A 57,671-nucleotide genomic window follows, 5' to 3' on the forward strand; every position below is an offset into this window, starting at 1 on the left:
ACGGCCTGTTCAGCATCTTCATCCCGGTGTACCTGTTCCTGCTGCTGCCGATTTTGGCCAGCTTCGGCGGCGATACCACGCGTTTTCTCGAACGTGCGTCAAAGGTGCAGTGGGGGCTGATGATCGCGGTGTACTGCGTATCGTCGGTGCCCGCCTTGATGACCCTGGACATCCCCGGCTACGAGGGGCGGAACCTGCTGCTGATCGCCTGGCTGATCCTGGTGGTGCAGATCAGCGACGTGCTGCAATACGTGTGCGGCAAGCTGTTTGGCAAGCACAAGGTGGCCCCCAACCTGTCACCGTCCAAGACCGTAGAAGGGTTGGCCGGCGGCGTGGCACTGGCCACCCTGATCGGCGCCCTGTTGTGCTGGATCACCCCGTTCACCTTCTGGCAGGCCGCGCTGATGGCGTTGGCGGTCAACGCCATGGGCTTCTTCGGCGGGCTGGTGATGTCGGCGATCAAGCGCGACCGCGGGGTGAAGGACTGGGGCCACATGATCGAAGGCCACGGCGGCATGCTCGATCGCATGGACTCGGTGTGCTTTGCCGCGCCAGTGTTCTTCCACTTTGTGCGGTACTGGTGGGCGTAACGAATGCACGCGTCCGCGATCAGTGTGAAAGCGCCAGTTCTCGCAACGCAGCCGAAGCCAGAAAACCGGAGCGGGATGCATAACGGTGATCACGCTTCACTTTCTCGTCTATCCGCTGAAGCAGGTTTTCCGGCAGCGTTGCATTGAAGCGAACCGCTTTGCCCAGATAGGGGGTAACGTCAAAATCCACTACGGCCCATACCCCGCCTTCATAGTCGGGGTTCGCCACATGGACATCGACTTCCTGTGCCTGCGGCAACGGCTCGTTATCTGCTACCAACCCTTCGAAATGAAGCGCCAGCGCCTCCTGAACGTTCTCCAGCGCCTGTGCGACTGTAGCGCCGGCGGAGAAGCAACCGGGCACATCGGGAACGGTCACGCCGTAATCCGAGCCGGTGTCTTTGTGTAATACAACCGGAATCTTCATTGATTACCTCCGTTGACGCTCGTGCTGGCAACGCTACCGGTTTGAATCAGACCGGCCTGTTTCAGAATGCTGCGTACCGTGCCTTTAGGCAGCTCGGTCTTGGGATGAGGAACAGTTACTCGCCCCTTTTTTGTGGGGTGCCGAAATTGGTGATGACTGCCTTTCACCTCGACCTCATACCACCCGTCAGCTTCGATTAGCTGGATGACTTCACGACTGCGCATGCACACTTCCTTCGGCAGTCGATGTGTATCATACACACCGAATTAACCAGAACAAAGCGCAGTACACACTATGCATACGTCTTGAGACTAGCGGACAGTCTGGATGAATCTGTAGGGACATGCGGAGTGACATGAAGGAAGTATCACCCTGCCACCGATGTCCTTGGAATCGTTGCCGACTCATGCCGCCGCAAGCGCCGACAGTCTGTACGTTGGGCTTGCGCACATCACTGTCGAGGTAAACCGCCTGCCATAGCGCGAGCAGACAGCTGGACGTCGAGCCCAGGCAACTGCGGCTCGGCCGATGGCCCTATGGTGACCAGTCATTCAGCCAGTCACCAGGAGTTGTCCCATGTCCGATTTCATCACCGTCCTGCGCGAAACCTGCCCGACGCCGGTCGTGGACGCCACCAAGTGGAAGCGCATCGGCGGCGATCCGCACACCGTCAACCTCAATGCCTACCTGTCGGCCGACGGCAGCAAGATCATGGGCACCTGGATCTGCACCCCGGGCAAGTTCGAGGTCAACTACGAGAAGTGGGAGTTCTGCCACTTCCTCGATGGCTACTGCATCATCACCCCGGAAGGTGAAGAGCCGAAGCACCTGAAGGCCGGCGATGTGTTCGTGATCGAACCAGGTATGAAAGGCACCTGGGAAGTGGTCGAGACCGTGCGCAAGTATTTCGTCTTCGCCTGATCCCTGAAGCTACACATAGCCCTGTGTAGGAGCAGCCTTGTGCTGCGAAGAGGCCAGTTCAGACACAGCAGTTGTGTTGTCTTGGCTGGCCTCTTCGCAGCACAAGGCTGCTCCTGCAAATCTCTAGCCTGAAGTACGGGCAAAAAAAATCGCGGGGCAGGCGCCCTTCCCTCTGGTGCGCAGTTACAGAGGGAAGGCCGCCTGGCCCGCGATGAAGCCCACCTCTTGCGTCAATCTTTCTTGCGATAACCCTCGACGATGGCCGAGAAGTCCTTGCCTCCCTCGCCACGCAGGCTCATGGCCTGATACAGCTGCTGGGCCACGGCGCCGAGGATCACCGGTTGGTGAGCCTGGCGTGCCGCTTCAGTGGCCAGCCCCAAATCCTTGAGCATCAGGTCGGCGCCAAAGCCGCCGGTATAGCCACGCGATGCCGGTGCCGTTTCGATAATGCCCGGCCACGGGTTGTAGGTGTCCGAACTCCAGCAACGCCCGGTCGAGCTGTTGATAATGCCGGCCAGCACCTTGGTGTCGATGCCCAGCGCGTTGCCCAGGGCCATGGCCTCGGACACGCCGATCATCGAAATACCCAGCAGCAGGTTGTTGCAGATCTTGGCGATCTGCCCGGTACCAACTTCACCGCAATGCACGATGTTGCGGCCCATCTGCTCCAGTACCGGCTTGAGCGTGGCGAACAGCTCGGCGCTGGCACCGACCATGAAGGTCAGGGTGCCCGCCGCCGCGCCGCCAGTGCCACCGGACACCGGCGCGTCGCCCAGGTCCACGCCTTTGGCCGCTGCCGCCTTGGACACATCACGGGCGGTCTGCGGGTCGATGGTGCTGCAGTCCACGGTAGGCGTACCGGCACGAATACCGGCCAGCACGCCATCTTCGTTCAGGTACACGCTGCGCACATGGGCCGCAGCTGGCAGCATTGTGATCACCAGGTCGCTGTTGGCCGCCGCGTCCTTGGGCGACGGGCTGATCTGCCCACCCAGTTCTGCCAGCTCGGCCAGCACGGCCTTGTTGAGGTCGAACAGGTTCAGTTGGTGCCCGGCCTTGATCAGGTTGCGGGCCATGGGCGCGCCCATGTTGCCGAGGCCGATGAATGCGATACGCATGACTTCTCCTTAGCGCAGGCTGATGGTGGTGTTCACACCGTCATTGATGCTGTCGTCATCAAACCAGCGGGCGGTGACGGTTTTGGTCTGAGTGTAGAACTGCACCACTTGCTTGCCGTACGGGCCGAGGTCGCCGAGCTTGGAGCCACGGGAGCCGGTGAAGCTGAAGAACGGTACCGGTACCGGGATCGGGATGTTGATGCCAACCTGGCCGATATCGATTTCGCTCTGGAACTTGCGCGCTGCCGCGCCGCTCTGGGTGAACAGGCCGGTGCCGTTACCGAACGGGTTGGCGTTGACCAAGGCGATGGCCTCGTCGAGGGTATCGACCTCCAGGGTGACCAGCACCGGGCCGAAGATTTCCTGGGTATACACCTGCATGTCGGTCTTCACGCCCGAGAACAGGGTTGGGCCAACGAAGTTGCCTTGCTCGTAGCCCGGCACCGTGACCTCGCGGCCGTCGAGTTCCAGCTTGGCGCCTTCCTTGATGCCGCTTTCGATCAGGCCCAGCACACGCTCCTTGGCGCGTTTGGAAACCACCGGGCCAACGTCGGTGCCCGGTTCGCAGCCGGCATTGACCTTGAGCTTGCTCGCCGCGTCCTTGATGTCGGGCAGCCACTCACGGGCCTTGCCCACCAGCACCGCCACCGAGGTGGCCATGCAGCGCTGGCCCGCCGCGCCGAAGGCGGCACCGACCAGGGCGTTGACGGTTTGCGTGCGGTTGGCATCGGGCAGCACTACCGCGTGGTTCTTGGCGCCCATCATCGACTGCACGCGCTTGCCGTGCTGGCTGCCGAGGTTGTACACATGGGTGCCGACTTCGGTAGAACCGACGAAGGAAATTGCCTTGATGTCCTGATGCGTGCAGATGGCATCCACCACTTGCTTGCCACCGTGCACCACGTTGAGCACGCCTGCCGGTACGCCGGCTTCCAGCGCCAGCTCGACCAGCAGCATGGTCGACAGCGGATCCTGCTCGGAAGGTTTGAGCACGAAGGTGTTGCCGCAGACGATGGCCATGGGGAACATCCACAGCGGGATCATGGCCGGGAAGTTGAACGGAGTGATACCGGCGCATACGCCGATTGGCTGGCGCAGGGTGTAAGTATCGACACCGCCGGCGACGTTCTCGGCGAACTCGCCCATCTGCAGGGTACCAATGGACGCGGCGTGTTCGACCACTTCCAGGCCGCGGAAGATATCGCCTTCGGCATCGGCCAGGGTTTTGCCCTGCTCGGCGCTGAGCACCTGGGCAATGCGTTTGGTGTGTTCGCGGATCAGCGCCTGCAGCTTGAGCATGATGCGCATGCGCGCGCCAATCGGGGTGTTGCGCCAGGTCTGGAAAGCGCTGTGGGCAGCAGCCACGGCAGCGTCGACTTCCTCGACGGTGGCGAACGGCACGCGCGCCAGCACCTCTTGGGTGGCCGGGTTGACGATGTCGCGCCACTCGGTAGTTTTCGATTCGACCCACTGGCCGTTAATCAGCAGCTTCACCTGCTCGACCTTGGTGCTGTTAGGGGACTGCGGTGCGTTCATCTGCGTTCTCCTTGGAATTATTGTCGGGACGAGATCGCCAGCGCCAAGCAAACGCGAGGTGGCGTCCTGAGGCTTGTTTCGAGTATAGATGTGCAAACATCCAACAAGAACGCACAAAAAAACCGGATCATCATGCAAAAAGACCTCACATCCCTGAGCGCGCTCAACTGGGACGACCTGAAGTTTTTCCTTGAAGTGGCCCGCACCCGCAAGGCCAGCAGCGCCGCCAAACGCCTGAGCGTGGACTACACCACGGTGTCGCGGCGCATCAGCTCGCTGGAGGGGGCGCTGGGCACGTTGCTGTTCGAAAAGTCGCGGACCAACGGCTTTGTCCTCACCGCCGAGGGCCAGCGCTTGCTCGGTTATGCCGAGTCGATCGAAAGCACGCTGCACATGGCGTGCGAGCAGGTGTCCGGGTCGGGCGTGGCGTTGTCGGGGCATGTACGCATGGGCTGCACCGAGGGCTTCGGCAGCTTTTTCATCACCCCACAGCTAAGCCACTTCGTTGATGCCTACCCGGCGATTTCTGTGGATATCCTGCCACTGCCGCACTTCATCAGCCTGTCCAAGCGCGAGGCGGACATCGTCATTGCCCTGGAGCGGCCGGAGCATGGGCCTTATGTGTGCTGCAAGCTGTGCGATTACCGCTTGCGGCTGTATGCGACCCAAGCTTACCTGGACAGCCATGCGCCGATCCGCCAGGTAGCGGACTTGGCCAAACACCCGTTCATCAGTTACGTGGATGACCTGGCGTTCAGTTCGGAGCTTTTGTACCTGGCCAACCTGATTCCCGGTGCCAGCGCGCACTTGCGCAGTACCAGTGTGATTGCGCAGTACACCGCCGCGTTGCAGGGGCGTGGGCTGGCGATACTGCCGTGCTTCCTTGCGGCGCAAGACCCGCGGCTGGTGACGGTGCTGCCCGAGGAGATCGAGGTGACGCGGCAGTTCTGGATGTATTGCCGGGAGGACTTGCGCAAGTTGAAGCGGATTACCTTGCTGTGGGATTACATCCGTGGGGTGACCGAGGCGAATGCACCGTTGTTGATGGGGGAAACCCGCGACATGCGCTTTGCTCAGGAGTGATGGTGCTGCGTAGCTCCTTTGCAGGATCAGCCTTGTGCTGCGGAGGGGCCAGTCATGGCAATACAACTGCTGTGCCTGGTCTGGCCTCTTCGCAGCACAAGGCTGCTCCTACAGAGAAATGTGATAGCTCAGCGGACAGCGGTCAGTAGGACGCCACCACTATCGACACCCGACGGTTCTCGGTACGCCCCGCACTGGTGCGGTTGTCCGCCACCGGTTGTGTGCTGCCCAGGCCGCGGCTCTGGATGTTCTGCGCCTGCATGCCAACCCCGACTAGCGCCTTGGTCACGCTCTGCGCACGGCGCTCGGACAGCTGCTGGTTGTACGCCGCTTTGCCCGACGAATCGGCATGGCCGTCCACCCGCACGCCCTGGATGCCAACGCCAAGCAGCGCCTTGCCGATGCGCTCGACAATTGCCTGGCTCTGGCCGTTGAGGCCATCCAGATCGCTACCGAACAGCACTTTGCCGGACAAATCGTAGGCCCAGCCTTCATCGGTGGGGGTAAAGCCTTCACGCTTGAGCACGGCGATCTGTTCGGGGGTCAGGCCTTTTTGGGGGGGGCTCTGGCAACCGGTCAGCGCCAGCACGGCGAGCAACAACGCCCAAAGGGGGAAACGCAAAGCGTGTATCACGGGTTCAACTCCTGTTTTTGATTTCATTGGCGGACCGTTCCGTCTGCGCCACTTGCCAATGGCCACGGCGTTTGCGCTTGGCCTGGTACATCGCCGCATCGGCGGCATTGAGAAGACTGGCGGGGTCAGCGCCGTCCTCCGGGTAATAGGCAATACCGACACTCAGTGAGGTGGCGATACTGCGGCCACTGTCCAGCTGCACGGGCAGCTTCATGCTGGCAACAATCTTCTCGGCAATGAGCTCGGCGTCCTCGCGCGACTGCAAAGGTGTGAGCAGTACCGCGAACTCATCACCGCCCAGGCGTGCCACCAGGTCGTGCTCACGCAGTTGGGCACGCACGCGGTCGGCCACGCTGATCAGTACTTCGTCACCCACGGCATGGCCGAGGGTGTCGTTGATCTGCTTGAAGTGGTCGCTGTCGAGGAACAGCAGCGCCAGGTGGTCTTGCTGCCGCGCAGCGTTTCGCACGCTGCGGTTCAGGCGCCCTTCGAAGAAGGCGCGGTTGGGCAGGCCGGTCAGGCTGTCGTGGCTGGCCTGGTGGGCCAGGGTCTGGTTTTCGTTCTGCAGGTGGCTGTGCCATACCTCCAGTTCGTCGAGCAGGGCATTGAAGTCGTTGCCCAGTTCGTTGAGTTCGGCAATCGGTGCTTCCGGCACGCGCCGGTCGAAACTGCGCTCGCGGCGGGCGGCGTGGGCGACGCTGGCCAGGCCACGCAGCGGGCGGACGATATCGCTGAGCAGTCGCCGCGACAGGTATTGCGCCGCCAAGGCACTGAGTATTGTGCAGAACAGGATGCCGGCCAAGCCGCTCAGCAGGAACAGCAACAGGCTACGGCCCTGGCCGACCAGTTCGATGTGCCCGACCTGCTGTTGCTGGTGCAGGATCGGCAGGTTCACCGGCTCATCCAGCAACGCGGTGGCAACCTGCACTTCAAGCTTGGCGAGCATGCCAGTATCGGCGCGTTGCCAGTGCGCCAGCAGCTCGCCTTCGTCGTTGAAGACCTTGGCCTCGGCCACCTCCTCGCGACTGGCGATCAGCGCCAGCGATTCATTGGCCGCAGCACTGTCATCGAATACCACCGCCGCTTCCACGGTGTAGTTGATCGACCGGGCGATCAGGTGCAGGTTGTGATTGGCGTAGACGCGCAGGGCGAGCACGCCCAGCAGCGTGAGTGAAATACCGGCCAGGCCCACGGCGAGCAAGGCAACGCTGAGGTGGCCACGGCCCAGCACCGAGCGCAGGGTCGGGCGCACGCCCTGCTTGTGGGTCGGCTTCATGGCTGCACCGCCCGGCGCCGCGACAACTGCAGCACACTGGGGTGGATGCGTACGCCGGAACGCGCCACCGAGTCGAGGTTGACGTCAAAGGCCACCTGCTGGTCGCTGACCCGCAGGCAGAACAGGCTGCCAACCGTACACGGGTCGTTCGCTTCGCTGATGCTCAATACCGGGTGGCCGCTGACGCGCTCGAACAGTCGGTCACGCTGGCCCTGGTCGAGTTTGCCGATGTAGATGGCATCGCAGGCTTGGGCGACCTGAGTGTCTTCTGCCAGCAGGCGCCGCACCTGCAGCGGGCGGCCGGACTCCTGCACATGGCCTTTGATCAGGTCATCGGCGTATTCGGTCGGGCCGACCAGGCACAAGCGCAAGGGTGAAGGTTCGACAGGCCAGCGGGCGTAACTGAAGATGCCGAGTACCACTTGGGTGACGGCCTTGGCGCGTTGCTGCACCTGGGCGGCGGTTGTGGCGGTTTCTGCCTGGGCGGGGCCTGCAGAAAGGAACAGGACGGCCAGCAATAGCGAAAGCGCACAGCTTGTCACTCGCCTTGCGGCCACATTCATGTGGGAAATCTCTTAAAGTCCTTACCACTATCGGCGCAAAGATAGCACATGGCCGCATCGTTGTAGGAATGAGCTGCTTCATGTATCGGGGTTGATGGCCCAATCGCCGGCAAGCCAGCTCCCACAGGTGCAGCACAGCTTTCAAAGGCTGTGGAATCCCTGTGGGGGCTGACTTGCCGGCGATTGGGCCTCGCGGTCTTACACCTGTTCCAGCATCAACCCGGAAATACGCCGCACCTTGCGCGCCACCGCTTCTTCGAAAATGCCCTGGCGTGGCTCGACCAGGCTGAAGCAGTGCTTGGCCCGGGTGATGCCGGTGTATACCAGCTCCTTGGTCAGCACCGGGTTGAGCGCATCTGGCAGCACCAGGGCCGTGTGGCTGAACTCCGAGCCCTGGGACTTGTGCACGGTCATGGCAAAAACCGTTTCCACTTCATTGAGCCGGCTGGGCAAGACGAAACGCACACCACCACTGCCGTCGTTCCGCGGGAAGGCCACCCGCAGCAGCGGCTCACCGCGCTCGTCCGGCAGGCGCAAGGAAATGCCGATATCACCGTTCATCAGGCCCAGGCCGTAGTCGTTGCGGGTCACCAGCACCGGGCGCCCTTCGTACCAGGGCTGCTGGCTGTCGATCAGGCCGGCATTGTGAAGCACCCGGGCCACCCGTTCGTTGAGGCCTTCGACACCCCAGGCACCCCGGCGCACCGCGCATAGCAACTGGAAGTCTTCAAAGCTGTGCAGCACCTTGCCCGCCCATTGTTCCCACGCGGGGTCATCAAAGGCGGTTTCCAGTGCAGGCCGGTAGCGGCCAAGGGTGCGCAGGTAGCTGCGATAGCCCTGCGGGCCTTCGGCACCGCGGTTCAGGCCGTCGAGTAGCAGGCGGTCGAAAGCACGGTCCTGCTCGTGCTTGAGGGCAAGGCTGTGCACGTCGGCCGGCGGCTTGGCCAGCAGGTTGCGCGCCGCGTGGGAATCCTGGCGATTGACCAGCCGCGCCAGCTGGCCAATGCCGCTGCCTTCGCCGAAGCGCCGCGAGAAGCGCAGCATCACCAATTGCTGGGCCAGCGGATTGCGCTGCTCATCACCGGCCTTGAGGCCGCTGGCGGCCAGCGACTCGCCACTGATCTGCTCCAGCCACGCTGCGGTCGCTGGCGAGTAATAACCCTCTTCGGCATCCCGGCACAGGTCGCCCAGTACCGCACCGGCCTCGACCGAGGCCAACTGGTCCTTGTCGCCCAGCAGCACCAGACGCGCCCGGGGTGGCAAGGCGTCGAGCAGGTTGGCCATCATTTCCAGGTCGATCATCGATGCTTCGTCGACCACCAGCACGTCCAGCGGCAGCGGGTTGCCGGCGTGATGGCGGAAGTGCCGGGAACCGGGGCGGCTGCCGAGCAGGCGGTGCACGGTGCTGACGTCAGTGGGGATTTGCCCGCGTACTTCGGCACTGACTTGCAGGCGCTCGACTTGCTGGCCAATGGATTCGGTCAGGCGCGCAGCGGCCTTGCCCGTCGGCGCGGCCAGACGGATGCGCAGCGGCCTGCCCTGCTCCACTGCCGGCCCTTGCAGCAAGGCCAGCAGGCGCACCACGGTGGTGGTTTTACCCGTGCCGGGGCCACCCGTGATGATGCTGAAACCGGCACGGGTGGCCAGCGCACAGGCGAGCTTCTGCCAGTCCACCTGGCCATCTGGTGCACCGCCCTCGAACAGCTGTGCCAGGCGATCTGACAGGTCGGGCAGCGGTGCTTCGGCCTGGGTCAGGCGCTGACGCAAGGTTTGGTCGATACGCCGCTCGTAGCTCCAGTAACGGCGCAGGTACAAGCGCTCACCGCTGAGTACCAGTGGCCGGGCTTGTTGGCCCGGGGTATCGCCAGCGGCCACCAGCGAGCTGGCGGCGATGCGCTGGCGCCAGGCATTCAGATCGAGGTTGGCCAGCAACTGCGACGGCAGCAGCAAGGGCCCGATCAGGGCATCGCCTTCAGGCGGCAGCGACAGGGCGAAGTCGGGCTCGGCCAGGGTTTGCTGCAGGTCGAGGCAGACATGGCCGTGGCCCAGTTGGTGGCTGGCCAATGCTGCCGCCAGCAACAACAAGGGATCACTGCCGGGGGCGCGCTCTTCGAGGAACGACACGAACGCACGGTCCAGGGCCCGCAGCCAGCCCCGCTCTACCCAGCGGTCGAGCAGTTGCAGCAGGTCACCGCTGTCATGCTGCGGCGCCAGCGCCAGCAAGTGCTCGGCGTGCAACGGGGTGGGCAACAGGTCAACCAGGTTTCGGCTCATATCTCGGCTCCGGCAAACAGGTCCTGCTGTGCCGGTGGGTGCTCGCCACGGAACAGCGCATCAAGGCTTTCGATCAGCTCGCGCGGTGGCTTGGTGTGGTACACGCCGTGGCCGCTGCTGCTCGCGCCGCGCAGGAAGATGAACAGGGCGCCGCCGACATGGCGGTCGTAATCGTAGTCCGGCAGGCGAGCGCGCAACTGGCGGTGAAGGGCCAGCAGGTACAGCACGTACTGCAGGTCGTACCGGTGCTCGATAATGGCCTTTTCCATGGCCATGGCGTCGTAGGCCTGGATGTCCGGGCCCAGCCAGTTGGACTTGTAGTCGGTCACGTAGTAACGCCCGTCCAGCTCGAACGCCAGATCGATGAAACCTTTGAACATGCCGTTGAGCACGGTCGGCTGCGCTGCCGGGCGTGCCAGGCCCGGATGGGTGTGGCGTGCCACCAGGCGGTCGAGTTGTTCGGCGTCGACCTGGTGGCTCGCGAACCAGAACTCCATTTCGATCTGGTAATGACGCAACTGCCCCAGCGTCACGCCCTGGTCGCTGCCCGGCAACGGGAGCGCCTCGCCCAGCAGGCGTCGCATCCACTGGCTGAGGGTGGGGATCCAGCCGGTCCAGTCGCGGCGGTTGCAGCGCTGGCCAACGGTGCGCTCGATCAACTGCGGGTCACTGCTGACCTGGCTGAAGCCCTCGCGGCCCGCCCATTCCAGCAAGCCATGCAGGAAGGTGCCGGGGTTCGGCCCCCGCGGGAAGCGGTGAATGTCGCCACTGTCGGCCGGCACATCGCGCAGTACCTGGGCATCGACCACTTCGTCATCCAGCAGTTGCTGGGCCTGCGAACTGTCGGCAACCAGCGCCTGATCGCCGATACGCAGGGCGCTGTACGAAGCGATCCACCAATGCTCGGCCGCTGCGCGGCGCGGCTTGCGTGCGGGCAGCAGCTCACGGTCGGCATGGGGCATGCGATATACCTGCTCATCTGCCGGCGGCAGGCCAGGGCAAGCGATGTGCGGACATGTCGCCGCCAGCGCCTGCAACCACTGGGTAAGCTGCTGGGAGCCTGCCAGGGCAAGGCCACCACCCAACAGATAGCCAAGTGCCGAGCGGTGCAGTTGTGAACTCTTTTGATTGCCGCGCTTCAAGTCGGCAACACCCAGCCAGCAAGCATGCTGGGCACGGGTCAGGGCCACGTAGAGCAGACGCAGGTCTTCGGCCAGGCGCTCGTCGTCGGCGCGCTCGATCTGCGCCTGGTCCGGGGTAAGGGTGAGGTGGGCGTCGCCGTGGCTGTCATGCCAGGCCAACGGCAGGCGGCTGCCGTCCACCGGTTTGCTGGTGCAGATGAACGGCAGGTACACCAAGGGATACTCCAGGCCCTTGGACTTGTGGATGGTCACCACCTTGACCAACTGTTCGTCGCTCTCCAGGCGCAGGATCTGCTCTTCACCGGCCTGCCCGGAACTGGCCAGGTGCTCGGCCAGGTGGCGGATCAGCGCCTGTTCACCGTCCAGCTCACCCGCCGCCTGCTGCAGCAGTTCGGCCAGGTGCAGCAGGTTGGTCAGCACACGTTCGCCGTCACTGCGACGGATCAGCGTGCGCGGCAGTTGGAAGTCGTGCAGCAGGAGCCGCAGCATGGGCAGTACACCTTGGCGTTGCCAGGTATCGCGATAATGGCGAAAACGCATGACCCAACCTTCCCAGACCCGTTCGTCCTGGTTCAGCCGGTCCAGCGCGGCCAGCGACAGGCCCAGTGTCAGGCTGGCCAGTGCGGCCTTGAGCAGGCGCTCCGAGTCTGGCTCGGCGCAGGCCTTGAGCCAGGCCAGCAGGTCGTGGGCTTCCTGGGCGGAAAACACCGAGTCCTTGTCGGACAGGTACACACTGCGCACATCGCGTGCGGCCAGCTCGGCACGGACCATCTGCGCTTCATGGCCGTCACGCACCAGGATGGCGATGTCCGAGGGCAGGCACGGGCGCAGTTCGCCTTCGCCATTCTGGAAGCCCGCTGTGCCCTGCTGACCGCCATTGAGCAAGGCGACGATATGGCTGGCGCAGCTGGCCGCCAGCTGCTGGCGGTAGACACTGCTGGAGACTGGCTCTTCGCTTGCCAGCTGCCAGCATTGCAGGGCTGCGCTGGCTTCCCCGTCAATCAGCAGCTGTTCGCCACGGCCCTTGGCGCGGACTTCGATGAACGGCAGCGGGTTGTCATCGGGCTCGCGGAACAGGAATGCCCCGCGCCCCGCATCACGCGCCTCGGCCTGCAGGAATACCTGATTGACCGCCGCGACCATGGCCTTGCTGGAGCGGTAGTTGGTATCCAGGCTATGCAACCGGCCGCTGGTGGCGCGCCGTGCAGCGAGGTAGGTGTAGATGTCGGCACCGCGGAAGGCGTAGATCGCCTGCTTGGGGTCACCGATCATGAACAGGCCGGTTTCTGCGCGGTTTTCGCTGATCTGGTAGATACGCTCGAAAATGCCGTACTGCACCGGGTCGGTGTCCTGGAATTCGTCGATCAGTGCTACCGGGAACTGCTCGCGGATCAGCCCGGCCAGGCGTTCACCGGCCTCGCTGGCCAAGGCTTGCTGCAGGCGCACGAGCATGTCGTCGAAGCCCATTTCCGCACGCCGGCGCTTCTCGACTTCGAACCGCGCCGATACCCAGTTGGCGGCATGCTCGAGCAAGGGCGCCTCCGGGCTGTCCAGGGCCTGCAATTGTTGCTGCAGTGTCTGCATCGCGTTGAGGGCCGGGTGCTCGGGTGGCTCGCCCTTCCAGGCTTCGGCCATGCCGTCTGGCGTCAGGCGGGTGAAACCGGTACCCAGGTCGAGCTCAACGAGTTGTTCGTCGCCGGCCCAGGCACAGAGCTTGTCGAACCAGGGCTCGAAGTAACGGGCCTGCATCTTGCGGCCATCGACCTGCTTGGCGGCCAGCGCATCGCGGCAGATTTGCCGCAGTTCGTCGGCCCACTGCGCCCACGGCGCCTTGAGCCGGGCCAACTGTTCGCCACGTTGCTGCAGCGATGCCTGGATCAGGGCTGCGGGCTCTGGCCCGTCCTGATGGGCGCGCACGCGGCCGAACAGTGGGCGAATGCGCGGCAGCAAGGCATCGGGGCTGCCCCAGTTGCCACGCACCCAGACCAGTGCGTCACCTTGCATGCCATAGCAGAAGCGCCGCCAGTAATCACGCATGACTTGGCCGAGCAGTTCACTGTGGTCGGTTTCCAGGGTCTGGGTGAACAAGCTGCCGCTGTCGAAGGCATGCTCGCGCAGCATGCGCTGGCACCAGCCGTGAATGGTCGATACCGCAGCCTCGTCCATCCACTGCACGGCGATTTCCAGGCGGCCTGCACAACGCGGCCAGGCCTCTTGCGGATAATCGTCACGCAGCTGATGCAGCAGCGGGTCTGCGCGTTCCAGTTCGCCACGGAAGAACCGTGCAGCCTCTGCCAGACGGGCGCGGATACGTTCGCGCAGTTCCTTGGTGGCTGCGTCGGTGAAGGTCACCACGAGGATCTGCGGTGGCAGCAGCTCGCGACCAAAACCCTGCTCACCTCCGTGGCCGAGGATCAGGCGCAGGTACAGCGCCGAAATGGTAAAGGTCTTGCCCGTACCGGCGCTGGCCTCAATCAGCTGGCTGCCGTGCAGGGGGAAACTCAGTGCCAGAGGACGGTCCTGGGTCATGCGCCTTTCTCCGGGTTGCCCAGGGTCTGCCAAGGGGCGGTGAACAATGGGCGGTACAAGGTTTCGCACCAGCCTTCAAAGGTTTCGTCAGCGGTGAGTGCGGCGAAGTCGCGGTACTGTCGGGCCAGGGCGATGCTTTCATTGCGCTCACCGAAACTGGTGCGCTCGTCGCCCTCATAGGCACGGGCAGCTGCGGCCAGGGCTTTGTCGGCATCGTCCTGGGCCAGCCAGGCGAACGCGGTCTTGGCTGCAACCGGCAGCGGCGCGTTCATCGCCGCCTGGCGGGCCACCAACAGGTCGCCAAGCAGTTGGGCGGCCTGGTCTTGCGGCAGCGGTGCGAGCAACAAAGTCAGGTCACTGGCCACCAAGGCACTGTTGTAGTGGTAGCCCGCCGCGCAGGCCGCCAGGTGCGTAACCCAGGGCGCAATCAGGCGGTGCCACTTGAGGTTGTTGCGCCCGGCGCTGATGGTGTTAGGCACGGTGGTGATGCTCAGCAGGCTCTGGTCATCCGCCTGGAACACACGGCCCAGCCAGCCTTCGAGCCGATGTTGGCCGTGCTCGAAATGCACCGGCAACGCGCCCTCGACCAACTGGGGCCAGCGTTGCAACAACTGGCGGTGGCGTTGCAGCAAATCTGGTAGAGGTTCGATCAACTCGCTTTGCAGCAACTCGCCAAAGCCGGCCAGCGGCAGCAAGCCACAGGCCTGCAGACGTCGGGCCTGTGCCTTCAAGGCTTGCTCCGCATTGTCCGGCTCGGACAGCGCCGCACCCAGCAGGCTTTCGCTGGCGCCGTAGCGTTGCAGGGTATCGAGAACGAACGGTTCTTCATCTGGGGTTGGCGCTTCCAGCGCTTCGAAATACACCTTCAGCCGCTGACTGAAGAAATGCCGCACCGGGTGGCGCAGAAAGTCATTCAGTTGGGTGAGGCTCAAGGCTTCATCGTCCTGGTAAGGCGGCAGGTCGGAGTCGCTCTGCTCATCCTCCTCACTCTGCCGGTGCAGCACCTGCCATTCGTGGGCAAAGCTGAACAGCGGGCTGCCCTTCTCGAAGTAACGCGAGCTGAACGGTTGCAGCGGGTGCTCCTGGGTCAGGGCGTGTAAAAACTGCTCGCCCGGTTGTGCGGGCTGCCCTTGCTCTGCGCCGGGCAGATGCCAGCCGGCGGCGAGGTGATCGCGCAACTGGCCGATCAGTACCGAGGCCGGGCGCTCGCTGTTGTCGCGGATACTGCGCCCGATCCAGCTGATATACAGCTGGTCACGTGCCGACAGCAGCGCTTCGAGCAGCAGGTAGCGGTCATCTTCGCGGCGCGAGCGGTCACCGGGTCGGTAGTCGCTGGCCATCAGGTCGAAGTCCAGCGGTTGCTGGGCGCGGGGGTAGTCGCCATCGTTCATGCCCAGCAGGCAGACCACGCGAAACGGGATGGCGCGCATGGGCATGAGGGTGCAGAAGTTCACCGAACCGGCGAGGAAACGTTGCGACAGCTTGCCCTGGTCGAGGCCCGACAGCCAGGCTTCACGGACTACGGTCAGCGGCAGCGGGTCTTGCAGGTCAACGGCCTCGCACACTTCAAGCCAGCTATCGCGCAGCTCTTGCAATTGCATCAGCAGGAACTCGTCGTGCTCGCCCTCCGCGAGGAAGAACACTTGCAACAAGGCATTCAGGCGCTCCCCCCACTGGCTGACGGTAGCAGGCTCGGACAAGGCCTGATAGGCCACTTCGAGCGCGTCGAGCAGCGCGGCCAGCGGGCCGATCAATGCCGCGTCCAGGCCACCGATTTCATCGTAGGGTTCGATACCATCACACGCTTCACCCACGCCCACCGCGTAGCCCAGCAGCATGCGCCGCAAGCCGAAACGCCAGCTGTTCTGTTCAAGCCCTGCGGGCAAGCCCAAGCTGGCCCGCTGCTCGGCATTGAGCCCCCAGCGAATGCCGGCGCCCTCGATCCAGCGGTGCAGGGTAGGCAGGTCATTTTCGCGAATGCCAAAACGTGCACGCACGGCCGGTACGTCCAGCAGGTCGAGCACTTCGCTGACCGCGAAACGGCTGTCCGGCAACTTCAGCAGGTGTTCGAGGGCGATCAGCAGAGGCTCGCGACCGCGCTGGCCCTGGTCGGTGAGGGTGAACGGAATGTAGCGCGGGTCATTGCGTTGCAACTGGCCGAACACCGCGCGGATATGCGGCGCGTAGGTGTCGACGGCCGGCAGCATGACGATCACGTCACGCGGGCGCAAGGTAGGGTCGGCGCTGAAGCGGGCCAGCAGCTGGTCGTGCAGGATCTCCACTTCGCGTTGCGGGCTGTGGGCAATGTGGAAACGTACCGAACGGTCTTTCACCGTGTCGACTGCCGGCCAAAGCTCGCGGGTTTCGGCGAGCGGGCGCAGCTCGAGAATGTCGTCCTGCAACTGGTTTAGCAGCGTTGTGGGCGAGCCATCACTGAACAGGTCGATGCGGCCATCGCTGAACACACCCTGGTAGCTGCCTGGGTCGTCATAACTGTCGAGCAGGTTGATGTAGTCGCGGCCTTGTTTGCCCCAGGCTGCCAGCAACGGGTGGGCATGTTGATGCAGCGACTGGTCGTCCAGTTGCAGGGGCATGCCCTGCTTGCGCTGCTGGCGCTTGTACTGATGGCGCAGCAAATCCTTGTCGGCAACGATATCGGCCCAGTGGTGGCGGCAGGGGTTGTGCACGCACAGCAGCACCTGACTGAAGCGGGCCAGGCCCGCCAATGCTTCCAGGGCCTGGGCTGGTAGCGAAGAGATACCGAACACGATCACCCGCGGTGGCAGCCCGGCCGGTGCCTGCTGCAGGCTGTTGATACGTTCGATGAAGCGCTGATGCACCCCGGCGCGGCTCTGTGCCATGCCCGCTTCACCGACATCATCCAGCAGCGCACGCCACAATTCGGCCTGCCAGCGATTGCCTGGGGGCAGCGCTTTGCGCTCGCCGCGGGCGGTGTTGAGAATGTGCTCGCCCGCCGCCCAGTCCTTGAGCCAATCAGCGCGGTAGACCTGGTACTGGTCAAACAGGTCGGCCAACCGCTCGGCGAGCTGGTAACGCTTGCGCAGGTCGCTGTCGTCGGTAAGGAAGCGCCGCAGCGGTTCGAAATGCGGGCGCTCGATCAGGGCCGGCAGCAGGCGCATCAGGCGCCAGGTCAGCGGGGCCTTGTCGAGCAGGGAAACTTCAGGAATTTCGTCGCGGCCCAACACGCTTCGGTATAACTGCCACATGAAGCTGCCGGGCAGTTGCACATCGATTGCGGCGGCGATGCCACAACCACCTTGGTCGTCTTCAAGGGGGTCTTCGGCCAAGGCGAGCTTGAGCCATTGGGCGATGCCATTGCTTTGTACCAGGGCGATTTCGTTTTCCAGCGGCGCCAAGGGGTAGCGACGCATCCAGCTCACCACCAGACTGCGCAGGTCGTCGAGGCGGTTGCCGTGGACGATCATGAAGCCGGGGTGGAGAGTGGTAGTAGCCATTGAGCATTCCCTGGGAGGCGGTTGATTCCGATGCGGAACCATATCACGGGGCATGCCGTGGACCATGGCATGCATGGAGACAAATCTTTTCCTAGGCGGAAAAGACAAAACCCCTACCTGCATGTGCAGATAGGGGTTTTGCGAAATGAATCTTGACGATGACCTACTCTCACATGGGGAAACCCCACACTACCATCGGCGATGCATCGTTTCACTACTGAGTTCGGGATGGGATCAGGTGGTTCCAATGCTCTATGGTCGTCAAGAAATTCTGTAGCCAGAATGTCCAGATGGACAGCCCAGCGAATCCGGATATGCGATATTTGTGGGTTGTTGCGAACTTTCGGTTCGTATCATCTTCACCACCACAATTTGGCGTCTTAGGCGCAAATTGCTTGGGTGTTATATGGTCAAGCCTCACGGGCAATTAGTATTGGTTAGCTCAACGCCTCACAGCGCTTACACACCCAACCTATCAACGTCGTAGTCTTCGACGGCCCTTTAGGGGATTCAAGATCCCAGTGAGATCTCATCTTGAGGCAAGTTTCCCGCTTAGATGCTTTCAGCGGTTATCTCTTCCGAACATAGCTACCCGGCAATGCCACTGGCGTGACAACCGGAACACCAGAGGTTCGTCCACTCCGGTCCTCTCGTACTAGGAGCAGCCCCTCTCAAATCTCAAACGTCCACGGCAGATAGGGACCGAACTGTCTCACGACGTTCTAAACCCAGCTCGCGTACCACTTTAAATGGCGAACAGCCATACCCTTGGGACCGGCTTCAGCCCCAGGATGTGATGAGCCGACATCGAGGTGCCAAACACCGCCGTCGATATGAACTCTTGGGCGGTATCAGCCTGTTATCCCCGGAGTACCTTTTATCCGTTGAGCGATGGCCCTTCCATACAGAACCACCGGATCACTAAGACCTACTTTCGTACCTGCTCGACGTGTGTGTCTCGCAGTCAAGCGCGCTTTTGCCTTTATACTCTACGACCGATTTCCGACCGGTCTGAGCGCACCTTCGTACTCCTCCGTTACTCTTTGGGAGGAGACCGCCCCAGTCAAACTACCCACCATACACTGTCCTCGATCCGGATAACGGACCTGAGTTAGAACCTCAAAGTTGCCAGGGTGGTATTTCAAGGATGGCTCCATGAGAACTGGCGTCCCCACTTCAAAGCCTCCCACCTATCCTACACAAGCAAATTCAAAGTCCAGTGCAAAGCTATAGTAAAGGTTCACGGGGTCTTTCCGTCTAGCCGCGGATACACTGCATCTTCACAGCGATTTCAATTTCACTGAGTCTCGGGTGGAGACAGCGCCGCCATCGTTACGCCATTCGTGCAGGTCGGAACTTACCCGACAAGGAATTTCGCTACCTTAGGACCGTTATAGTTACGGCCGCCGTTTACCGGGGCTTCGATCAAGAGCTTCGCTTGCGCTAACCCCATCAATTAACCTTCCGGCACCGGGCAGGCGTCACACCCTATACGTCCACTTTCGTGTTTGCAGAGTGCTGTGTTTTTAATAAACAGTCGCAGCGGCCTGGTATCTTCGACCGGCATGGGCTTACGGAGCAAGTCCTTGACCCTCGCCGGCGCACCTTCTCCCGAAGTTACGGTGCCATTTTGCCTAGTTCCTTCACCCGAGTTCTCTCAAGCGCCTTGGTATTCTCTACCTAACCACCTGTGTCGGTTTGGGGTACGGTTCCCAGTTATCTGAAGCTTAGGAGCTTTTCTTGGAAGCATGGTATCAACCACTTCGTCGCCTAATGGCAACTCGTCATCAGCTCTCGGCCTTGAAATCCCGGATTTGCCTAAGATTCCAGCCTACCACCTTAAACCTGGACAACCAACGCCAGGCTGGCCTAACCTTCTCCGTCCCTCCATCGCAATAACTGGAAGTACAGGAATATTAACCTGTTTTCCATCGACTACGCTTTTCAGCCTCGCCTTAGGGACCGACTAACCCTGCGTCGATTAACGTTGCGCAGGAAACCTTGGTCTTTCGGCGTGCGAGTTTTTCACTCGCATTGTCGTTACTCATGTCAGCATTCGCACTTCTGATACCTCCAGCAAGCTTCTCAACTCACCTTCACAGGCTTACAGAACGCTCCTCTACCGCATCACCAAAAGGTGATACCCGTAGCTTCGGTGCATGGTTTGAGCCCCGTTACATCTTCCGCGCAGGCCGACTCGACTAGTGAGCTATTACGCTTTCTTTAAAGGGTGGCTGCTTCTAAGCCAACCTCCTAGCTGTCTAAGCCTTCCCACATCGTTTCCCACTTAACCATGACTTTGGGACCTTAGCTGACGGTCTGGGTTGTTTCCCTTTTCACGACGGACGTTAGCACCCGCCGTGTGTCTCCCATGCTCGGCACTTGTAGGTATTCGGAGTTTGCATCGGTTTGGTAAGTCGGGATGACCCCCTAGCCGAAACAGTGCTCTACCCCCTACAGTGATACATGAGGCGCTACCTAAATAGCTTTCGAGGAGAACCAGCTATCTCCGAGCTTGATTAGCCTTTCACTCCGATCCACAGGTCATCCGCTAACTTTTCAACGGTAGTCGGTTCGGTCCTCCAGTCAGTGTTACCTAACCTTCAACCTGCCCATGGATAGATCGCCCGGTTTCGGGTCTATACCCAGCGACTAAACGCCCTATTAAGACTCGCTTTCGCTACGCCTCCCCTATTCGGTTAAGCTCGCCACTGAATATAAGTCGCTGACCCATTATACAAAAGGTACGCAGTCACCTAACAAAGTAGGCTCCCACTGCTTGTACGCATACGGTTTCAGGATCTATTTCACTCCCCTCTCCGGGGTTCTTTTCGCCTTTCCCTCACGGTACTAGTTCACTATCGGTCAGTCAGTAGTATTTAGCCTTGGAGGATGGTCCCCCCATATTCAGACAAAGTTTCTCGTGCTCCGTCCTACTCGATTTCATTGACAAGAGATTTTCGTGTACGGGGCTATCACCCACTATGGCCGCACTTTCCAGAGCGTTCCACTAATCTCAAACCAACTTAAGGGCTGGTCCCCGTTCGCTCGCCACTACTAAGGGAATCTCGGTTGATTTCTTTTCCTCAGGGTACTTAGATGTTTCAGTTCCCCTGGTTCGCCTCTTGCACCTATGTATTCAGTACAAGATAACCAGCTTGTGCTGGCTGGGTTCCCCCATTCAGAGATCTCTGGATCACAGTCTGTTTGCCGACTCCCCAAAGCTTTTCGCAGGCTACCACGTCTTTCATCGCCTCTGACTGCCAAGGCATCCACCGTATGCGCTTCTTCACTTGACCATATAACCCCAAGCAATCTGGTTATACTGTGAAGACGACATTCGCCGAAAATTCGCACGTTGCTCTTTCGAGCAGAACTCACAAATTTTACCTTAGCCTGATCCACCAGCAGTGAAACTGGTGTTCAGTCTATTTCTATCACATATCCGAATTTTTAAAGAACGATCTGACAAAAGTCAGAAATCAACATTCATCAACGAATGTTCATTTCTAATTTCTGACAAGCTACTGCGTACGGCGAAAGTGGTGGAGCCAAGCGGGATCGAACCGCTGACCTCCTGCGTGCAAGGCAGGCGCTCTCCCAGCTGAGCTATGGCCCCGTATTCTACGGCTAAACCAAGTAATGGTAGGTCTGGGCAGATTTGAACTGCCGACCTCACCCTTATCAGGGGTGCGCTCTAACCAACTGAGCTACAGACCTATAACAGGGTCGCGTTACAGCATCGTCTTTATACAAGTGAATCAAGCAATTCGTGTGGGAGCTCATCAGCAGGCTGATGTCGTCGATTAAGGAGGTGATCCAGCCGCAGGTTCCCCTACGGCTACCTTGTTACGACTTCACCCCAGTCATGAATCACACCGTGGTAACCGTCCTCCCGAAGGTTAGACTAGCTACTTCTGGTGCAACCCACTCCCATGGTGTGACGGGCGGTGTGTACAAGGCCCGGGAACGTATTCACCGCGACATTCTGATTCGCGATTACTAGCGATTCCGACTTCACGCAGTCGAGTTGCAGACTGCGATCCGGACTACGATCGGTTTTGTGAGATTAGCTCCACCTCGCGGCTTGGCAACCCTCTGTACCGACCATTGTAGCACGTGTGTAGCCCAGGCCGTAAGGGCCATGATGACTTGACGTCATCCCCACCTTCCTCCGGTTTGTCACCGGCAGTCTCCTTAGAGTGCCCACCATAACGTGCTGGTAACTAAGGACAAGGGTTGCGCTCGTTACGGGACTTAACCCAACATCTCACGACACGAGCTGACGACAGCCATGCAGCACCTGTGTCAGAGTTCCCGAAGGCACCAATCCATCTCTGGAAAGTTCTCTGCATGTCAAGGCCTGGTAAGGTTCTTCGCGTTGCTTCGAATTAAACCACATGCTCCACCGCTTGTGCGGGCCCCCGTCAATTCATTTGAGTTTTAACCTTGCGGCCGTACTCCCCAGGCGGTCAACTTAATGCGTTAGCTGCGCCACTAAAATCTCAAGGATTCCAACGGCTAGTTGACATCGTTTACGGCGTGGACTACCAGGGTATCTAATCCTGTTTGCTCCCCACGCTTTCGCACCTCAGTGTCAGTATCAGTCCAGGTGGTCGCCTTCGCCACTGGTGTTCCTTCCTATATCTACGCATTTCACCGCTACACAGGAAATTCCACCACCCTCTACCGTACTCTAGCTTGCCAGTTTTGGATGCAGTTCCCAGGTTGAGCCCGGGGCTTTCACATCCAACTTAACAAACCACCTACGCGCGCTTTACGCCCAGTAATTCCGATTAACGCTTGCACCCTCTGTATTACCGCGGCTGCTGGCACAGAGTTAGCCGGTGCTTATTCTGTCGGTAACGTCAAAACACTAACGTATTAGGTTAATGCCCTTCCTCCCAACTTAAAGTGCTTTACAATCCGAAGACCTTCTTCACACACGCGGCATGGCTGGATCAGGCTTTCGCCCATTGTCCAATATTCCCCACTGCTGCCTCCCGTAGGAGTCTGGACCGTGTCTCAGTTCCAGTGTGACTGATCATCCTCTCAGACCAGTTACGGATCGTCGCCTTGGTGAGCCATTACCTCACCAACTAGCTAATCCGACCTAGGCTCATCTGATAGCGCAAGGCCCGAAGGTCCCCTGCTTTCTCCCGTAGGACGTATGCGGTATTAGCGTTCCTTTCGAAACGTTGTCCCCCACTACCAGGCAGATTCCTAGGCATTACTCACCCGTCCGCCGCTGAATCGAAGAGCAAGCTCTTCTCATCCGCTCGACTTGCATGTGTTAGGCCTGCCGCCAGCGTTCAATCTGAGCCATGATCAAACTCTTCAGTTCAATACTGCTTGGGTTTTTAAGAAACCCTAAACTTGGCTCAGCAATCTCAAATGACTATGTGATTTCTCGCATGGCCACTTGTGATGCTGATAATCTTGTTGACTATCAGTCCGTACTCACAAGCACCCACACGAATTGCTTGATTCAATTTGTTAAAGAGCGTTTGGTTAAGAGCTTTTCGTCTCAACCGAGGTGCGCATTCTACGCTTTCCTCAGGGCCTGTCAAGCGTTTATTTTGAAGTTTTTTGCGAGAAACTCGTTTAGCTTCAAACACTTAACTCGCTGCGATCTCTCGTAGCGGGAGGTGAATCATACAGCGTTTAGAAGCGCTGTCAACCACCATTTCAACCGCTTGCGATCTTTCGATCGTAGCCCTTTCAGCAGCATCTTAACTACCTAACCCATTGAATCTCAAGGAGTTTGTCGTTCCGATGTCGCTGGAAGTGGGGCGCATTATAAGGGGATTCGGAAGGGCGTCAACCTTTAATTTCAGTTATTTGGAATATTCCTGGCGAAGGCCGTATCAAGGGCCACCAGGTGTCCGCCACAACACATTCAGCGCCTATGAGATCGAGCGCCGCCCGCGCGGCGCTTCGCAGCACAAGGCTGCTCCTACAATTGTTTCGGGCCAGTATCGCCTGTGGCAGACGCGCGCGACCTCCTTGTTTGAACGACGCGATATCGAGCCGTGCTCCAAGGCGTTCGCGCGCAAATCTCACAGTGCTGCGAAGCGCCGCGCGGGCGGCGCTCGATCTCACAGGCGGCACAAGATCAAAGGCAAGCACCTTTCACAGCCACAACTATCTCAAGACTGGCCCCTGGCAGCCCCACCTCACTCTCAAACCGCCCTACCCTGCTTCCTGCCGATCCTGGAAAGCCCCCGCCCAACAGCAGGAATCCGCAGCACCATCAGCAAAGTACCGATAAACGCATACACAGCCCACTCCCGCAGATCCGAGCGCACAATCCACAAAAAGTGCAGCAACCCCAGCCCAAGAACCAGATACACCAACCTGTGCAGCTTCTTCCACCGCGCCCCCAGCCGCCGCTGACTATACCGATTCGAGGTAACCGCCAAGGCCAGCAAGCACAGGAACCCCAGCGCACCGACAATAATGTAGGGCCGCTTGCTCAGCTCCACCGCCAACTGCCCCCAATCCAGCCCAAGAATAAAGAAGAGGTAACAGAGGATGTGCAGCACTATATAAGCAAACACCCACAACCCCAGCTGCCGGCGCACCACGATCCACCCCGACCAGCCCGTCAGCTTCTGCAGTGGGGTCATGCTCAAGGTCACCAGCAGGAAGGTAAGCGCCCCAAGCCCAAGGCGATCCATCATGATCTTCCCGGGGTCAGGCCCCAGCAGGTTCATCGCCGCCTCATATAGCCACCACGCCGGGAACAGGCATCCCACGATGAAGATCGCCAGGCGAAACCAGGGGTAACGCATCAATAGTTCTTCCGCAGATCAAGCCCTGTATACAGCGACGCCACTTCATCAGCGTAACCATTGAACATCTGCGTCTCTCGCACATTGGGGCTGAACAACCCGCTGGGCAACCGGCGTTCGCGCCCCTGGCTCCAGCGTGGGTGATCGACCGTCGGGTTCACGTTGGCATAAAAACCATATTCATCCGGCGCCAGCCCTTCCCAGGTCGTGCCCGGCTGCTCAGCCACCAGGCTGATGCGCACGATCGACTTGATGCTCTTGAAGCCATATTTCCACGGCACCACCAGGCGCAACGGCGCGCCATTCTGATTGGGCAGTTCGCGGCCATACATGCCGACCGCCAGGATCGCCAGCGGATGCATCGCCTCGTCCAGGCGCAACCCTTCTCGATAAGGCCAGTCGATCAAGGCGAACCCTGAACGCTGCCCAGGCATATGCTGTGGATCTTTCAACGTCTCGAAGCGCACATAGCGCGCCCTGGAAGTCGGCTCGACCTGCTTGAGTACCTGCGCCAGCGGGAACCCCAGCCACGGGATGACCATCGACCACGCCTCTACACAACGCAACCGATAGATCCGCTCTTCGAGCTGATAAGGTTTGACGAAGTCTTCCAGCGCATAGCGCCCGGGCTTGCCCACCTCACCATCCACCACGATCGACCACGGTTCGGTCTTCAGGCTGTCGCCATTGGCGGCCGGGTCGCCCTTGTCAGGCCCGAATTCATAGAAGTTGTTGTAATGGGTAGCATCTTTGAACGGCGTGATTGCCTCGCCCTTCACCGTCACCGCCTGCCAGCGCGTGGCAGCGAGCTTGTCAGTGAACCAGGCCGGTGCGGCACCCGCCTGCACATCGGCATAACGGGAAACTTCAGCAGCGCCCGCCCTGCCCGGCAATGCGCCCAGCGCCAGGCCGGCCAATGAGCCACCCAGCAGGGTACGACGGGAAAGATAGATGCCTTCGGGCGTGATCTCCGACGCCTTGCACTCGGAAGACCTGGGAAGCTTGATGAGCATGGGCGGCTCCATAGCACTGGATAACGGATGTACCAGTAAGACTATGGAGCCGGAGGGTTATTCCAGCGTTAAGCAATTTTCACGCTTTGCGCCGGCGCGCCTTCAACAGGAACTGGATCGGCCCCGACGCTGCATAGGCGAGGAAGATCAGCAGCAGGATGCGCGGCGGGTCGCTGAACACGACGGCAAACACTAGCACCACGGCAAGGATGGCCACGAATGGTACGCGCCCCTTGAGGTCCAGCTCCTTGAAGCTGTTGTACTTGATATTGCTGACCATCAGCATGCCGGCAGCTGCCACCAGCAGCGCCACCAGGAACGACAGCTTGGAGCCCTGGATACCGTAATCGCTGAACGCCCACACGGTACCCGCTACCACACCTGCGGCAGCCGGGCTGGCCAGGCCGATGAAGTAGCGCTTGTCAGCGGTACCGACCTGGGTGTTGAAGCGCGCCAGGCGCAGCGCGGCACCGGCCACATAGATGAAGGCGACCATCCAGCCGACTTTGCCCATGTCACCCAGCGCCCAGCCAAAGGCCAGCAACGCAGGGGCCACACCGAAGGCGACCATGTCCGACAGCGAGTCATACTCGGCACCGAAGGCGCTCTGGGTATTGGTCATGCGCGCAACGCGACCGTCCAGGCCGTCGAGCACCATGGCCACGAAGATGGCGATGGCGGCGAAGGCGAAGTACTTGCTCGCCTCGCGCGGGTCACCGGCACTCAGGGCGCTCTGTGCGCTCATCGAGCTGATGATGGAATAGAAGCCGGCAAACAGGTTGGCGGTGGTGAACAGGTTGGGCAGCAGGTAGATGCCGCGGTGGCGCACCTTGCGGCCTTCGGCGTCATGCCCTTCTTCAATGTGCTCATCGATAGGTAGCAGGCTTTCGGCGTCGGAGGGCTTGTTCGGCTCTTCGGGACGTTCGCTCATAAAGGGTACCTTGCAACAGGATGGAAAATGTTCGACACGGGCCCGCGAAACAGGTTCTGACAGCAGGCCACTGGTCTGCTTTATACCAGAAGCGGACTGCCAGAACGAAAAAACGCGGCCGAAGCCGCGTTTTTCATCTTTCGATAAGACTTAGTTCTTGGTCTTGTCGACGATTTTGTTAGCCGAGATCCACGGCATCATCGAGCGCAGTTGCTCGCCGATGATTTCGATACCGTGAGCGGCGTTGTTGCGGCGCTTGGCGGTCATCGATGGGTAGTTGGTTGCACCTTCGGAAATGAACATCTTCGCGTACTCGCCGTCCTGGATGCGCTTCAGGGCGTTGCGCATGGCCTTGCGGGATTCTTCGTTGATGACTTCCGGGCCGGTAACGTACTCACCATATTCGGCGTTGTTGGAGATCGAGTAGTTCATGTTAGCGATGCCGCCTTCGTACATGAGGTCAACGATCAGCTTCAATTCGTGCAGGCACTCGAAGTAGGCCATTTCCGGCGCGTAGCCAGCTTCGACCAAGGTTTCGAAACCGGCCTTGACCAGTTCAACGGTACCGCCGCACAGAACAGCCTGCTCACCGAACAGGTCGGTTTCGGTTTCGTCCTTGAAGGTGGTTTCGATGATGCCGGTACGGCCGCCACCAACGCCCGAAGCGTAGGACAGGGCAACGTTCTTGGCATTGCCCGAAGCATCCTGGTAGATAGCGATCAGGTCAGGAATGCCGCCGCCTTTGACGAACTCGGAGCGAACGGTGTGGCCCGGGGCCTTCGGCGCGATCATGATCACGTCGAGGTCGGCACGCGGAACAACCTGGTTGTAGTGGATCGAGAAGCCGTGGGAGAAGGCCAGGGTAGCGCCCTTCTTGATGTTCGGCTCGATCTCGTTCTTGTACAGAGCGCCCTGGAACTCGTCCGGGGTCAGGATCATGACCAGGTCAGCCGCAGCGACAGCGGTAGCAACGTCGGCAACTTTCAGGCCGTGGGCTTCAGCCTTGGCAACGGTAGCCGAACCTTTACGCAGACCGACGGTAACGTCTACACCGGAGTCCTTCAGGTTGCACGCTTGAGCGTGGCCCTGGGAGCCGTAACCGATGATGGCGACTTTCTTGCCCTGGATGATGGAAAGGTCGCAGTCTTTATCGTAGAAAACTTTCATGAAATACCCCTGGTTATATCTCGGCCCCTGCGGAGCCATCGCTAATTTTTGAATTTAGATGCTGAGCACTTTGTCGCCACGGGCAATGCCGGTAACGCCGCTGCGCACGGTTTCGAGAATCGATGCAGTGCCGATCGCCTGGATGAAGCTGTCCAGTTTGTCGCTGGTGCCGCTCAGCTGCACGGTGTACACGCTGGAGGTCACGTCGACGATCTGGCCACGGAAGATATCCGTGGTGCGCTTGATCTCGGCGCGCTGGGCACCGGTGGCCTTGACCTTGACCAGCATCAGTTCACGCTCGATGTGAGCGCTTTCCGACAGGTCGACAAGTTTGACCACTTCGACCAGCTTGTTCAGGTTCTTGGTGATCTGTTCGATCACTTCGTCATGGCCAACGGTGGTCAGCGTCAGACGCGACAGGGTCGGGTCTTCGGTCGGCGCCACGGTCAGGCTTTCAATGTTGTAGTTGCGCTGGGAGAACAGGCCGACCACACGGGACAACGCACCTGGTTCGTTTTCCAGCAGCAGGGAAATGATGTGCCGCATATCAGGTACGCTCCGTCTTGCTCAGCCACATGTCACGCATCGAGCCATCCTTGATCTGCATCGGATAGACGTGCTCGCTGCGGTCAACCGCGATGTCGATGAACACCAGACGGTCCTTCATCGCAAACGCTTCTTCCAGCTTCGGCTTGAGGTCCTTCAGGCTGGTGATGCGGATACCCACATGGCCATAGGCCTCGGCCAGCTTGATGAAATCAGGCAGCGACTCGACGTACGAGTGCGAGTGACGACCGTTGTAGGCCATGTCCTGCCACTGGCGGACCATGCCCAGCACACCGTTGTTCAGGTTGACGATTTTCACCGGCAGGCCGTACTGCATGCAGGTGGACAGCTCCTGGATGTTCATCTGGATGCTGCCCTCGCCAGTCACGCAGGCAACGTCCTGATCCGGGAAGTTGAGCTTGACGCCCATCGCCGCCGGGAAGCCGAAGCCCATAGTGCCCAGACCACCGGAGTTGATCCAGCGGTTCGGCTTGTTGAAGCGGTAGTACTGCGCCGCGAACATCTGGTGCTGGCCTACGTCGGAGGTGACGAAGGCATCGCCATGGGTCACTTCGCACAGGGTTTCGATGACTTTCTGCGGTTTGATGACAGTGCCGTCGCCCTTGTCGTAAGGGAACATCTCGCCATTGCCGCGCCATTCGTCGATCTGCTTCCACCAGGCATCCAGCCACGCCTTGTCAGGCTGCTCGCCGATTTCCTTGAGGATACCGAGCATTTCGCTGAGCACGCTGTCGACCGGGCCGACAATTGGCACGTCGGCCTTGATCATCTTGGAGATCGACGCCGGGTCGATGTCGATGTGGATGATCTTGGCGTTCGGGCAGAACTTGGCCGGGCCGTTGACCACACGGTCGTCGAAGCGTGCGCCCACAGCGAGGATCACGTCGGCGTTGTGCATGGCCATGTTGGCGGTGTAGCTGCCGTGCATGCCGAGCATGCCGAGGAACTGGCGGTCGGTACCCGGGAAGCCACCCAGGCCCATCAGGGTATTGGTGACCGGCAGGTTCAGCGACTTGGCGATTTCGGTCAGGGCTTCGGAGCCACCGCCGAGAATCACGCCACCACCGGAGTAGACGATCGGGCGCTTGGCAGCCAGGAGCATCTCGGCGGCCTTGCGGATCTGGCCGGAATGGCCACGGACCGCCGGGCTGTAGGAGCGCAGCTTGACCTTTTTCGGGTAAACGTATTCGAACTTTTCGGCCGGGTTGGTCATATCTTTTGGAATGTCGACCACGACCGGACCTGGGCGACCGGATTGCGCCAGGTAGAACGCTTTTTTCAGGACTTCCGGGATCTCGGTCGGGTTCTTGATCATGAAGCTGTGCTTCACGATCGGCCGCGAGATACCAATCATGTCGGTTTCCTGGAAGGCATCGGTACCCACCATGGTGCTAGGCACCTGGCCGGACAGGATGACCATCGGAATCGAATCCATATAGGCGGTGGCAATGCCGGTGATGGCATTGGTCGCGCCCGGGCCGGAGGTTACCAGCACCACACCGGCCTTGCCGGTGGCGCGGGCGTAGCCGTCCGCCATATGGGTTGCCGCCTGCTCGTGACGAACCAGGATGTGTTCCACTTCCGGTTCTTTGAACAGTGCGTCGTAAACATGCAGGAGAGCACCACCAGGGTACCCGTAGATGTGCTTAACGCCTTCGTCACGCAAAAAGCGGACGACCATCTCAGCGCCAGATAAAAGCTCCACGTTGTTCACCTCTAAAACGCCAGAATACCGTCCCTAGTGGACGGGTCTTAATAGGTTTACTGCCAAGCAGAGCATGAGCGAAAACGTCAGCACTGACTGAGCAAGTATTGGGAGCACCCCAGAGTGTTGCGGGGCTTTCCCACCCAGCGCGAGGTAACGCGTTGCGGGGTGTAACAGGTCGGCGCGGGTGTGCACCTCATGATCTGCTTAGCGGGTCTGCTTCTGGCAGTCCCTCTACAGCGGAAGTTGGATTCTTGTGATTCGGCGCCAACATGTCAAGAAAAATTATTGCCAATTTTTCCCCAAGATGAATTCCTGCCACCACTAAAAATCGCTTCAGCAGCAGAATAAATAAGATTTCCATAAAAAAGGGCCACAATCTGCGGCCCTTGAAGGAAAAACTGAAGAAATCAGGCGGAAGGAGCGATCAATTGGTCAAATGCTGCCAACAGGCGGCGCAGCTCACGACTTTGCTCCGGCCGGTCGGTAAACACGGTCTCGGCCATGACCAGGATGCTGGAGGCGTTGGGCAACGGCTGCCCGAGCTCGATGATGATCTTCATCCGCGGCAGGAAGATCCATTGCAGCCACTGCTCGAAACTGAGGGTATCGACCGCGAACGGCACGGTACTGGCCAGAGCCTCGTCGCTGGGTGGCTCGTCATCCCACCACCCTTGCACCACCAGTTCACGCTCGATCAGCAGCAGGTGGTCGGCAATGTCCAGAATACGTCGCTCGATCATCACGAATTGACCCGCGCCTTCTGCCGGGCCAGTGCCGCGCCAGCGCTGTCACCTTGCTTTTCACGGGCCTGGGCGATGGTGTTCCACAGCTCGGCCTGCAGGCTTGGGCGGCCGTTGGCGTAAGTCAGGGCGCGACGCGCCAACTGCTCGGCCTGCGCTGCATCACCTTGCGACAGGCGCACCTGAGCCAGGCGATACAGCACCTGCGGCTCGCGCGGGGCAATGCGCTGTGCACGCTCCAGGCTCGAAGCAGCGCCGTTGAAGTCACCACTGCCCTGCTGAGTCTGCGCGGTGGTCAGCAGTGCCAGCACCGGGCCGTCCAGTTGCTCGTCGGCCGACAGACCACCGGCAGCGGTGCTGCTGCGCGGAATGCCGGTTGGCGCGCTGGTGCTTGCCGGAGTGCTGTTCATTGCCGCGATGTCGAACGGCTCGTCGGCGATCGGGTTGGGGTTGGTGGTCATCGGCGCCGAACTGACCGGGCCAGGGGTAATCGGGCCCGGCGTGATTGGCGAGGTGCTGATCGGCGCCGCGCCATTGGCAGCCGGGAACGTCTGGATGCCAGAAGCGCCAGCGCCCTGCGGGATCATCACGGTCACGCCGGAGTCTTCGGGCAACGTCTGCGCTTGCGCGGTGCCCGTGTTATAGCCACCCGCCGAGCGGTTGGCCGTCACGCGCTCGCTGTTGGACACGCGAGTGCTCGAATCGACCACCGGAATATTACCGCGCGGGACGCTAGAGCACCCCTGGAGCACAGCCAACGCCGTCACGGCAGGAAACAGCCACTTGTTCACGTCACACCTCATCAATGCAGCCTGCGCTTAATTCATCCAGCCTTTGACCCAGTCCATGACTGATTCTGCAGGATTCTGCTCGCCGCCACAGGTCGCGCCGGCGGGCGGTTCACTCCCGCGAATATACGGCATCTGCACCGCTCCCGGACAGCTGCCATCAGACCCATGGCCAGTGTACGGGTCGATCCAGGCCTGCACCACGTTGTCCGGCTGCGGCATGTCCAGCGGTAGCGGGTCGGCCTTCTTCATGAAGCTGGTCCACACCTGCAGGGCACCGGTGGCACCGGTAAAGGGGGTTTTGCCGTTATCGTCACGGCCCATCCACACCACGGCCAGCAGGTCCTGGCTGAAGCCGGAGAACCAGCTGTCGCGCGAGTCGTTACTGGTACCGGTCTTGCCCGCCAGGGTCAGCGAGCGCGGCAAGGTGTTGTACACCGAGCGCCCGGTACCTTCGCGCATGACCCGCTGCATGGCGTTCTGCACCAGGTAGATGGCCCCCGGGTCGAAGGTTTGCTGGATCTGGAACGGGTAGCGCTTGAGCGGCTCGCCCTCGGCAGTCAGCACACTGCGGATACCACGCATCGGGGTGTTGAAACCGCCGTTGGCGATGGTCTGGTACATGGTCGCAACCTGCATCGGTGACATGCCGCCGGCACCCAGCAACATGGCCGGGAAGGCTGGCCAGTCGACATTTACCCCCAGCCGGCCAATGGTCTTGATCACATTGGGCACGCCCACTTCCAGGCCGAGCTTGGCGGTCGACAGGTTGTACGAGTTGGCAAGCCCCTGGTACAGGTAGATGGTGCCATGCGGTCGACGGTCATAGTTTTGTGGGCGCCAGACCTGACCATCGGCACCCTTGACCGAAAATGGCTCGTCCTGCACCCAGCTGGTCAGGGTGTACTTGCTCGGCTGCTCCAGCGCAGTCAGGTACACCGACGGCTTGACCAGCGAGCCGATCGGCCGCACAGCATCGATGGCCCGGTTGAAACCGGCGAAGCCTGCCTGGCGGCTACCGATCAGCGCCTGTACCTCACCGGTTTCCGGGTTGGTCACGACCATGGCCGATTCCACCTCGTCAGCACCTTTGCGCCCCGACAGGCGCTTGAAGGTCTCGCTCATCGAGGTTTCGGCCTTCATCTGCAGGATCGGGTCGAAGCTGGTGAAAATACGCAGGCCTTCTTCGGTCAAGTCTTCGTCGCGGTAGTCCTGGCGCAGCTGACGCTTGACCAGGTCGAGGAAGGCCGGGAACGAGCTGTCGGCCAGGCTGCCGCGCTTGGTCACGCCCAACGGCATCTTCTTCGCAGCATCGACTTCCGCCTGGCTGGCGACGCCCTGTTCGGCCACCAGGTCGAGCACAAGGTTGCGGCGGGCCAGAGCGCGGTCAGGGTATCGCCGCGGGTTGTAGTAGGACGGTCCCTTGACCATGCCCACCAGCAAGGCGATCTGATGCAGCTTCAGCTCCGAAAGCGGCTGGCTGAAGAAGAACTGGCTGGCCAGGCCGAAGCCGTGAACGGCACGCTGGCCATCCTGACCGACAAACACCTCGTTGAGGTAGGCCTCGAGAATCTCGCGCTTGTCGTAGTGCAACTCAAGCAGCATGGCCATCATCGCTTCGGTCAGCTTGCGGCTAAGGCTGCGTTCGCTGCTGAGGTAGAAGTTCTTCACCAGCTGCTGGGTCAGGGTACTACCGCCCTGGCGCATCGAGCCGGACGAGGTGTTGACCCACATTGCCCGGGCGATGGACTTGGGCGACACGCCGTAGTGGCTGTAGAAGTCGCGGTCTTCGGTCGCCACCAGGGTTTCGAGCAGGTATTTGGGCACCTGGTCGATCTTGATCAGGATGCGGTCTTCGAGGTTCTTCGGGTAGATGCCACCGATCATCAGCGGCTCCAGCCGCACCACGTCGAGCGCCTTGCCGTTGGCGGCAGAAAGGCCCGCCACGTAATCGCCGGAAAAGCGCACGCGCACGAACTGCGCCGGCTCCATGCCCTCGTAGAACTGGAAGCCACGGGTATTGAGGTCGACGGTGTTGCCGTTGACGGCCGCTGCACCCGGGCCATTGGCCGCGCTTTCACGCCGGTAGCCGAGCGCGTCGAGTTCGGTAAGGAAGTCGTTCTTGCTCAGTTTCTGACCAGTAAAGAGCTCCAGCGGCCGGGCATACACCTTGGCCGGGATGGTCCAGCGCTTGCCGGAGAACTTCTCCTGCACAACAGCGTCAAGGTAAACCGCGAAGCCGGCAACGATCACCAGGCCTACCAGGCTGAGCTTCAAAGCCCAGCCCAGCCAGGCGCGAGAGCGGCCGGTCGGGCGTTTCTGAGGGGTACGGGGATTTCGGGTTCGGGTCATGGCGGCGGATTATACGCACTTTATAAAGGCTGGGCAGACGGCCCAGCGGTAGGCAGGGACGGCACCATTGACCATAATGGCGCATTCGAATTCCCTGCCCCCGGAAGGATTTCCCGTGAGCCAAGCCCTTATCACTGCGCTGCAGAACCCTGCCCTGTACCCTCACCCCGTGGATGGGTTCCAGCTCATCGAGACACATATCTCCTGGGTGCTGCTCACCGGCGAGTACGCCTACAAGATCAAGAAACCGATGAACTTCGGCTTTCTCGACTTCACCGAACTGGGCCAGCGCCAGCATTTCTGTAATGAAGAGTTGCGCCTGAACCAACGCCTGACCGACGGCCTGTACCTGGAGGTATTGCCGGTTACCGGCAGCGTCGAAACGCCGCAGATCGGTGGCGACGGCGAAGCCATCGAATACGCGCTGAAGATGCGCCAGTTCCCCCAGGGGCAGATGCTCAGCACCCTGCAGGCCAATGGCGAGCTGAATGCCGCGCACATCGACCAGATGGCCCGGCAAATCGCCGAGTTCCACCTGCAGACCCCCAAGGTATCGGCCGAGCAGCCCTACGGCTCGCCTGAAAGCGTCATGGCGCCGGTCGAGCAGAACTTCGAGCAGATCCGCCCATTCCTCAGCGACAAGGCCGATCTGCTGCAACTGGACAACCTGCAGGCTTGGGCCCGCAGCAGTTTCGAGCGGCTGCAAGGCCTGTTCGCCTCGCGCAAGGCCAATGGCTTCACCCGCGAGTGCCATGGTGACATCCACTTGGGCAACGCTACCCTGATCAACGGCCAGGTGGTGATCTTCGACTGCATCGAGTTCAACGAGCCGTTCCGCATGACCGATGTGTGGGCCGACACCGGCTTCCTGGCCATGGACCTGGAAGATCGCGGCCTCAAGTGCCTGGCACGACGCTTCATCAGCCAGTATCTGGAGCTGACCGGCGATTATGAAGGCCTGGAAGTGCTCAACTTCTACAAAGCCTATCGCGCCCTGGTACGGGCCAAAGTCGCGCTCTTCAGCATGCCGGCCAATGCCGACGGCGTGCAGCGGGCCACCACCCTGCGCACCTATCGCAACTACGCCAACCTGGCCGAAAGCTACAGCGCCATCCCTTCGCGGCTGCTGGCCGTTACCCATGGCGTCTCGGCAGTGGGCAAGAGCCACGTGGCAATGCGTCTGGTCGAGGCCTTGGGCGCCATTCGTGTGCGCTCCGATGTCGAGCGCAAGCGCCTGTTCGGCGAACAGCCGCAAGAAAACGCCGGTCAGCTCACCTCCGGCATTTATGACCAGGATGCCAGTGCTGCCACATACCAACGTCTGCACGAAGTTGCAGCAACCGTTTTGCGCGCCGGCTTCCCGGTGGTGCTGGATGCCACCTACCTCAAGCATGAACAGCGGCAAGCTGCGGCAGACGTTGCCAGCCAGACCGGTGTACCGTTCCTGATCCTCGACTGCCACGCACCCGAGGCAGTCATCGCCAGCTGGCTGAAGCAGCGTCTAGCCGAAAACGCCGACCCTTCGGATGCCACCCTGGACGTGGTCATGGCCCAGCAGGCCAGCCGTGAAGCCCTGGATGCGCAGGAGCTGGTCCAGAGCACCCGGGTCGATACCCAGGATGCTGGCAGCATGGACCAGGTGATCGAGCAGATTCGCCAGCGTTTGCCTGGCCTGTAAGTTCGCCGCTTTCCTGTACCGGCCCCTTCGCGGGTAAACCCGCTCCCACAGGTTGGACTGCCCCCAGGAAGTTGGACACCAATCCAATTTCTTGGGGTGTTCACATGAGCAAGTACTCAGATCAATTCAAGCTCACCGCCGTCCAGGCCTACCTGGAGGGTGGTGAAGGATTTAGAACAGTAGCTCGGCGATTTGCAGTGGACTTCAGCCTGCTGCGGCGCTGGTTCTCCGCTTTCCAGAAGCATGGTCAGTTCAGCCTGCGCAAAACCGGCCAGCGGTACAGCACGGCCTACAAGCGCTCAGTCCTTGAGTACATGCACAAGCATCAGCTTTCCTTGCGCCAGACCGCCGCCCATTTTGGTCTTGGTCAGTCCTCGCAGATAGGCATTTGGGCGCGGCAGCACTACAGTGGGAGTCTGGATTTACCTGCTCCCAAGAGAAGAAAACCCGCTGCCATGTCGAAAAAGCCTTACCCCATAAAACCTACGACGTCCGATGACACCGATAAAAGCCGCGACCAGTTGCTGGCTGAGCTTGAGTGGCTGCGTATGGAGAACGCTTACCTAAAAAAGCTGGAAGAACTGAAGAAGCAGGAGCGAAGTCAGCCCAAAAAGCCCTGATCGTGTCGGCGCTCAAGGACAGGTTTCCCTTGGCCGCCGTTCTGCAACTGGCTGACTTACCTCGCAGCACGTTCTATTACCAACTTCAGGCGCAGGCCAAACCTGACAAGCATGCTGTCCTGAAACAGCTGATTCAGCGTGTCTATCACGAGGAAAAAGGGCTCTACGGTTACCGGCGTGTGACGGCGGTGATCCGCAACGCCGGCACCTTGGTTAACAAGAAGGTCGTAGAACGCTTGATGGTCGCGCTTGATCTTCGCTCACTCGTACGGCCCAAAAAGTATCGGTCGTACAAGGGCGTCGTCGGCACTATCGCGCCTAACCTGCTGGAGCGAAACTTCCTCGCGCAGCGCCCGAATCAGAAGTGGGTGACCGATGTGACCGAGTTTAAAGTAGCTGAGAAAAAGGTCTATCTCTCTCCTGTGATGGACTTGTACAACGCCGAAATCGTGGCATACGAAGTGGCCAGCAGGCCTTGCCTCGGGCTGGTTACCAACATGCTGGACAAGGCCTTCAAGCGCCTGGGAAACAAGCCGAAGCTGGTGCTTCACTCGGATCAAGGGTGGCACTACCAGCACTCCCAGTACCGCCATAAGCTGGCAGAGCGAGGACTGAACCAGAGCATGTCACGCAAAGGAAACTGCCTGGACAATGCGGCAATGGAGAGCTTTTTTGGTACGCTTAAGTCCGAGTTTTTCTACCTGAAGCGTTTCGAGAGCGTTGAAGAACTGAAAGCCGGTCTGGACGAGTACATCCACTACTACAACCATGACCGCATCAAGCTAAAGCTCAATGGCATGAGCCCTGTGGAATACAGGGCCCATGCTGCTGAGTCTGCTAGCTGAAACTGTCCAACTTTTGGGGGGCAGTCCAGGTACTACGCCAACCTTGAGGGTTGTAGAGCACCTTGTGGGAGCGGGTTCACCCGCGAAGAGGCCGGCACAGGTCCCGACAGCTCATCGCCCCGATGGCAAAAGGCCGCGCATTTCTTAACCCCCGCTACACTCCTCTCTGACCTGCTCGCGATTTATCCTCCAATCCACGTTCAGCCATCGCAAGGAGGCTCGATGAACGATGAATTGCAGCACCTGAAGAACCTTGGCAAGACCTCTGCGCAGTGGCTGCATGCCGCCGGCATCCACAGTGCATCGGACCTGCGTCGCCTGGGTGCGGTGGGTGCATACCAGGCCGTAAAGACACGAGGGTTCCGCGCTTCCAAGGTGCTGTTGTACGCCATCGAAGGCGCCCTGCTGGACATGCACTGGAACGATCTGCCACTTGAACGCAAAGAAGCGCTCAATCAACAACTGGACGCGAAAAACCCTACGCAAAAAAATCCTAAATAATCGTGGGAAGGGGATTGACTACGAAATGAGAATCGTTATGATTATCACAACTGGTCGCGAGACTGGTTGGATAACCTAAGAGCCCCTGGTTCGGACTCTCAGATTATCTCCTCATCAGGCTAATCACGGTTATTGACCCGGCTCTTTGCCGGGTCTTTTTTTGCCTGTGGTTTTTGTGCCGCCTGGCTTGGCTTTACCACCGTGCACACTACTGGCGAAACTGCGCGCAGTAATCCCGCTCCGGCGTCGCCGCCGTGTACCACACGTAATCAGCCTCGCCTGGCTCAACCTGCTCGCCCACCTCGGCCAGCAGCAATACCTTGCTCTCCCCCGACGCCAGATCAGCCAGATGCAAGGGTATGCCCAAGTCCTTGCGCACGTGATATGCCCCGGCAAACAGCAGCGCCGGCTGCAGCGCCGACAGTAAACGCTCGGCCATGCGCCGGTCGCGCTGCTGCTGCACGGCCAGCATCGCTGGCAACTGGTTTTCCGGCAGCATACCGCAATGCCCGGCGCGTACCTGCTCCAGCAAGGCAGCCTTCACCGCTGGCGCATTGGACCTTTCGCCGGTCAGCGAGGCGGGTTGTCGATAGGCTTGGCGCATCTCGCCAGGCGACAGGTTGGCCGCCAGCAGTGGCACTCTCTGCTGCAAGGCCTCACGCACTATCGGCCCGTACAGTTGCCAGTCCCAACCCTCCTGCCAGGCCAGCGCCTTGGGCAAGTCTGCCGGCAGGGGCTGCCCCTGAACCCTGTCGACCAGCGCTTGCTGCTCGGGCTGCAGCATTTCCAGCAAGAGGCTGCCTTGCACGCGCTGCCCCTGCAACGCGCGCAGCAGCCAAAGTTGCAGCGCGTGGTGGTCCGGGTTGTCGTGTTTTTCGCCCACCAGCACCCGAGGGGTGCCCGCCAAGCGTTGCACCAGTTGCTCTGGGCTGATCGCCTGGCCGCTGGCAAGGTTGATAATGTGCCCCAATTCGGCATGCGTAAGCCCCTCACTGCTCTGCCAAGCGGGCAACGGCGGCAGGCTGGCCTGGCAGCCACCCAGTACCAACATCAGGCAAAGCGAGAAACCGGACAGCAGCGGATGACGCATCGGCAATGCCTCCTAGCGGGTGATGATCAGTGGATGCCCACGCTCCGGGTGCGCCTGCACGAGCACATCGATTCCGTAAACCGCCCTCAACGCCGCTGGCGTCAGCACCTCTTCAGGCGAGGCCAAGGCATGACTGCGCCCCTGTTCCAGCAACAGGATACGGTCACAGTAGCGCGCTGCCAGGTTCAGGTCATGCAGGATCACCAGCACCGCGGCGCCGCGGTCGGCAAAGCGGCGCACGGACTCCAGGGTAGTGTGCTGGTGCAGTGGGTCGAGCATCGAGGTCGGCTCGTCGAGCAGCAGCGTGGTCCCCTCCTCGCCTGGCCACAGCTGCGCCAGCACGCGGGCCAGGTGCACCCGCTGGCGTTCGCCACCGGACAACGCCAGATAACTGCGCTCCACCAAGTGCCAGGCATCCGCCGCCTGCAACGCCGCTTCGACAATTTCCGCATCGCGCCGCTGCCCGGTGCCATGGGGCATGCGCCCCATGCCCACCACTTCCTCGACCCGGAACGAGAAACCCAGGCTGGACACCTGTGGCAATACGGCCAGGCGCCTGGCCCGCTTCTGCCCAGGCCAATCGGTGAGGGGCCGGCCCTGCAGCGTCACCCGCCCCCGGTCGGGCGCCAGCTCGCCACACAGCACACCCAGCAGGCTGCTCTTGCCGGCACCGTTGGGGCCTAGCACGCCCACCACCTGTCCCGGGCTCAGTTGCAGATTGATATCGTGCAGCACCTCATTGCTTCCCCGCCGCAGGTGCAGGCCTTCGACTTGCAACATCAGCTGCGCCCTCGTATCAGCAGGACCAGAAAGAACGGCGCACCGATGAAAGCCGTGACAATACCAATCGGCAACTCGGCAGGTGCCAGCAGTAGCCGCGCCGCCAGGTCGGCGAACAGCATCAGCACGCCCCCCGCCAGCAACGAGGCCGGGAGCACCACACGGTGATCAGGCCCGGCCAGCAAGCGCACCAGGTGCGGCACCACCAGGCCGATGAAACCGATCAGCCCTGCTGCAGCCACTGCCGCACCTACGCCCAACGCCGTGCAGAACACCAGCTCGCGCTTGAGCCGCTCAACGTCAACGCCCAGGTGGCGCGCCTCCGACTCACCCAGTAACAGGGCATTCAGCGCCTTGGCCCGGCGTGGCAGCCATACCGCTACCCCCGCCGCCACCAGCAGCAACGGCCACAGCCGTTCGTAGCTGGCACCGTTCAGGCTGCCAAGGTTCCAGAACGTCAGCGTGCGCAGGGTGGCGTCGTCGGCCAGGTAAGAGAACAGCCCAACGGCCGCGCCGCCCAGCGCAGTCATGGCCACGCCCGCCAGCAGCATGGTTGCGACGTTGGTCTGGCCATCGCGCCGGCCCAGACGGTAGACCAACGCGGTTACGCCAAGCCCCCCGACAAAAGCGCAGAACGACAGCAGATACGGCGCGAAAGCCTCCGGCATGCCGCCAAACCAGGCACCACCGACTATGGCGACCGCGGCCCCCATCGCCGCCCCAGCGGCAACCCCCACAAGCCCTGGATCGGCCAGCGGGTTGCGGAACAGCCCCTGCATGGCCACGCCGGACAGAGCCAGCACCGCACCCACCGCCAGCCCCAGCAAAGTCCGCGGCAGACGGATCTGGCCCAGGATCATCTCGGCCTGCTGCAGGCCGTCAGCCGCAATCGGCAGCCCCAGCAGGCGCAGGCCGGCGCGCAGGGTGTCGAACAACGGCAGGCTGACCGGCCCCAGGGCCAGCGACAGCCAGACCGCCAACAGGCACAGCAGGCTCAGACATATGAACAACGTACGTGGCTGGACCCGCTGTTTCATTGCGCGAAGCTGGCCTGGGCTGCCGGGTAGAAGGTGGCTGCCAACGACTGCAAGGTCGATGGCAGGCGTGGGCCAAGCCCGCCCACCAGCAGCGTCGGGTCCAGTGACACCAGGCGTTTCTCACGCACAGCCCGCGAGGCAGCCAGCGCGGGGTTTTCCTTCAACAGCGCCTGCAAGGCCTGCTCATCGGCCAGCGCCCGGTCGGAAAACACGATCACGTCCGGGTCCAACGCCGCCAAGGCTTCGTTGGAGAAGTTCTTGTAGCCCTGATGTTCTGCCAGGTTGTGCCCACCTGCCTGGCCCAGCAGCCAGTCACCCGCAGTGCCCTGCCCGGCGATCAGGGGCTTGGCCCCGGCGTGGCCGACCAGCAGTAGCACCCCAGGTGCCTTTTGCCCGGCCTGAGCCTGCTTGACCTTGGCCTGCACAGCCTCGATTTGCTGGTGGTAACCCGCCGCCAACGCCGAAGCTTGCTGTTCTGCGCCAAGCAACTGCCCCAGATGCTTGAGGTTTGCATCCACCGCCGCCAGTTCGGCCTTGCTGGAGAACAACTCCACCTGCACACCGGCCTTGCGGATTTGCGCCAGGACCGGCGGCGGGCCCATTTCCTCGGTGCCCACCAGTACATCCGGGCGCAGGCTGAGAATGCCTTCAGCCGACAACTGCCGCTGGTAGCCCACGCTGGGCAGTGATTTCAGCGATGCCGGATGCTGGCTGGTGGTGTCCACACCGACAAGCCGTGCTTCACCGCCCAGTGCCGTTATCCACTCGCTCAGGGCGCCACCCGCGCTGACCCAGCGTTGCGGCAACTCGGCCGCCAGGGCCTGGGTGGAGAGCACAAGGCTTGCGCACAGGGCGAGCAAGGCGACTGGACGGCGCATCATCGGGTTCCTTCTGAGGGCGAGCCGCGCGCCTTGTGGCGGACGGCAGAACTGCGCACCATAGGTAGCCAGGCGCAGCGAATGCGGGAAATTTGATAATTATTCGCATTGACGCGTCAAGTCATCATCTGTTTCATGAGTCGTCCTCGCCATGCACTTGCTCTGTACCTCCCACGCCCTGGCCGAAGGCCAAAGCCGCGCCTTCAGCGTAGACGGCCTCGAACTGTTCGGCGTACGCCGCCAGGGCCAGGTGTACCTCTACCGCAACCTTTGCCCACACCGCGGCATCCCGCTGAACTGGGCGCAAGATGCCTTTCTTGATGACAGCGCCAGCCTCATCCACTGCGCCCACCATGGCGCGCTATTTTTGATTGAAAGCGGCGAGTGCGTAGCCGGGCCCTGCGACGGTGAGCAATTGCTGGCCCTGGGCTGTCACGAGGACAGCCAGGGCATCTGGCTTATGGCGTAACCAGCACCGGCAGGCGGCGATCAACAACAATGCCTTCGGCGTCCAGACGGGTGCCGTAGGCCAGCACCTCCACGCCGTCCGCCACCGCCGCACGCAGGGCCTGGGCATAGGCTGCGTCGATTTCCTCAGCTGGGCGTATGGCGTCGATGCCCGTCAGGTTCACGCAATACAACTGCACCGCCCGTACACCCTGGCGGGCCAATTTCGCCAGCTCGCGCAGGTGCTTGGCACCGCGCTGTGTCACCGCATCGGGGAAGGCTGCAACTGTGCTGTCGGGGTAGCCCAAGGTCACGCTCTTGACCTCGACGTACGCGGGGGCACCGTCGAACTCCAGGCGAAAGTCGATGCGGCTGCTTTCCTCACCGTACGCCACTTCGCGCTTGAGCGCGGTGAACCCGGCAAGTTCCGTGATGACGCCGGCCCGCAGTGCCTCTTCGACCAGCGCGTTGGCACGCCCGGTATTCACGCAGGCCAGCCGCCCCTGCGGGGTTTCGCTGATTTCCCAAGTGCCCGGCAGTTTGCGCTTGGGGTCGTTGGAGCGGCTGAACCACACCTGCCCGCCTTCACGCATGCAGTTGAGCATCGAGCCGGTGTTCGGGCAGTGAATGGTCAGCTGTTCGCCGCTGGCCAGTTCGATGTCCGCCAGAAAGCGCTTGTAACGGCGCAGCAGGCGGCCCTGTTCGAGTGGGGGATAGAACTGCATCAGCCTTGCCAGCTCTGCAGGCCACGGGCAATGCGCTGCACCGCCTCTTCCAGGCGCGGCAGGCTCTGGGTGTAGGCAAAGCGCACATGGTGCCCGGCCAGGTGGCGGCCGAAGTCCAGGCCCGGCGTAAAGGCCACGTGCTCGGTTTCCAGGAAATGCCGGCAGAAGGCAAACGCATCACCGCCAAAGGCGCTGATGTCGGCATACAGGTAAAACGCCCCCTGCGGCTCGACGGCAATGCGGAAGCCCAATTCGCGCAGGGCGGGCAACAGATAGTCGCGACGGCGGGCGAACTCGGCCCGGCGTTCTTCGAAAATGGCCAGGCTCTCGGGCTGGAAGCAGGCCAGCGCGGCATGCTGGGCCATGCTCGGTGCACTGATGTAAAGGTTCTGCGCCAGCTTCTCCAGGTCGCCCACCGCGCCGGGTGGGGCTACCAGCCAGCCAAGGCGCCAACCGGTCATGCCGTAATACTTGGAAAAACTATTCAGGACGAACGCCGAGTCGTCGACTTCCAGCACGCTTGGCGCGTCCATGCCATAAGTGAGGCCATGGTAGATCTCGTCCACCACCAGGTGGCCGTGTCGCTCATGGGTGGCCTTGGCAAGGCTGGCCAACTCTTCGCGCCCCAGCACGGTACCGGTCGGGTTAGCCGGCGACGCGACCAGTGCACCGACGGTGTCCTTGTCCCAGTAACGCCCGACCAGGTCGGCGGTCAGCTGGTAATTCACCTCCGGGCCCACTGGCACCAGCTGCGCCCCGCCCTCGACCAGCCGCAGGAAGTGGCGATTGCACGGGTAACCCGGGTCGGCCAGCAACCAGTGCTTGCCCGGGTCGACCAGCAGGCTACTGGCCAGCAGCAGCGCGCCAGAACCACCTGGGGTAATGAGGATGCGCTGCGGGTCGATATTCAAGCCATAACGCTGACCATAGAAGCCGGCGATCGCTTCGCGCAGTGCCGGCAGGCCGCGTGCGGCGGTGTAGCGGGTGTGCCCGGCGGCCAGTGCCGCCTGGCCGGCAGCCACGATCGGCGCAGCCGTAGTGAAGTCCGGCTCGCCGATTTCCAGGTGGATCACGTCGTGCCCGGCCGCCTGCAGCTCGTTGGCCCGGGCCAGCAGCGCCATGACGTGGAAGGGTTCGATGGCGCGGCTGCGCGCACTGTAGGGGTGGGCCATGACCTTCTCTCAATTGCGTCTAAACTGGAGATTCTACCTCTGCACGCCAACGAACGTACGGCTCGCGCCGATGTCAATAAGCAGGATCGGGCGGGGTAGCGCACCCCCGATCTATCTGGTAAGTTCGGCGGCTCGCAGTCGCAGGGCCGGCGGTCGCCGGGGATGGAGCATCCTGCGCATTGGATCAGATGAGTGAGAGGCGGTCTATTCATGTCCACCGTAGAAAAGCAAAAAACCGGTCAAACCATGTACGGTGTCGAGCCCTATAAAGAGACCAAGGGCGAAGAGTACATGGGTGAGCCCATGAAGAAGCACTTCACCAAGCTTCTCAATGCCTGGAAAGGCGAGCTCATGCAGAGTGTGGATCGCACCGTAGACCACATGAAGGATGAAGCTGCGAACTTCCCGGACCCGGCCGACCGTGCCAGCCAGGAAGAAGAATTTGCTCTTGAGCTGCGCAACCGTGATCGCGAGCGCAAGCTGATCAAGAAAATCGACAAGACCCTGCAGAAGATCCAGGACGAAGATTACGGTTGGTGCGAATCGTGCGGCATCGAAATCGGCCTGCGCCGCCTGGAAGCACGTCCGACCGCCGACCTGTGCTTCGACTGCAAGGAAATCGCCGAGAAAAAGGAAAAAACGGTCGGCAAAGGCTGATCTTTCTTCCACCTGAACGGGGCGCTTGATGCGCCCCGTTTCATTTATATGCCCAGCCTGACCATGACCGACTCCAGTTACATCGGGCGCTTCGCCCCGACCCCCAGCGGCTTCCTGCACTTCGGCTCGCTGGTCGCAGCCCTCGCCTCCTGGCTCGATGCCCGTGCCGTCAACGGCCGCTGGCTGCTGCGCATGGAAGACACCGACCCACCTCGGGAAATGCCCGGGGCCCGTGATGCGATCCTGCAGACCCTGGAGCGTTACGGGCTGGAATGGGATGGCGAGGTGGTGTTCCAGAGCCAGCGGCACGATGCCTATGCCGCAGTAGTCGACCGCCTGTTCAACATGGGCCTGGCCTATGCCTGTACCTGCTCGCGCAAACAGCTGGAGGGTTACAACGGCATCTACCCAGGCCTTTGCCGTAACGCTGGCCATGCCCGGGAAGGTGCGGCGATCCGCTTGCGCGTGCCAGAGCTGATCTACCGCTTTACCGACCGGGTCCAGGGCGAGTACCAGCAGCACCTGGGGCGTGAGGTGGGCGACTTCGTCATCCAGCGCCGCGACGGGCTGTATGCGTATCAGCTGGCGGTGGTGCTGGACGATGCCTGGCAACGTGTGACCGACATCGTGCGTGGCGCCGACCTGCTGGACAACACCCCCCGCCAGCTGTACCTGCAGGAATTGCTGGGCTTCTCACAGCCGCGCTACCTGCATATTCCGCTGATCGTGCAGCCAGATGGGCACAAGCTGGGCAAATCGTACCGTTCGCCGCCCTTGCAGGCGGAGCATGCCACACCGCTGCTGTTACGGGCATTGCGGGCGCTGGGGCAAGAGACAGACCCCGATTTACTACTGGCTACGCCGGCTGAAGTGTTGGCGATAGCCCGCAAGCAGTGGCGGACGGAGGCAATCGAGCAGCGGACCACGGTGCCAGAGGCTGATTTGCGCTGAGGCAGGCCCGGCCCTTTCGCGGGTAAACCCGCTCCCACAGTTCCTCACAGGTTTCGAAGGCGGTGCCGTTCTGTGGGAGCGGGTTTACCCGCGAAAGGGCCAGCACAGGCAAACCAACCCTCAAAAACAAAAGCCCAATAATTTCAAAACCTTGGCTAACGCAATGGATTCCCGCTAGCATCCCCCCAGCCATTTGCGCCAATAATAAGTCCAAGCCCGCAGCGCCCAACCATCGAGGCCAGCATGTACATCTATCGTTTGGTCCTGCTTCTGGTCGTGGGGATCTACCTGTTCTCCCCGGCCATCATGGACTGGTGGATCGAACCGACCGGAGCCTGGTACCGCCCCTACCTGCTCTGGCTGATCCTGATCGTCGTCACCTTCATCCTGCAGAGCCAACGAGATGCCGATGAGCTTTAGCCTGACCCAGATGATCCTGATCAGCGCCGGGTACCTCATGGTGCTGTTTGGCGTGGCCTGGATTAGCGAGCGGGGGTTGATCCCGCGTTCGATCATTCGCCACCCGCTCACCTACACCCTGTCGCTGGGCGTGTACGCCAGTGCCTGGGCCTTCTATGGCTCGGTGGGCCTGGCCTACCAATATGGCTACGGCTTCCTTGCCTGTTACCTGGGGGTGTCCGGCGCGTTCCTGCTGGCACCGGTGCTGCTCTACCCGATCCTCAAGATCACCCGCACCTACCAGCTGTCATCGCTGGCCGACCTGCTGGCGTTCCGCTTCCGCAGCACCTGGGCCGGGGCACTCACCACCATCATCATGCTGATCGGCGTGCTGCCGTTGCTGGCGTTGCAGATCCAGGCGGTGGCCGACTCGATCAGCATCCTCACCGGTGAGCCGGTCAAGGCCAGGGTGGCCTTCGCCTTCTGTACGCTGATCATCCTGTTCACCATCTTCTTCGGCTCGCGGCACATCGCCACGCGCGAAAAACACGAAGGCCTGGTGTTTGCCATCGCCTTCGAGTCGGTGATCAAGTTGCTGGCCCTGGGCGGTATCGGGCTTTACGCCCTGTACGGCGTATTCGGCGGCCCGCACGAGCTGGAAGTGTGGCTACTGCAGAACCAGACCGCCCTGGCCGCGCTGCACACCCCGCTGCAGGAAGGCCCATGGCGCACCCTGCTGCTGGTGTTCTTCGCCTCGGCCATCGTCATGCCGCACATGTACCACATGGCCTTCACCGAAAACCTCAACCCGCGCTCGCTGGTCAGTGCCAGCTGGGGCCTGCCGCTGTTCCTGCTGCTGATGAGCCTGGCCGTGCCGCTGGTGCTGTGGGCTGGCCTGCGCCTGGGCGCCACTACCAACCCCGAGTACTTCACCCTGGGCCTGGGGATTGCCGCCAACAACGAAGCATTGGCACTGCTGGCCTACGTCGGCGGTTTGTCGGCCGCCAGCGGCCTGATCATCGTCACCACCCTGGCGCTGTCGGGCATGGCCCTCAACCATCTGGTGCTGCCGCTGTACCAGCCCCCGGCCGAAGGCAATATCTACCGTTGGCTGAAGTGGACCCGCCGCGCGCTGATCGTCGCCATCATCACCGCCGGTTTCATGTTCTACCTGACCCAGAACAACCACCAGAGCCTGGCCAACCTGGGCATCGTCGCCTTCGTCGCCACCCTGCAGTTCCTGCCGGGCGTGCTGTCGGTGCTGTACTGGCCCACCGCCAACCGCCGCGGCTTCATCGCTGGGCTGCTGGCCGGCACCCTGGTGTGGATGGTGACCATGCTGCTGCCGCTGCTGGGCAATCTGCAGGGCTTCTACATCCCGCTGCTGGACATGATCTATGTGCTGGACGATACCAGCTGGCACATGGCGGCCATTGCCTCGCTGGCGGCCAACGTTTTGCTGTTCACCCTGATCTCGCTGTTCACCAACGCCAGTACAGAAGAAGTCAGCGCGGCCGAAGCCTGCGCCGTGGACAACGTACGCCGCCCGCAGCGCCGCGAGCTGCACGCAGCCTCGCCACAGGAGTTCGCCACCCAACTGGCCAAGCCGCTGGGCGCCAAGGCCGCACAAAAGGAAGTGGAACAGGCCCTGCGTGACCTCTACCTGCCGTTCGACGAGCGTCGCCCCTACGCCTTGCGCCGCCTGCGCGACCGCATCGAGGCCAACCTGTCAGGCCTGATGGGGCCGAGCGTGGCGCAGGACATGGTCGAAACCTTCCTGCCGTACAAGTCCGGTAACGAAAACTACGTGACCGAAGACATCCACTTCATCGAAAGCCGCCTGGAAGACTATCACTCGCGCCTGACCGGCCTGGCCGCCGAGCTCGATGCCCTGCGCCGTTACCACCGCCAGACCCTGCAGGAGCTGCCCATGGGCGTCTGCTCGCTGGCCAAGGACCAGGAAATCCTGATGTGGAACAAGGCCATGGAAGAGCTGACCGGTATCGCCGCCAAGCACGTGGTCGGCTCGCGCCTGCTCACCATCGACGAACCGTGGCGGGGCCTACTGCAAGGTTTCATCAACTTGCCCGACGAGCACCTGCACAAGCAGCGCCTGGCACTGGACGGGCAGCCGCGCTGGCTGAACCTGCACAAGGCCGCCATCGACGAGCCGTTGGCCCCCGGTAACAGCGGCCTTGTGCTGCTGGTGGAAGACCTTACCGAAACACAGGCCCTGGAAGACAAGCTGGTGCACTCCGAGCGCCTGGCCAGCATCGGCCGCCTGGCCGCCGGCGTGGCCCACGAAATCGGCAACCCGATTACCGGCATCGCCTGCCTGGCGCAGAACCTGCGCGAGGAACGCGAAGGCGATGGCGAAATCATCGAGCTGTCCAGCCAGATCCTCGACCAGACCAAACGCGTGTCGCGCATCGTCCAGTCGTTGATGAGCTTCGCCCATGCCGGCGGCAGCCACCAGAACAGCGAAGAACCGGTGTGCCTGGCCGAAGTGGCGCAGGACGCCATCGGTCTGCTGGCCTTGAACCGGCGCAATTTCGAAGTACAGTTCTTCAACCTCTGCAACCCGGATCACTGGGCCGAAGGGGACCCGCAGCGCCTGGCCCAGGTGCTGATCAACCTGCTCTCCAACGCGCGCGACGCATCAAAGCCCGGCAGCGCCGTACGCGTGCGCAGCGAGGTCAGCGAACATACCGTCGACCTGATCGTCGAGGATGAGGGCAGCGGGATACCGAAGAACATCATGGACCGCCTGTTTGAACCCTTCTTCACCACCAAGGACCCGGGCGAGGGAACCGGACTAGGGCTCGCTCTGGTCTATTCCATCGTGGAAGAGCATTATGGGCAAATCACCATCGACAGCCCGGCCGATATCGAACGGCAACGTGGCACCCGGATCCGCGTGACCCTGCCCCGGCATGTCGTAGCGACGTCCCCTGAAATTCGAGACCGTCGAGAGAATTGAATCAATGCCGCACATTCTGATCGTCGAAGACGAAACCATCATCCGCTCGGCCTTGCGTCGCCTGCTCGAGCGGAACCAGTACCAGGTCAGCGAAGCCGGCTCGGTGCAGGAAGCCCAGGAACGCTTCAGCATTGCCACCTTCGACCTGATCGTCAGCGACCTGCGCCTGCCAGGCGCACCCGGCACCGAGCTGATCAAGCTCGGTCAGGGCACCCCGGTGCTGATCATGACCAGCTACGCCAGCCTGCGCTCGGCGGTGGACTCGATGAAAATGGGCGCGGTGGACTACATCGCCAAGCCTTTCGACCACGACGAGATGCTGCAGGCCGTGGCGCGTATCCTGCGCGACCGGCAGAACGCCCCGGCTGCCGCACCGGCTGCCGAGCCACGCGCCACCAATGGCAAGGCCGCACTGGCCGACAAAGGCAGCGCGGCTGCGGCCAATGGCGAAATCGGCATCATCGGCTCGTGCCCGCCGATGCAGGACATGTACAGCAAGATCCGCAAGGTGGCGCCTACCGACTCCAACGTACTGATCCAGGGCGAGTCGGGTACCGGTAAAGAGCTGGTGGCCCGCGCCCTGCACAACCTGTCGCGCCGGGCCAAGGCACCGATGATCTCGGTGAACTGCGCCGCCATCCCCGAGACACTGATCGAGTCCGAACTGTTCGGTCACGAAAAAGGCGCCTTCACTGGCGCCAGCGCCGGGCGTGCGGGCCTGGTAGAAGCCGCCGACGGCGGCACACTGTTCCTCGACGAAATCGGCGAATTGCCGCTGGAAGCCCAGGCCCGCCTGCTGCGCGTGCTGCAGGAAGGCGAGATTCGCCGGGTGGGTTCGGTGCAATCGCAAAAGGTCGATGTGCGCCTGATCGCCGCGACCCACCGCGACCTGAAGAACCTGGCCAAGGCCGGCCAGTTCCGCGAAGACCTTTACTACCGCCTGCACGTGATCGCCCTGAAACTGCCTGCCCTGCGCGAGCGCGGCAGCGACGTCAACGAGATCGCCAGCGCCTTCCTCGCCCGCCAGAGTGCGCGCATCGGCCGCGACGACCTGCATTTCTCGGCCGAGGCCGAGCAGGCCATTCGTCATTACAGCTGGCCGGGTAACGTACGTGAGCTGGAAAACGCCGTGGAGCGCGCGGTGATCCTCAGCGAGAGCGCAGAAATTTCTGCCGAGCTGCTGGGCATCGACATCGAGCTGAGCGACCTGGAGGAGGACGAGATCCTCAACAACGCGCTGGTAGTGGCCAGTGCTGCCAATGCCAGCCACGAGCCGACCGAAGACCTTTCGCTGGAAGACTACTTCCAGCACTTCGTGCTCGAGCACCAGGACCACATGACCGAAACAGAACTGGCACGCAAGCTAGGCGTCAGCCGCAAGTGCCTGTGGGAACGGCGTCAACGCCTGGGCATTCCACGGCGCAAGAGCAACGCTACCAGCGAGTAACTCAACCTGCCCAGTGTTCGCCGCAGCAAGTGCGGCGCCTGGGAGATCGAGCACCGCGCGGGCGGCGCTCGATCTCCCAGGCGCTAAACGGGGTGTGGCGAACACATCTGGCCCGGAAACACCCCAGGTAACACATCAGTTCCCACAAAAATCTGTTACCCAACCTTTCCGCCGTAACAGTTCCCGAGGTGTACGGTAACGAAATCGCCCCGATTTCAGCCCGCAAAATTTCGCCGAAACCCCTCAAACCCTTGATTTTACTGGGTTTTGAAAAGTTGGCACGGCACCTGCTATATGCTTAGTACAAAAACAATAACAAGCACTGCAACCTAAAATAAGAACAAGACGAAACGGCTCACGCACAATAAAAACAAGACGGCGGAGGCGCAGCTAACTGATTCTTTTGGAGAGGATGCGTGTTTGGGGCTTGCCCCACGACCAGGCAGAGAACAACAAAAACTGCACTAAAAAGCAGCGCCTGAACTGGTTGGATCGATAGATCAACGTGACATCAGCGGCCAAAGCAATCCGTTTGCTCTTAACCCCTGGATTGGGGGTCGTCCACAAGCTTCGAGATTTGTGGACAGGGCACTCAACAAAAACAAAAAGCCCAGTAAAAAAACAATAAGAGCACGCAACGACTTCTTGGGGAGCTTAGGCTCCCCTTGTCGTTTCTACCCTTCTGGCAGCCATCCTGCTACCCGCCTACACCATTCCCCGAGTAAATGCTAGAATCCCCGCCCATCATGCGGCCATTCTCCTATTGTTGGCCGAACATTCCTTCACACAGTGCATCCCATGCTGAAGAAGCTGTTCCAGTCTTTCCGCCCGCCCGTACCGGGCCCGCACCACAGGCGCACCACGCCAGAGGTGATCAACAAGAGCCAGCACTCGCTGCAGCGCCACCAGTTCAGCCGTCACGCGGTGAACATCGTGGAACGCCTGCAGAGCGCCGGCTACCAGGCTTACCTGGTCGGTGGCTGTGTCCGCGACCTGATGCTGGGCATCACGCCGAAGGACTTCGACGTCGCCACCAGCGCCACCCCCGAACAGGTCCGTGCCGAGTTCCGTAACGCGCGCATCATTGGTCGCCGCTTCAAGCTGGTTCACGTGCATTTCGGCCGTGAGATCATCGAAGTTGCCACCTTCCGTGCTCCCCACTCGGAAGACGATCAGGGCGACAGCCACCGTTCGTCGCACAATTCCAGTGGCCGCATCCTGCGTGACAACGTGTACGGCACTCTGGAAGAAGACGCGCAACGTCGCGACTTCACCATCAATGCCCTGTACTACGATCCGGTCAGCGAGCGCATTCTCGATTACGCCAATGGCGTGCACGATGTACGCAACCGCCTGCTGCGGCTGATCGGCGACCCGACCCACCGCTACCAGGAAGACCCGGTGCGCATGCTGCGCGCGGTGCGTTTCGCCGCCAAGCTGGACTTCGGTATCGAGAAGCACACGGTTCAGCCGATCCGCGAACTGGCCCCGCTGCTGCGCGAGATCCCGCCGGCACGGCTGTTCGAGGAATGCCTCAAGCTGTTCCTCTCCGGCCAAGGCGCCATCGCCTTCGAAATGCTGGTCGACCTGCAGCTGTTCGAGCCATTGTTCCCGGCCAGTGCGCACGCCCTGGACGAGCGCCCGACCTACGCCCACACACTGATCAGCCAGGCGTTGCAAAACACCGACCTGCGCGTGAAGCAGGGCAAACCGGTAACCCCGGCGTTCCTGTTCGCTGCGCTGCTGTGGCCAGCCCTGCCGGCCCGTGTACTGCACCTGCAGAACCAGGGCGTGCCGCCGATCCCGGCCATGAACGGCGCGGCACACGACCTGATCGCCGAGCAATGCGCGCGCATCGCCATTCCCAAGCGCTTCACCCTGCCGATCCGCGAGATCTGGGACATGCAGGAGCGTCTGCCACGGCGCAGCGGCAAACGCGCCGACCTGCTGCTGGACAACCCACGCTTCCGCGCCGGTTACGACTTCCTGCTGCTGCGTGAAAGCGCCGGGGAAGAGACCGACGATCTTGGCCAGTGGTGGACCGACTACCAGGATGCCAACGACAGCGAGCGCCGCGAGATGATCCGCGAGCTGGGCAGCCGTGACGAAGGCACCGGTGCCGGCCCGCGTAAACGCAAACGCAGTGCCAGCAAACGCAAGCGCGGTGGCGACGAGGCGCCCGAGTGAAGACTCGCGCCTACGTCGGCCTGGGCAGCAACCTGGACGCGCCTGCCGAGCAACTGCGCAGTGCCTTGCAGGCGCTGGACCAGGTCGAGCAGACCCGCCTGGTGGCGGCTTCGGCCCTGTACACCAGCGATTCGCTGCTGCCCGGTCAACCGCGTTACACCAACGCTGTCGCCGCCCTGGACACCGCATTGCCGCCACTGGCGCTGCTCGATGCACTGCAAGCCATCGAAAACGGCCAGGGCCGCGTGCGCAAGGACCGCTGGGGCCCGCGCACGCTGGACTTGGACATCCTGCTGTTCGGTGACCAGGTGCTCGACGAGCCACGTCTGAAAGTGCCGCATTACCACATGCATGCCCGGCCTTTCGTGCTGTATCCACTGGCCGAACTGGTGCCGGACGATTTCCACTTGGCAGATGGCCGCGCCCTTGCGCAATTGCTCGACGACTGCCCGTTCGTCGGCCTTGAGCGCCTGTAAACCGGGCGTTCCAGCCTTACCCACTGGCGCGGTAACGCCAGTAACACCCTGATCGTAACAATGCGGTAACAGGGTGATTGACTTCCCACACCTCGCTCACGACTATAGGCGTCCCGTGTGGCACCAAAGTGCCGCATACCCGTATTTAGGCCCGGACGGACCTGTGCCCGAACATCACGCGCGATGATGTGCCGCTCCGGAAGATGACTACACGCGTTGAATGCAGTCGTTTTTTACAGCGCCTGAACGAGGATTTTCCGACATGCCTGAAGTAACCCTTACCACCCTCAATGGCCTCAAGGCCAAGGGTGAAAAAATCACAATGCTGACCTGCTATGACGCGACCTTCGCCAAGGCCGCCAGCCAGGCCGGCATCGAAGTGTTGCTGGTTGGCGACTCGCTGGGGATGGTCCTGCAGGGCCACGACAGCACCTTGCCGGTCACCACGGCGGACATGGCCTACCACACCGCCAGCGTCAAACGCGGCAACGACGGCGCGCTGATCCTTGCCGACCTGCCGTTCATGGCCCACGCCACCCCGGAGCAAGCCTTTGCCAACAGCGCCACGCTGATGCAGGCTGGCGCCCACATGGTCAAGATCGAAGGCGCCGCATGGCTGGCCGAAACCATCCGTCTGCTGGCTGAGCGCGGCGTGCCGGTGTGTGCGCACATGGGCCTGACCCCGCAGACCGTCAACGTGCTGGGCGGCTACAAGGTGCAAGGCCGCCAGGAAGCCCAGGCCCGCCAGATGCGCGCCGACGCCATCGCCCTGGAACAGGCCGGCGCGGCCATGCTGCTGCTCGAATGCGTGCCCAGCGAACTGGCGGCAGAGATTACCAATGCCGTGGGCATTCCGGTGATCGGCATTGGCGCCGGCAGCGCCACCGATGGCCAGGTGCTGGTACTGCACGACATGCTCGGCCTGTCGCTGACCGGCCGGGTGCCGAAGTTCGTGAAGAACTTCATGCAAGGCCAGCCTGATATCCACAGCGCCCTCGTCGCTTACGTCGAGGCGGTCAAGCAGGTCAGCTTCCCAGGTAGCGAACACGGGTTCAGTGCATGAATACAGTCAAGACCGTCCGCGAATTGCGCGCCGCCGTCGCCCGCGCTCGTGGTGAAGGCAAGCGCATCGGCTTCGTGCCGACCATGGGCAACCTGCACAGCGGCCACGCGGCCCTGGTGACCAAGGCTGCGCAGCGCGCCGATTTCGTGGTGGCCAGCATCTTCGTCAACCCGCTGCAGTTCGGCGCCAACGAAGACCTCGACAAGTACCCGCGGACCCTGGCCGCCGACCAGGAGCGCCTGCTGCAGGCGGGCTGCAACCTGCTGTTCGCGCCCAGCGCCGAAGAGATGTACCCCGACGGCATGAGCGTGCAAACCCGCGTCAGTGTGCCCCACCTTTCCGAAGGCCTGTGTGGCGCCAGCCGGCCCGGGCATTTCGAAGGTGTGGCCACCGTAGTCAGCAAGCTGTTCAACATGGTCCAGCCTGACCTTGCCGTCTTCGGTGAAAAGGACTTCCAGCAGCTGGCGGTGATCCGCGCCATGGTGCGCGACCTGAACATGCCGATTCAGATCATAGGCGAGCCCACTGTGCGCGCCGAAGATGGCCTGGCGCTGTCGTCGCGCAATGGCTACCTCACGCCGGAGCAGCGTGCGATCGCGCCGGTGCTGTACCGTACGTTGCAGCACATTGCAGAGGCTATCGGCCGTGGCCAACGGGACTTTGCCGCGTTGGTCGCTGATGGGCAGGCGCAGCTGAGTGCGGCGGGGTTGCGCACGGATTATCTAGAGGTGCGCCATGCCGTGAGCCTGCGCCCGGCCGTGATCGATGACCGGGACCTGGTGGTGATTGCGGCGGCTTACCTGGGTAACACGCGGTTGATCGACAACCTTTACTTGCATGTGGAAGAGAAGACCGCGTAACGGCCTGGGGCTGCCATGCAGCCCATTCGCGGCACAAGGCCGCTCCTACAGGGACCGCGCTGTCCTTAACCCTGTGGGAGCGGCCTTGTGCCGCGAATGGGGCGCAAAGTGCCCCAAAATCACCCTGCCATACCCATTCCCAGCGCGTGGCCTTTGCCTATAATGATGCCAGCCTGAACCCGGCAATGACTGCCGTGTCCAAGGCATCACCACGCACCAAGGGAACCCCGCGCAATGGCGTATTACCGTACTCCCCACGATGTGACGGCCCTGCCCGCCTGGCAGGCGCTTCAGCAACACCGCGACGCCATGCAAGGCTTCAGCATGCGCGAAGCCTTCGCCGCCGATGCCCAACGCTTCGACCAGTTCTCCCTGAGCTGCTGCGGCCTGTTCCTCGACTACTCGAAAAACCTGATCACCGAACAAAGCCGCGACCTGCTGGTGAACCTGGCCAACGAAGTGGGCCTGCAGGACGCCATCAAGTCGATGTTCAGCGGCGAAATCATCAACGCCTCTGAAGGCCGCCCGGTGCTGCACACTGCCCTGCGCCGGCCCGTGGGCGACAAGCTCAGCGTCAACGGCGTGAACGTCATGCCGGAAGTACACAAGGTACTCAACCAGATCACCGAACTGGTCGGGCGCATCCACGACGGCCTGTGGCGCGGCTACAGCGAAAAGCCCATCACCGACGTGGTCAACATCGGCATCGGTGGCTCGTTCCTTGGCCCCGAGCTGGTTTCCGAGGCGCTGCTGCCCTACGCCCAGCGTGGCGTACGCTGCCATTACCTGGCCAACATCGACGGCAGCGAGTTCCACGAGCTGTCGGCCAACCTGCGCGCCGAAACCACCCTGTTCATCGTCTCGTCGAAGTCGTTCAACACCCTCGAGACCCTGAAAAACGCCATGGCCGCGCGCACCTGGTACCTGGCCCAGGGCGGCTCGGAAGCCGAGCTGTACCGCCACTTCATCGCGGTTTCCAGCAACAAGGCCGCCGCCGTGGCCTTTGGTATTCGCGAAGAGAACATCTTCCCGATGTGGGACTGGGTGGGTGGGCGCTATTCGCTGTGGTCGGCCATCGGCCTGCCAATCGCCCTGGCCATCGGCACAGCCAACTTCAAGGAACTGCTGTCCGGTGCCCACACCATGGACCAGCACTTCCAGACCGCGCCGTTCGACAAGAACATGCCGGTGCTGCTGGCCCTGCTGGGCGTGTGGTATGGCAACTTCTGGGGCGCGAACAGCCACGCGATCCTGCCGTACGACCACTACCTGCGCAATATCACCAAGCACCTGCAGCAGCTGGACATGGAGTCCAACGGCAAGAGCGTGCTACAGGACGGCACCCCGGTGAAAACCGATACCGGCCCGGTGATCTGGGGCGGGGTCGGCTGTAACGGCCAGCACGCCTACCACCAGTTATTGCACCAGGGCACCCAGCTGATTCCGGCCGACTTCATCGTACCGGTGGTGAGCTTCAACCCGGTGGCCGACCACCACCAGTGGCTGTACGCCAACTGCCTGTCGCAGAGCCAGGCGCTGATGCAGGGCAAGACCCGTGAAGAAGCCGAGGCCGAATTGCGCAGCAAAGGCCTGAACGAAGCGGACATCGCCAAGCTGGCCCCGCACAAGGTGATCCCGGGCAACCGCCCGAGCAACACCTTGGTTGTGGAGCGCATCAGCCCACGCCGCTTGGGCGCACTGGTGGCAATGTACGAGCACAAAGTGTTCGTGCAGAGCGTGATCTGGGGTATCAACGCCTTTGACCAATGGGGTGTGGAACTGGGCAAAGAGCTGGGCAAGGGTGTTTACCAACGCCTGGTCGGCACATTGGAAGACAGCGCCGAAGACGGCTCTACCCAAGGCCTGATCAACTACTTCCGCGGCCGTCACCGCGGTTGATCCAACGCCTGTACGGGCCTCTTCGCGGGTAAACCCGCGAAGAGGTCAGCACAGGTTGAACACCGCTCCCAGCTACACTGTCCTATCGAATAGCCGTTGCAGTCCATCGCCCCTTACAAGAGCAGGACCACCCGCCATGTTCGATATCCACAATTACCCCCAGGCCCTGGCCGTCAGCAAGTCCGCCGCCCTCACCCCCGACGAATACCGCCGCCTCTACCGCCAGTCGGTCGACGACCCTGACACCTTCTGGGCCGAACAAGCCAAACGCCTGGACTGGATCAAGCCCTGGTCGAGCGTGCAGCAATGCGACCTGAACACCGGCGAAGCCCGCTGGTTCGACGGTGCACAACTGAACGTCAGCTACAACTGCATCGACCGTCACCTGGCCCAGCGCAGCGAGCAGACCGCCCTGCTGTGGGAAGGCGACGACCCGAAAGATGCAAAGACCATCACCTACCGCGAACTGCACCGTCAGGTCTGCCGCCTGGCCAACGCACTGAAAGCACGCGGGGTTAAAAAAGGCGACCGGGTATGCATCTACATGCCGATGATCCCCGAGGCTGCCTTCGCCATGCTCGCCTGCACCCGCATCGGTGCCATCCACTCGGTGGTGTTCGGCGGTTTCTCCCCTGACGCCCTGCGTGACCGCATACTCGACGCCGACTGCCGCACGGTGATCACCGCCGACGAAGGCGTGCGGGGGGGCAAGCGCATCCCGCTGAAGCAGAACGTCGACAAGGCCCTGGCCAGCTGCCCGGCAGTCAGCAGTGTATTCGTGGTGCGCCGCACCGGCGGCGATGTCACTTGGGCCGAAGGCCGCGACCTCTGGTACCACGAGGCAACCGACAACGCCGGCGACGAATGCATCCCCGAACCGATGGAGGCCGAAGACCCGCTGTTCATCCTGTACACCTCAGGCAGCACCGGCAAACCCAAGGGCGTGCTGCACACCACCGGCGGGTACCTGTTGCAGGCGACGATGACCTTCAAGGTGGTGTTCGATTACCGCGACGGCGAGGTGTTCTGGTGCACCGCCGACGTCGGCTGGGTCACCGGCCACAGCTACATCGTCTATGGCCCGCTGGCCAATGGCGCAATCTCGCTGATGTTCGAAGGCGTGCCCAACTACCCGGACACCTCGCGCTTCTGGCAAGTGGTGGACAAGCATCAGGTGAACATCTTCTACACCGCCCCAACCGCCCTGCGCGCGTTGATGCGCGAGGGCTCGGCGCCATTGCAGGGTACTTCGCGCAAAAGCCTGCGCCTGCTGGGCAGCGTCGGCGAGCCGATCAACCCCGAAGCCTGGGAATGGTATTTCGAGGAAGTCGGGCAAAAACGCTGCCCCAT

43 protein-coding genes, 2 tRNA genes and 3 rRNA genes (2 of these 48 only partly in view) are annotated in these 57,671 nt (G+C 61.7%); 18 read left to right on the top strand and 30 right to left on the bottom strand.

What is annotated here, in order from left to right; all coding sequences use genetic code 11:
- Positions 1-590: the 3' portion of a phosphatidate cytidylyltransferase gene (locus MRBLPB4O_RS23960; RefSeq protein ID WP_016489124.1), read on the top strand. 343 nt of this gene lie to the left of the window's left edge; 590 of the gene's 933 nt are visible here — the last part of the coding sequence; its start codon lies off the left edge, out of view; its stop codon occupies positions 588-590.
- 19 nt (positions 591-609) lie between these two features.
- Here MRBLPB4O_RS23960 and MRBLPB4O_RS23965 read toward each other — a convergent pair whose 3' ends face one another.
- Together MRBLPB4O_RS23965 and MRBLPB4O_RS23970 are read right to left on the bottom strand one after the other, a co-directional pair.
- Positions 610-1,017 carry a type II toxin-antitoxin system HicB family antitoxin gene (locus tag MRBLPB4O_RS23965; RefSeq protein ID WP_016497905.1) on the bottom strand — a complete coding sequence of 136 codons (408 nt, stop codon included), beginning with the start codon at positions 1,015-1,017 and terminating at the stop codon, positions 610-612.
- Positions 1,014-1,241: a type II toxin-antitoxin system HicA family toxin gene (locus MRBLPB4O_RS23970; RefSeq protein WP_019473103.1), complete on the bottom strand. Its 228-nt coding sequence runs from the start codon at positions 1,239-1,241 to the stop codon at positions 1,014-1,016. The genes MRBLPB4O_RS23965 and MRBLPB4O_RS23970 overlap by 4 nt, the downstream gene beginning before the upstream one ends.
- A 352-nt stretch (positions 1,242-1,593) precedes the next feature.
- Between MRBLPB4O_RS23970 and MRBLPB4O_RS23975 the strand changes: the two genes are divergently transcribed.
- On the top strand, positions 1,594-1,938 hold the full coding sequence (locus MRBLPB4O_RS23975; protein ID WP_003258412.1) for a cupin domain-containing protein: 345 nt from the start codon (positions 1,594-1,596) through the stop codon (positions 1,936-1,938).
- A gap of 230 nt (positions 1,939-2,168) precedes the next feature.
- On the opposite strand, the gene mmsB is transcribed toward MRBLPB4O_RS23975, so the two are convergent.
- Together mmsB and MRBLPB4O_RS23985 are read right to left on the bottom strand one after the other, a co-directional pair.
- The gene (gene mmsB / locus MRBLPB4O_RS23980; protein ID WP_341796796.1) at positions 2,169-3,056 is read right to left on the bottom strand and encodes a 3-hydroxyisobutyrate dehydrogenase; all 888 of its coding nucleotides are present in this window, start codon (positions 3,054-3,056) and stop codon (positions 2,169-2,171) included.
- 9 nt (positions 3,057-3,065) lie between these two features.
- A complete protein-coding gene (locus MRBLPB4O_RS23985) occupies positions 3,066-4,592 on the bottom strand; it encodes a CoA-acylating methylmalonate-semialdehyde dehydrogenase (protein WP_016497902.1) in 1,527 nt (508 codons plus the stop codon).
- 132 nt (positions 4,593-4,724) lie between these two features.
- Between MRBLPB4O_RS23985 and MRBLPB4O_RS23990 the strand changes: the two genes are divergently transcribed.
- On the top strand, positions 4,725-5,675 hold the full coding sequence (locus MRBLPB4O_RS23990) for a LysR family transcriptional regulator (protein WP_341796797.1): 951 nt from the start codon (positions 4,725-4,727) through the stop codon (positions 5,673-5,675).
- A 142-nt stretch (positions 5,676-5,817) separates the two neighbouring features.
- Here the strand turns inward: MRBLPB4O_RS23990 and MRBLPB4O_RS23995 are convergent, their stop codons facing one another.
- The 20 genes from MRBLPB4O_RS23995 to mrcB all read right to left on the bottom strand — a co-directional run bounded on the left by MRBLPB4O_RS23995 (position 5,818) and on the right by mrcB (position 33,629).
- Entirely contained in the window at positions 5,818-6,309 is a 492-nt protein-coding gene (locus MRBLPB4O_RS23995; RefSeq protein WP_341796798.1) for an OmpA family protein, read from the bottom strand.
- A gap of 4 nt (positions 6,310-6,313) precedes the next feature.
- On the bottom strand, positions 6,314-7,585 hold the full coding sequence (locus tag MRBLPB4O_RS24000) for a diguanylate cyclase (RefSeq protein ID WP_341796799.1): 1,272 nt from the start codon (positions 7,583-7,585) through the stop codon (positions 6,314-6,316).
- Positions 7,582-8,148 carry a YfiR family protein gene (locus tag MRBLPB4O_RS24005; RefSeq protein ID WP_016497897.1) on the bottom strand — a complete coding sequence of 189 codons (567 nt, stop codon included), beginning with the start codon at positions 8,146-8,148 and terminating at the stop codon, positions 7,582-7,584. Before MRBLPB4O_RS24005 ends, MRBLPB4O_RS24000 begins: the two co-directional genes overlap by 4 nt.
- A gap of 198 nt (positions 8,149-8,346) precedes the next feature.
- Positions 8,347-10,422, bottom strand: a complete 2,076-nt coding sequence (gene recD / locus MRBLPB4O_RS24010; RefSeq protein WP_341796800.1) for an exodeoxyribonuclease V subunit alpha — start codon at positions 10,420-10,422, stop codon at positions 8,347-8,349.
- On the bottom strand, positions 10,419-14,093 hold the full coding sequence (gene recB / locus MRBLPB4O_RS24015) for an exodeoxyribonuclease V subunit beta (protein ID WP_341796801.1): 3,675 nt from the start codon (positions 14,091-14,093) through the stop codon (positions 10,419-10,421). The genes recD and recB overlap by 4 nt, the downstream gene beginning before the upstream one ends.
- Positions 14,090-17,569 (bottom strand): exodeoxyribonuclease V subunit gamma, encoded by a 3,480-nt coding sequence (gene recC, locus MRBLPB4O_RS24020; RefSeq protein ID WP_341796802.1) that lies wholly within the window; start codon positions 17,567-17,569, stop codon positions 14,090-14,092. Before recC ends, recB begins: the two co-directional genes overlap by 4 nt.
- 150 nt (positions 17,570-17,719) lie before the next feature.
- Positions 17,720-17,835 (bottom strand): 5S ribosomal RNA (gene rrf / locus MRBLPB4O_RS24025).
- Between the two features lie 140 nt (positions 17,836-17,975).
- Positions 17,976-20,868 (bottom strand): 23S ribosomal RNA (locus tag MRBLPB4O_RS24030).
- A gap of 244 nt (positions 20,869-21,112) precedes the next feature.
- Positions 21,113-21,188, bottom strand: a tRNA-Ala gene (locus MRBLPB4O_RS24035).
- Positions 21,189-21,212: 24 nt separating this feature from the next.
- Positions 21,213-21,289 (bottom strand) — tRNA-Ile (locus MRBLPB4O_RS24040).
- 87 nt (positions 21,290-21,376) lie between these two features.
- Positions 21,377-22,913: ribosomal RNA gene (locus tag MRBLPB4O_RS24045) — 16S ribosomal RNA — on the bottom strand.
- Together the 16S, 23S and 5S rRNA genes with 2 tRNA genes alongside form the textbook arrangement of a ribosomal RNA operon.
- A gap of 838 nt (positions 22,914-23,751) precedes the next feature.
- Positions 23,752-24,363 carry a protein-methionine-sulfoxide reductase heme-binding subunit MsrQ gene (gene msrQ / locus MRBLPB4O_RS24050; protein ID WP_341796803.1) on the bottom strand — a complete coding sequence of 204 codons (612 nt, stop codon included), beginning with the start codon at positions 24,361-24,363 and terminating at the stop codon, positions 23,752-23,754.
- Positions 24,363-25,376, bottom strand: coding sequence for a protein-methionine-sulfoxide reductase catalytic subunit MsrP (gene msrP / locus MRBLPB4O_RS24055; protein ID WP_341796804.1), 1,014 nt, complete (start codon positions 25,374-25,376; stop codon positions 24,363-24,365). The genes msrQ and msrP overlap by 1 nt, the downstream gene beginning before the upstream one ends.
- 79 nt (positions 25,377-25,455) lie before the next feature.
- On the bottom strand, positions 25,456-26,307 hold the full coding sequence (gene pssA, locus MRBLPB4O_RS24060) for a CDP-diacylglycerol--serine O-phosphatidyltransferase (protein ID WP_016501605.1): 852 nt from the start codon (positions 26,305-26,307) through the stop codon (positions 25,456-25,458).
- A 150-nt stretch (positions 26,308-26,457) separates the two neighbouring features.
- Entirely contained in the window at positions 26,458-27,474 is a 1,017-nt protein-coding gene (gene ilvC, locus MRBLPB4O_RS24065) for a ketol-acid reductoisomerase (RefSeq protein ID WP_003250043.1), read from the bottom strand.
- 54 nt (positions 27,475-27,528) lie between these two features.
- Entirely contained in the window at positions 27,529-28,020 is a 492-nt protein-coding gene (ilvN, locus tag MRBLPB4O_RS24070) for an acetolactate synthase small subunit (protein ID WP_225790222.1), read from the bottom strand.
- A gap of 1 nt (position 28,021) precedes the next feature.
- Entirely contained in the window at positions 28,022-29,746 is a 1,725-nt protein-coding gene (locus tag MRBLPB4O_RS24075; RefSeq protein ID WP_341796805.1) for an acetolactate synthase 3 large subunit, read from the bottom strand.
- Positions 29,747-30,156: 410 nt separating this feature from the next.
- Positions 30,157-30,489: a YqcC family protein gene (locus MRBLPB4O_RS24080; RefSeq protein WP_341796806.1), complete on the bottom strand. Its 333-nt coding sequence runs from the start codon at positions 30,487-30,489 to the stop codon at positions 30,157-30,159.
- Positions 30,489-31,292: a tetratricopeptide repeat protein gene (locus tag MRBLPB4O_RS24085; protein ID WP_341796807.1), complete on the bottom strand. Its 804-nt coding sequence runs from the start codon at positions 31,290-31,292 to the stop codon at positions 30,489-30,491. Before MRBLPB4O_RS24085 ends, MRBLPB4O_RS24080 begins: the two co-directional genes overlap by 1 nt.
- A 15-nt stretch (positions 31,293-31,307) precedes the next feature.
- Positions 31,308-33,629 carry a penicillin-binding protein 1B gene (gene mrcB, locus MRBLPB4O_RS24090; protein WP_016501609.1) on the bottom strand — a complete coding sequence of 774 codons (2,322 nt, stop codon included), beginning with the start codon at positions 33,627-33,629 and terminating at the stop codon, positions 31,308-31,310.
- A gap of 115 nt (positions 33,630-33,744) precedes the next feature.
- Between mrcB and MRBLPB4O_RS24095 the strand changes: the two genes are divergently transcribed.
- From MRBLPB4O_RS24095 to MRBLPB4O_RS24105, 3 genes are all read left to right on the top strand, one after another.
- Complete coding sequence (locus MRBLPB4O_RS24095) at positions 33,745-35,307, top strand: AAA family ATPase (RefSeq protein ID WP_341796808.1); 1,563 nt, start codon at positions 33,745-33,747, stop codon at positions 35,305-35,307.
- A 104-nt stretch (positions 35,308-35,411) separates the two neighbouring features.
- A protein-coding gene (locus tag MRBLPB4O_RS24100; RefSeq protein ID WP_341796297.1) for an IS3 family transposase occupies positions 35,412-36,772 on the top strand; the annotation gives its coding sequence in 2 pieces (ribosomal slippage) (positions 35,412-35,880 and positions 35,880-36,772; 1,362 coding nt in all).
- A gap of 222 nt (positions 36,773-36,994) precedes the next feature.
- The gene (locus tag MRBLPB4O_RS24105; protein ID WP_016489141.1) at positions 36,995-37,273 is read left to right on the top strand and encodes a TfoX/Sxy family protein; all 279 of its coding nucleotides are present in this window, start codon (positions 36,995-36,997) and stop codon (positions 37,271-37,273) included.
- A 208-nt stretch (positions 37,274-37,481) separates the two neighbouring features.
- On the opposite strand, the gene MRBLPB4O_RS24110 is transcribed toward MRBLPB4O_RS24105, so the two are convergent.
- The 4 genes from MRBLPB4O_RS24110 to MRBLPB4O_RS24125 are packed head-to-tail and all read right to left on the bottom strand — an operon-like array spanning position 37,482 to position 41,061.
- Complete coding sequence (locus MRBLPB4O_RS24110; RefSeq protein WP_341796809.1) at positions 37,482-38,363, bottom strand: ChaN family lipoprotein; 882 nt, start codon at positions 38,361-38,363, stop codon at positions 37,482-37,484.
- A gap of 12 nt (positions 38,364-38,375) precedes the next feature.
- Positions 38,376-39,143, bottom strand: coding sequence for a heme ABC transporter ATP-binding protein (locus MRBLPB4O_RS24115; protein ID WP_341796810.1), 768 nt, complete (start codon positions 39,141-39,143; stop codon positions 38,376-38,378).
- Positions 39,143-40,126 carry an iron ABC transporter permease gene (locus tag MRBLPB4O_RS24120; RefSeq protein ID WP_162471788.1) on the bottom strand — a complete coding sequence of 328 codons (984 nt, stop codon included), beginning with the start codon at positions 40,124-40,126 and terminating at the stop codon, positions 39,143-39,145. The genes MRBLPB4O_RS24115 and MRBLPB4O_RS24120 overlap by 1 nt, the downstream gene beginning before the upstream one ends.
- Before the next feature lie 50 nt (positions 40,127-40,176).
- The gene (locus MRBLPB4O_RS24125; RefSeq protein ID WP_341796811.1) at positions 40,177-41,061 is read right to left on the bottom strand and encodes an ABC transporter substrate-binding protein; all 885 of its coding nucleotides are present in this window, start codon (positions 41,059-41,061) and stop codon (positions 40,177-40,179) included.
- Positions 41,062-41,209: 148 nt separating this feature from the next.
- On the opposite strand from MRBLPB4O_RS24125, the gene MRBLPB4O_RS24130 reads away from it, so the two are divergent.
- Positions 41,210-41,527 carry a Rieske (2Fe-2S) protein gene (locus tag MRBLPB4O_RS24130; RefSeq protein WP_341796812.1) on the top strand — a complete coding sequence of 106 codons (318 nt, stop codon included), beginning with the start codon at positions 41,210-41,212 and terminating at the stop codon, positions 41,525-41,527.
- On the opposite strand, the gene sfsA is transcribed toward MRBLPB4O_RS24130, so the two are convergent.
- Entirely contained in the window at positions 41,517-42,230 is a 714-nt protein-coding gene (gene sfsA, locus MRBLPB4O_RS24135) for a DNA/RNA nuclease SfsA (protein WP_341796813.1), read from the bottom strand. The two genes, MRBLPB4O_RS24130 and sfsA, sit on opposite strands and share 11 nt — an antisense overlap.
- On the bottom strand, positions 42,230-43,402 hold the full coding sequence (locus tag MRBLPB4O_RS24140; RefSeq protein ID WP_341796814.1) for a pyridoxal phosphate-dependent aminotransferase: 1,173 nt from the start codon (positions 43,400-43,402) through the stop codon (positions 42,230-42,232). Before MRBLPB4O_RS24140 ends, sfsA begins: the two co-directional genes overlap by 1 nt.
- 210 nt (positions 43,403-43,612) lie before the next feature.
- Between MRBLPB4O_RS24140 and dksA the strand changes: the two genes are divergently transcribed.
- The 11 genes from dksA to acs all read left to right on the top strand — a co-directional run.
- A complete protein-coding gene (dksA, locus tag MRBLPB4O_RS24145) occupies positions 43,613-44,059 on the top strand; it encodes an RNA polymerase-binding protein DksA (protein WP_016501618.1) in 447 nt (148 codons plus the stop codon).
- Between the two features lie 63 nt (positions 44,060-44,122).
- A complete protein-coding gene (gene gluQRS, locus MRBLPB4O_RS24150) occupies positions 44,123-45,010 on the top strand; it encodes a tRNA glutamyl-Q(34) synthetase GluQRS (RefSeq protein WP_341798927.1) in 888 nt (295 codons plus the stop codon).
- Positions 45,011-45,253: 243 nt separating this feature from the next.
- Positions 45,254-45,430, top strand: a complete 177-nt coding sequence (locus MRBLPB4O_RS24155) for a hypothetical protein (protein WP_003250005.1) — start codon at positions 45,254-45,256, stop codon at positions 45,428-45,430.
- On the top strand, positions 45,414-48,389 hold the full coding sequence (locus tag MRBLPB4O_RS24160) for a sensor histidine kinase (protein ID WP_169725163.1): 2,976 nt from the start codon (positions 45,414-45,416) through the stop codon (positions 48,387-48,389). The genes MRBLPB4O_RS24155 and MRBLPB4O_RS24160 overlap by 17 nt, the downstream gene beginning before the upstream one ends.
- Before the next feature lie 4 nt (positions 48,390-48,393).
- Positions 48,394-49,836 (top strand): sigma-54 dependent transcriptional regulator, encoded by a 1,443-nt coding sequence (locus MRBLPB4O_RS24165; protein WP_341796815.1) that lies wholly within the window; start codon positions 48,394-48,396, stop codon positions 49,834-49,836.
- A gap of 798 nt (positions 49,837-50,634) precedes the next feature.
- On the top strand, positions 50,635-52,023 hold the full coding sequence (locus tag MRBLPB4O_RS24170) for a polynucleotide adenylyltransferase PcnB (RefSeq protein WP_016501622.1): 1,389 nt from the start codon (positions 50,635-50,637) through the stop codon (positions 52,021-52,023).
- Positions 52,020-52,499, top strand: a complete 480-nt coding sequence (gene folK, locus MRBLPB4O_RS24175; RefSeq protein WP_341796816.1) for a 2-amino-4-hydroxy-6-hydroxymethyldihydropteridine diphosphokinase — start codon at positions 52,020-52,022, stop codon at positions 52,497-52,499. Before MRBLPB4O_RS24170 ends, folK begins: the two co-directional genes overlap by 4 nt.
- Before the next feature lie 262 nt (positions 52,500-52,761).
- Complete coding sequence (panB, locus tag MRBLPB4O_RS24180) at positions 52,762-53,562, top strand: 3-methyl-2-oxobutanoate hydroxymethyltransferase (RefSeq protein ID WP_019470466.1); 801 nt, start codon at positions 52,762-52,764, stop codon at positions 53,560-53,562.
- Positions 53,559-54,422: a pantoate--beta-alanine ligase gene (panC, locus tag MRBLPB4O_RS24185; RefSeq protein ID WP_016501625.1), complete on the top strand. Its 864-nt coding sequence runs from the start codon at positions 53,559-53,561 to the stop codon at positions 54,420-54,422. Before panB ends, panC begins: the two co-directional genes overlap by 4 nt.
- 234 nt (positions 54,423-54,656) lie before the next feature.
- Positions 54,657-56,321 carry a glucose-6-phosphate isomerase gene (pgi, locus tag MRBLPB4O_RS24190; RefSeq protein WP_169725164.1) on the top strand — a complete coding sequence of 555 codons (1,665 nt, stop codon included), beginning with the start codon at positions 54,657-54,659 and terminating at the stop codon, positions 56,319-56,321.
- Positions 56,322-56,457: 136 nt separating this feature from the next.
- Positions 56,458-57,671, top strand: the 5' portion of a protein-coding gene (acs, locus tag MRBLPB4O_RS24195) for an acetate--CoA ligase (protein ID WP_341796817.1). 721 nt of this gene lie beyond the right edge of the window; the window shows 1,214 of its 1,935 coding nt (coding positions 1-1,214); it begins with the start codon at positions 56,458-56,460; its stop codon lies beyond the right edge, outside the window.

Origin of the sequence: Pseudomonas sp. LPB4.O (genome assembly GCF_038383825.1) — a bacterium.
In the GTDB taxonomy this organism is placed as follows: Bacteria; Pseudomonadota; Gammaproteobacteria; order Pseudomonadales; family Pseudomonadaceae; genus Aquipseudomonas; species Aquipseudomonas putida.

What these genes read in the sequence shown, in the direction of transcription:
- MRBLPB4O_RS23965 (WP_016497905.1), bottom strand. Translation starts at nt 1,017, where the DNA reads ATGAAGATTCCGGTTGTATTACACAAAGACACCGGCTCGGATTACGGC.
- MRBLPB4O_RS23970 (WP_019473103.1), bottom strand. Translation starts at nt 1,241, where the DNA reads ATGCGCAGTCGTGAAGTCATCCAGCTAATCGAAGCTGACGGGTGGTAT.
- MRBLPB4O_RS23975 (WP_003258412.1), top strand. Translation starts at nt 1,594, where the DNA reads ATGTCCGATTTCATCACCGTCCTGCGCGAAACCTGCCCGACGCCGGTC.
- mmsB (WP_341796796.1), bottom strand. Translation starts at nt 3,056, where the DNA reads ATGCGTATCGCATTCATCGGCCTCGGCAACATGGGCGCGCCCATGGCC.
- MRBLPB4O_RS23985 (WP_016497902.1), bottom strand. Translation starts at nt 4,592, where the DNA reads ATGAACGCACCGCAGTCCCCTAACAGCACCAAGGTCGAGCAGGTGAAG.
- MRBLPB4O_RS23990 (WP_341796797.1), top strand. Translation starts at nt 4,725, where the DNA reads ATGCAAAAAGACCTCACATCCCTGAGCGCGCTCAACTGGGACGACCTG.
- MRBLPB4O_RS24000 (WP_341796799.1), bottom strand. Translation starts at nt 7,585, where the DNA reads ATGAAGCCGACCCACAAGCAGGGCGTGCGCCCGACCCTGCGCTCGGTG.
- MRBLPB4O_RS24005 (WP_016497897.1), bottom strand. Translation starts at nt 8,148, where the DNA reads ATGAATGTGGCCGCAAGGCGAGTGACAAGCTGTGCGCTTTCGCTATTG.
- recD (WP_341796800.1), bottom strand. Translation starts at nt 10,422, where the DNA reads ATGAGCCGAAACCTGGTTGACCTGTTGCCCACCCCGTTGCACGCCGAG.
- recB (WP_341796801.1), bottom strand. Translation starts at nt 14,093, where the DNA reads ATGACCCAGGACCGTCCTCTGGCACTGAGTTTCCCCCTGCACGGCAGC.
- recC (WP_341796802.1), bottom strand. Translation starts at nt 17,569, where the DNA reads ATGGCTACTACCACTCTCCACCCCGGCTTCATGATCGTCCACGGCAAC.
- msrQ (WP_341796803.1), bottom strand. Translation starts at nt 24,363, where the DNA reads ATGCGTTACCCCTGGTTTCGCCTGGCGATCTTCATCGTGGGATGCCTG.
- msrP (WP_341796804.1), bottom strand. Translation starts at nt 25,376, where the DNA reads ATGCTCATCAAGCTTCCCAGGTCTTCCGAGTGCAAGGCGTCGGAGATC.
- pssA (WP_016501605.1), bottom strand. Translation starts at nt 26,307, where the DNA reads ATGAGCGAACGTCCCGAAGAGCCGAACAAGCCCTCCGACGCCGAAAGC.
- ilvC (WP_003250043.1), bottom strand. Translation starts at nt 27,474, where the DNA reads ATGAAAGTTTTCTACGATAAAGACTGCGACCTTTCCATCATCCAGGGC.
- ilvN (WP_225790222.1), bottom strand. Translation starts at nt 28,020, where the DNA reads ATGCGGCACATCATTTCCCTGCTGCTGGAAAACGAACCAGGTGCGTTG.
- MRBLPB4O_RS24080 (WP_341796806.1), bottom strand. Translation starts at nt 30,489, where the DNA reads ATGATCGAGCGACGTATTCTGGACATTGCCGACCACCTGCTGCTGATC.
- MRBLPB4O_RS24085 (WP_341796807.1), bottom strand. Translation starts at nt 31,292, where the DNA reads ATGAGGTGTGACGTGAACAAGTGGCTGTTTCCTGCCGTGACGGCGTTG.
- mrcB (WP_016501609.1), bottom strand. Translation starts at nt 33,629, where the DNA reads ATGACCCGAACCCGAAATCCCCGTACCCCTCAGAAACGCCCGACCGGC.
- MRBLPB4O_RS24105 (WP_016489141.1), top strand. Translation starts at nt 36,995, where the DNA reads ATGAACGATGAATTGCAGCACCTGAAGAACCTTGGCAAGACCTCTGCG.
- MRBLPB4O_RS24110 (WP_341796809.1), bottom strand. Translation starts at nt 38,363, where the DNA reads ATGCGTCATCCGCTGCTGTCCGGTTTCTCGCTTTGCCTGATGTTGGTA.
- MRBLPB4O_RS24115 (WP_341796810.1), bottom strand. Translation starts at nt 39,143, where the DNA reads ATGTTGCAAGTCGAAGGCCTGCACCTGCGGCGGGGAAGCAATGAGGTG.
- MRBLPB4O_RS24125 (WP_341796811.1), bottom strand. Translation starts at nt 41,061, where the DNA reads ATGATGCGCCGTCCAGTCGCCTTGCTCGCCCTGTGCGCAAGCCTTGTG.
- MRBLPB4O_RS24130 (WP_341796812.1), top strand. Translation starts at nt 41,210, where the DNA reads ATGCACTTGCTCTGTACCTCCCACGCCCTGGCCGAAGGCCAAAGCCGC.
- sfsA (WP_341796813.1), bottom strand. Translation starts at nt 42,230, where the DNA reads ATGCAGTTCTATCCCCCACTCGAACAGGGCCGCCTGCTGCGCCGTTAC.
- MRBLPB4O_RS24140 (WP_341796814.1), bottom strand. Translation starts at nt 43,402, where the DNA reads ATGGCCCACCCCTACAGTGCGCGCAGCCGCGCCATCGAACCCTTCCAC.
- dksA (WP_016501618.1), top strand. Translation starts at nt 43,613, where the DNA reads ATGTCCACCGTAGAAAAGCAAAAAACCGGTCAAACCATGTACGGTGTC.
- gluQRS (WP_341798927.1), top strand. Translation starts at nt 44,123, where the DNA reads ATGACCGACTCCAGTTACATCGGGCGCTTCGCCCCGACCCCCAGCGGC.
- MRBLPB4O_RS24155 (WP_003250005.1), top strand. Translation starts at nt 45,254, where the DNA reads ATGTACATCTATCGTTTGGTCCTGCTTCTGGTCGTGGGGATCTACCTG.
- MRBLPB4O_RS24160 (WP_169725163.1), top strand. Translation starts at nt 45,414, where the DNA reads ATGCCGATGAGCTTTAGCCTGACCCAGATGATCCTGATCAGCGCCGGG.
- MRBLPB4O_RS24165 (WP_341796815.1), top strand. Translation starts at nt 48,394, where the DNA reads ATGCCGCACATTCTGATCGTCGAAGACGAAACCATCATCCGCTCGGCC.
- MRBLPB4O_RS24170 (WP_016501622.1), top strand. Translation starts at nt 50,635, where the DNA reads ATGCTGAAGAAGCTGTTCCAGTCTTTCCGCCCGCCCGTACCGGGCCCG.
- panB (WP_019470466.1), top strand. Translation starts at nt 52,762, where the DNA reads ATGCCTGAAGTAACCCTTACCACCCTCAATGGCCTCAAGGCCAAGGGT.
- panC (WP_016501625.1), top strand. Translation starts at nt 53,559, where the DNA reads ATGAATACAGTCAAGACCGTCCGCGAATTGCGCGCCGCCGTCGCCCGC.
- pgi (WP_169725164.1), top strand. Translation starts at nt 54,657, where the DNA reads ATGGCGTATTACCGTACTCCCCACGATGTGACGGCCCTGCCCGCCTGG.